Origin of the sequence: Anoxybacteroides rupiense (assembly GCF_014196195.1) — a bacterium.
GTDB lineage: Bacteria > Bacillota > Bacilli > Bacillales > Anoxybacillaceae > Anoxybacteroides > Anoxybacteroides rupiense.
Genome location: NZ_JACIDF010000011.1, coordinates 1 through 57671 on the forward strand (window position 1 = coordinate 1; position 57671 = coordinate 57671).

The 57671-nt window shown below is 42.1% G+C and carries 48 protein-coding genes, 10 tRNA genes and 3 pseudogenes (1 of these 61 running past the window's edge); 54 read left to right on the forward strand and 7 right to left on the reverse strand.

Annotated elements, in window-relative coordinates; genetic code table 11:
- Nucleotides 1-19: 19 nt before the first annotated feature.
- From GGQ95_RS15185 to GGQ95_RS15270, 18 genes are all read left to right on the forward strand, one after another.
- Nucleotides 20-94: transfer RNA gene (locus GGQ95_RS15185), tRNA-Asn, on the forward strand.
- A gap of 1 nt (nt 95) precedes the next feature.
- Nucleotides 96-168, forward strand: a tRNA-Thr gene (locus tag GGQ95_RS15190).
- Nucleotides 169-183: 15 nt separating this feature from the next.
- Nucleotides 184-255, forward strand: a tRNA-Glu gene (locus tag GGQ95_RS15195).
- Nucleotides 256-271: 16 nt separating this feature from the next.
- Nucleotides 272-344: transfer RNA gene (locus GGQ95_RS15200), tRNA-Val, on the forward strand.
- Nucleotides 345-519: 175 nt separating this feature from the next.
- A tRNA-Thr gene (locus GGQ95_RS15205) sits at nt 520-595 on the forward strand.
- A gap of 10 nt (nt 596-605) precedes the next feature.
- A tRNA-Tyr gene (locus GGQ95_RS15210) sits at nt 606-690 on the forward strand.
- Between the two features lie 120 nt (nt 691-810).
- Nucleotides 811-885: transfer RNA gene (locus tag GGQ95_RS15215), tRNA-Gln, on the forward strand.
- 13 nt (nt 886-898) lie between these two features.
- Nucleotides 899-971: transfer RNA gene (locus tag GGQ95_RS15220), tRNA-Lys, on the forward strand.
- 10 nt (nt 972-981) lie between these two features.
- Nucleotides 982-1053 (forward strand) — tRNA-Gly (locus GGQ95_RS15225).
- A gap of 24 nt (nt 1054-1077) precedes the next feature.
- A tRNA-Ala gene (locus GGQ95_RS15230) sits at nt 1078-1150 on the forward strand.
- Between the two features lie 275 nt (nt 1151-1425).
- Nucleotides 1426-2328, forward strand: a complete 903-nt coding sequence (rocF, locus tag GGQ95_RS15235; RefSeq protein ID WP_066148937.1) for an arginase — start codon at nt 1426-1428, stop codon at nt 2326-2328.
- Nucleotides 2329-2474: 146 nt separating this feature from the next.
- Entirely contained in the window at nt 2475-3038 is a 564-nt protein-coding gene (gene sigW / locus GGQ95_RS15240; RefSeq protein WP_066148939.1) for an RNA polymerase sigma factor SigW, read from the forward strand.
- A gap of 13 nt (nt 3039-3051) precedes the next feature.
- Nucleotides 3052-3654, forward strand: a complete 603-nt coding sequence (gene rsiW / locus GGQ95_RS15245; RefSeq protein ID WP_066148942.1) for an anti-sigma-W factor RsiW — start codon at nt 3052-3054, stop codon at nt 3652-3654.
- A gap of 101 nt (nt 3655-3755) precedes the next feature.
- Nucleotides 3756-4577: a diadenylate cyclase CdaA gene (gene cdaA / locus GGQ95_RS15250; protein WP_066148944.1), complete on the forward strand. Its 822-nt coding sequence runs from the start codon at nt 3756-3758 to the stop codon at nt 4575-4577.
- Nucleotides 4570-5808, forward strand: coding sequence for a CdaR family protein (locus tag GGQ95_RS15255; protein ID WP_183187091.1), 1239 nt, complete (start codon nt 4570-4572; stop codon nt 5806-5808). The genes cdaA and GGQ95_RS15255 overlap by 8 nt, the downstream gene beginning before the upstream one ends.
- A gap of 21 nt (nt 5809-5829) precedes the next feature.
- The gene (glmM, locus tag GGQ95_RS15260) at nt 5830-7176 is read left to right on the forward strand and encodes a phosphoglucosamine mutase (protein WP_080862495.1); all 1347 of its coding nucleotides are present in this window, start codon (nt 5830-5832) and stop codon (nt 7174-7176) included.
- 392 nt (nt 7177-7568) lie between these two features.
- Nucleotides 7569-9371: a glutamine--fructose-6-phosphate transaminase (isomerizing) gene (glmS, locus tag GGQ95_RS15265; RefSeq protein ID WP_066148950.1), complete on the forward strand. Its 1803-nt coding sequence runs from the start codon at nt 7569-7571 to the stop codon at nt 9369-9371.
- A 557-nt stretch (nt 9372-9928) separates the two neighbouring features.
- Nucleotides 9929-10276: a DUF4260 domain-containing protein gene (locus tag GGQ95_RS15270; protein ID WP_044744738.1), complete on the forward strand. Its 348-nt coding sequence runs from the start codon at nt 9929-9931 to the stop codon at nt 10274-10276.
- Nucleotides 10277-11348: 1072 nt separating this feature from the next.
- Here the strand turns inward: GGQ95_RS15270 and GGQ95_RS15275 are convergent.
- On the reverse strand, nt 11349-12584 hold the full coding sequence (locus GGQ95_RS15275) for an MFS transporter (RefSeq protein WP_052660959.1): 1236 nt from the start codon (nt 12582-12584) through the stop codon (nt 11349-11351).
- A 426-nt stretch (nt 12585-13010) separates the two neighbouring features.
- Between GGQ95_RS15275 and GGQ95_RS15280 the strand changes: the two genes are divergently transcribed.
- The 12 genes and pseudogenes from GGQ95_RS15280 to GGQ95_RS15330 all read left to right on the forward strand — a co-directional run bounded on the left by GGQ95_RS15280 (nt 13011) and on the right by GGQ95_RS15330 (nt 21527).
- Nucleotides 13011-14438, forward strand: a complete 1428-nt coding sequence (locus tag GGQ95_RS15280; protein WP_044743295.1) for a formylglycine-generating enzyme family protein — start codon at nt 13011-13013, stop codon at nt 14436-14438.
- A gap of 365 nt (nt 14439-14803) precedes the next feature.
- Nucleotides 14804-14983 carry a hypothetical protein gene (locus GGQ95_RS15285; protein ID WP_183187126.1) on the forward strand — a complete coding sequence of 60 codons (180 nt, stop codon included), beginning with the start codon at nt 14804-14806 and terminating at the stop codon, nt 14981-14983.
- Nucleotides 14940-15534 (forward strand): annotated as a pseudogene (istA, locus tag GGQ95_RS15290) (IS21 family transposase); the annotation flags it as partial. The gene GGQ95_RS15285 and the pseudogene istA, both read left to right, overlap by 44 nt.
- A pseudogene (locus GGQ95_RS18160) lies at nt 15532-15679 on the forward strand (ATP-binding protein); the annotation flags it as partial. The pseudogenes istA and GGQ95_RS18160, both read left to right, overlap by 3 nt.
- Before the next feature lie 182 nt (nt 15680-15861).
- The gene (locus GGQ95_RS15295; RefSeq protein WP_159719204.1) at nt 15862-16287 is read left to right on the forward strand and encodes a DUF2712 domain-containing protein; all 426 of its coding nucleotides are present in this window, start codon (nt 15862-15864) and stop codon (nt 16285-16287) included.
- Nucleotides 16288-16452: 165 nt separating this feature from the next.
- Nucleotides 16453-17145, forward strand: coding sequence for a DUF2705 family protein (locus GGQ95_RS15300; protein WP_183187122.1), 693 nt, complete (start codon nt 16453-16455; stop codon nt 17143-17145).
- Nucleotides 17135-17863 (forward strand): WxPxxD family membrane protein, encoded by a 729-nt coding sequence (locus GGQ95_RS15305; protein WP_159719205.1) that lies wholly within the window; start codon nt 17135-17137, stop codon nt 17861-17863. Before GGQ95_RS15300 ends, GGQ95_RS15305 begins: the two co-directional genes overlap by 11 nt.
- Nucleotides 17863-18585: a DUF2705 family protein gene (locus GGQ95_RS15310; RefSeq protein ID WP_183187092.1), complete on the forward strand. Its 723-nt coding sequence runs from the start codon at nt 17863-17865 to the stop codon at nt 18583-18585. Before GGQ95_RS15305 ends, GGQ95_RS15310 begins: the two co-directional genes overlap by 1 nt.
- 14 nt (nt 18586-18599) lie before the next feature.
- Nucleotides 18600-19229 (forward strand): ABC transporter ATP-binding protein, encoded by a 630-nt coding sequence (locus GGQ95_RS15315; RefSeq protein WP_183187093.1) that lies wholly within the window; start codon nt 18600-18602, stop codon nt 19227-19229.
- Nucleotides 19222-19839, forward strand: a complete 618-nt coding sequence (locus GGQ95_RS15320; RefSeq protein WP_183187094.1) for a hypothetical protein — start codon at nt 19222-19224, stop codon at nt 19837-19839. The genes GGQ95_RS15315 and GGQ95_RS15320 overlap by 8 nt, the downstream gene beginning before the upstream one ends.
- 414 nt (nt 19840-20253) lie before the next feature.
- A pseudogene (locus GGQ95_RS15325) lies at nt 20254-20700 on the forward strand (transposase); the annotation flags it as partial.
- 173 nt (nt 20701-20873) lie between these two features.
- Entirely contained in the window at nt 20874-21527 is a 654-nt protein-coding gene (locus GGQ95_RS15330) for an HAD family hydrolase (protein WP_080862526.1), read from the forward strand.
- A gap of 217 nt (nt 21528-21744) precedes the next feature.
- Here the strand turns inward: GGQ95_RS15330 and GGQ95_RS15335 are convergent, their stop codons facing one another.
- From GGQ95_RS15335 to hxlR, 4 genes are all read right to left on the reverse strand, one after another.
- The gene (locus GGQ95_RS15335) at nt 21745-22416 is read right to left on the reverse strand and encodes a GNAT family N-acetyltransferase (protein ID WP_183187095.1); all 672 of its coding nucleotides are present in this window, start codon (nt 22414-22416) and stop codon (nt 21745-21747) included.
- A gap of 4 nt (nt 22417-22420) precedes the next feature.
- Entirely contained in the window at nt 22421-23104 is a 684-nt protein-coding gene (locus GGQ95_RS15340; RefSeq protein WP_044742608.1) for a GNAT family N-acetyltransferase, read from the reverse strand.
- Between the two features lie 12 nt (nt 23105-23116).
- The gene (locus tag GGQ95_RS15345; RefSeq protein WP_080862497.1) at nt 23117-23974 is read right to left on the reverse strand and encodes a carbon-nitrogen hydrolase family protein; all 858 of its coding nucleotides are present in this window, start codon (nt 23972-23974) and stop codon (nt 23117-23119) included.
- A gap of 298 nt (nt 23975-24272) precedes the next feature.
- Complete coding sequence (gene hxlR, locus GGQ95_RS15350; RefSeq protein WP_044742606.1) at nt 24273-24638, reverse strand: transcriptional activator HxlR; 366 nt, start codon at nt 24636-24638, stop codon at nt 24273-24275.
- 349 nt (nt 24639-24987) lie between these two features.
- Between hxlR and GGQ95_RS15355 the strand changes: the two genes are divergently transcribed.
- Entirely contained in the window at nt 24988-25359 is a 372-nt protein-coding gene (locus GGQ95_RS15355) for an SH3 domain-containing protein (RefSeq protein ID WP_066148956.1), read from the forward strand.
- A 293-nt stretch (nt 25360-25652) separates the two neighbouring features.
- Entirely contained in the window at nt 25653-27080 is a 1428-nt protein-coding gene (locus tag GGQ95_RS15360) for a polysaccharide deacetylase family protein (protein WP_052660941.1), read from the forward strand.
- A 248-nt stretch (nt 27081-27328) separates the two neighbouring features.
- Here GGQ95_RS15360 and GGQ95_RS15365 read toward each other — a convergent pair whose 3' ends face one another.
- Entirely contained in the window at nt 27329-27772 is a 444-nt protein-coding gene (locus GGQ95_RS15365; RefSeq protein ID WP_044742605.1) for a VOC family protein, read from the reverse strand.
- Nucleotides 27773-27926: 154 nt separating this feature from the next.
- Here GGQ95_RS15365 and GGQ95_RS15370 point away from each other — a divergent pair, with 154 nt between their 5' ends.
- The 5 genes from GGQ95_RS15370 to GGQ95_RS15390 all read left to right on the forward strand — a co-directional run bounded on the left by GGQ95_RS15370 (nt 27927) and on the right by GGQ95_RS15390 (nt 32531).
- Complete coding sequence (locus GGQ95_RS15370; RefSeq protein WP_183187096.1) at nt 27927-28853, forward strand: helix-turn-helix transcriptional regulator; 927 nt, start codon at nt 27927-27929, stop codon at nt 28851-28853.
- 115 nt (nt 28854-28968) lie between these two features.
- Entirely contained in the window at nt 28969-29718 is a 750-nt protein-coding gene (gene nfsA / locus GGQ95_RS15375; RefSeq protein WP_183187097.1) for an oxygen-insensitive NADPH nitroreductase, read from the forward strand.
- Nucleotides 29719-29785: 67 nt separating this feature from the next.
- Entirely contained in the window at nt 29786-30616 is an 831-nt protein-coding gene (locus tag GGQ95_RS15380) for an AraC family transcriptional regulator (RefSeq protein WP_044742602.1), read from the forward strand.
- Between the two features lie 106 nt (nt 30617-30722).
- Nucleotides 30723-31946 carry a multidrug efflux MFS transporter gene (locus GGQ95_RS15385; RefSeq protein ID WP_044742613.1) on the forward strand — a complete coding sequence of 408 codons (1224 nt, stop codon included), beginning with the start codon at nt 30723-30725 and terminating at the stop codon, nt 31944-31946.
- 15 nt (nt 31947-31961) lie between these two features.
- Nucleotides 31962-32531 (forward strand): hydrolase, encoded by a 570-nt coding sequence (locus GGQ95_RS15390; RefSeq protein WP_044742601.1) that lies wholly within the window; start codon nt 31962-31964, stop codon nt 32529-32531.
- A 446-nt stretch (nt 32532-32977) separates the two neighbouring features.
- On the opposite strand, the gene GGQ95_RS15395 is transcribed toward GGQ95_RS15390, so the two are convergent.
- Nucleotides 32978-33553, reverse strand: coding sequence for a helix-turn-helix domain-containing protein (locus GGQ95_RS15395; protein WP_183187098.1), 576 nt, complete (start codon nt 33551-33553; stop codon nt 32978-32980).
- Between the two features lie 217 nt (nt 33554-33770).
- On the opposite strand from GGQ95_RS15395, the gene GGQ95_RS15400 reads away from it, so the two are divergent.
- From GGQ95_RS15400 to GGQ95_RS15480, 17 genes are all read left to right on the forward strand, one after another.
- Nucleotides 33771-34463 (forward strand): AzlC family ABC transporter permease, encoded by a 693-nt coding sequence (locus tag GGQ95_RS15400; RefSeq protein WP_183187099.1) that lies wholly within the window; start codon nt 33771-33773, stop codon nt 34461-34463.
- Nucleotides 34456-34773, forward strand: a complete 318-nt coding sequence (locus GGQ95_RS15405) for an AzlD domain-containing protein (protein WP_183187100.1) — start codon at nt 34456-34458, stop codon at nt 34771-34773. The genes GGQ95_RS15400 and GGQ95_RS15405 overlap by 8 nt, the downstream gene beginning before the upstream one ends.
- A gap of 433 nt (nt 34774-35206) precedes the next feature.
- A complete protein-coding gene (locus tag GGQ95_RS15410; protein WP_183187101.1) occupies nt 35207-36442 on the forward strand; it encodes a Zn-dependent hydrolase in 1236 nt (411 codons plus the stop codon).
- A gap of 123 nt (nt 36443-36565) precedes the next feature.
- A complete protein-coding gene (locus GGQ95_RS15415) occupies nt 36566-36706 on the forward strand; it encodes a hypothetical protein (RefSeq protein WP_183187102.1) in 141 nt (46 codons plus the stop codon).
- Between the two features lie 64 nt (nt 36707-36770).
- Entirely contained in the window at nt 36771-38261 is a 1491-nt protein-coding gene (locus tag GGQ95_RS15420; protein ID WP_183187103.1) for an NCS1 family transporter, read from the forward strand.
- A 419-nt stretch (nt 38262-38680) separates the two neighbouring features.
- The gene (gene pdxK, locus GGQ95_RS15425; protein WP_183187104.1) at nt 38681-39478 is read left to right on the forward strand and encodes a pyridoxine/pyridoxal/pyridoxamine kinase; all 798 of its coding nucleotides are present in this window, start codon (nt 38681-38683) and stop codon (nt 39476-39478) included.
- 876 nt (nt 39479-40354) lie between these two features.
- Nucleotides 40355-41140 carry a 2,3-dihydro-2,3-dihydroxybenzoate dehydrogenase gene (locus GGQ95_RS15430; protein ID WP_183187105.1) on the forward strand — a complete coding sequence of 262 codons (786 nt, stop codon included), beginning with the start codon at nt 40355-40357 and terminating at the stop codon, nt 41138-41140.
- Nucleotides 41141-41162: 22 nt separating this feature from the next.
- Complete coding sequence (gene dhbC, locus GGQ95_RS15435) at nt 41163-42401, forward strand: isochorismate synthase DhbC (RefSeq protein WP_183187106.1); 1239 nt, start codon at nt 41163-41165, stop codon at nt 42399-42401.
- Between the two features lie 17 nt (nt 42402-42418).
- Nucleotides 42419-44044 (forward strand): (2,3-dihydroxybenzoyl)adenylate synthase, encoded by a 1626-nt coding sequence (locus GGQ95_RS15440; RefSeq protein WP_044742592.1) that lies wholly within the window; start codon nt 42419-42421, stop codon nt 44042-44044.
- A gap of 23 nt (nt 44045-44067) precedes the next feature.
- Nucleotides 44068-44970: an isochorismatase family protein gene (locus GGQ95_RS15445; protein ID WP_066148967.1), complete on the forward strand. Its 903-nt coding sequence runs from the start codon at nt 44068-44070 to the stop codon at nt 44968-44970.
- A 17-nt stretch (nt 44971-44987) separates the two neighbouring features.
- A complete protein-coding gene (locus tag GGQ95_RS15450; RefSeq protein WP_183187107.1) occupies nt 44988-52151 on the forward strand; it encodes a non-ribosomal peptide synthetase in 7164 nt (2387 codons plus the stop codon).
- A gap of 19 nt (nt 52152-52170) precedes the next feature.
- The gene (locus GGQ95_RS15455; RefSeq protein WP_183187108.1) at nt 52171-52377 is read left to right on the forward strand and encodes an MbtH family protein; all 207 of its coding nucleotides are present in this window, start codon (nt 52171-52173) and stop codon (nt 52375-52377) included.
- A 246-nt stretch (nt 52378-52623) separates the two neighbouring features.
- Complete coding sequence (locus tag GGQ95_RS15460; protein ID WP_221212132.1) at nt 52624-53415, forward strand: 4'-phosphopantetheinyl transferase family protein; 792 nt, start codon at nt 52624-52626, stop codon at nt 53413-53415.
- Between the two features lie 313 nt (nt 53416-53728).
- Nucleotides 53729-55366: an AraC family transcriptional regulator gene (locus tag GGQ95_RS15465; RefSeq protein ID WP_183187109.1), complete on the forward strand. Its 1638-nt coding sequence runs from the start codon at nt 53729-53731 to the stop codon at nt 55364-55366.
- 99 nt (nt 55367-55465) lie between these two features.
- Nucleotides 55466-56452, forward strand: a complete 987-nt coding sequence (locus tag GGQ95_RS15470) for an ABC transporter substrate-binding protein (RefSeq protein WP_183187110.1) — start codon at nt 55466-55468, stop codon at nt 56450-56452.
- A 21-nt stretch (nt 56453-56473) separates the two neighbouring features.
- On the forward strand, nt 56474-57481 hold the full coding sequence (locus GGQ95_RS15475; RefSeq protein WP_044742586.1) for a FecCD family ABC transporter permease: 1008 nt from the start codon (nt 56474-56476) through the stop codon (nt 57479-57481).
- Nucleotides 57474-57671, forward strand: the 5' end (the start) of a protein-coding gene (locus GGQ95_RS15480; protein WP_044742585.1) for a FecCD family ABC transporter permease. 828 nt of this gene lie beyond the right edge of the window; 198 of the gene's 1026 nt are visible here — the first part of the coding sequence; it begins with the start codon at nt 57474-57476; its stop codon lies beyond the right edge, outside the window. Before GGQ95_RS15475 ends, GGQ95_RS15480 begins: the two co-directional genes overlap by 8 nt.

Consider the following 57671-nt stretch of genomic DNA (forward strand, 5'->3'; position numbering starts at 1 on the left):
TTTTGTGTTTATCCACTATTCCGCAATAGCTCAGCGGTAGAGCAACCGGCTGTTAACCGGTAGGTCGTAGGTTCGAATCCTACTTGCGGAGCCATGCTTCCATAGCTCAGTTGGTAGAGCACTTCCATGGTAAGGAAGAGGTCACCGGTTCAAGCCCGGTTGGAAGCTTGTGTTATTATTTTTGGCCCGTTGGTCAAGTGGTTAAGACACCGCCCTTTCACGGCGGTAACACGGGTTCGAATCCCGTACGGGTCATTTTCTTTTTTGTTTTGGAGGATTAGCTCAGCTGGGAGAGCACTTGCCTTACAAGCAAGGGGTCGGCGGTTCGATCCCGTCATCCTCCATCATTATTTCAATGAAAACTAGTATAGGTGACGCCGGCTTAGCTCAATTGGTAGAGACGAGCGAAGCATCGGTGAAATGACTACGAGTTGCCTCGACGCATTGGACATCTTGGAATGTCTTGGAGAGGAAGAGGCACAAAACCTATCCTTTTCTGGTTCGATTTCTATATATTATGCCGGCTTAGCTCAATTGGTAGAGCAACTGACTTGTAATCAGTAGGTTGCGGGTTCAAGTCCTGCAGCCGGCACCATGATGGTCGTGGAGGGGTAGCGAAGTGGCCAAACGCGGCGGACTGTAAATCCGCTCCCTGTGGGTTCGGCGGTTCGAATCCGTCCCCCTCCACCATTCATACATAATGATGGATTGTGAAGTTATTTCGATTTGATGGAATAGCTTTTTGTATTGTTGAGTGCTCGATCATTTGTTCCAAAAAGCTTTATGAAATTTGACGTTTCATCAACATATTGGGCTATAGCCAAGCGGTAAGGCAACGGACTTTGACTCCGTGATGCGCTGGTTCGAATCCAGCTAGCCCAGCCATTGTTTTCTTAATGAGCCATTAGCTCAGCAGGTAGAGCATCTGACTTTTAATCAGAGGGTCGGAGGTTCGAGTCCTCCATGGCTCATTTTTTTATTGCGGAAGTAGTTCAGTGGTAGAACACCACCTTGCCAAGGTGGGGGTCGCGGGTTCGAGTCCCGTCTTCCGCTTATCAACATGAATCCTTTTAACGTGGGGCCTTAGCTCAGCTGGGAGAGCGCCTGCTTTGCACGCAGGAGGTCATCGGTTCGATCCCGATAGGCTCCATCATAAAAACTCCTTAAATCTCGTCGATTTAAGGAGTTTTTATTTTTTTAAAAAGTAAAGGCCCAGCGACGGCAGGTTGAATCACTTTATTGAGCATCCGCGCAAGATCAAGCTTGGTTCGAGCCTTCCTCAACATGGCTTGTGCCATCTTCGCCGATCGGCGGGCGTTTTTCTTATTAATAATCGAATAAATATTCAAAAAAGTGTCAAGTTGAGTCAACGTTCAGTTATTAGATACAATAATAAATAGAATAAGGATGAAGGAGAGAGACAGCATGAAAAAAATCTCAATCATTGGTGTTCCAATGGATTTAGGACAGACTCGGCGCGGAGTAGATATGGGACCCAGCGCGATCCGATATGCTGGCGTTGTAGAAAGACTCGAACGCCTCAGCTATGACATTGAAGATTTGGGGGATATTTCAATCGGCAAACCTGAACGAATAGATGAGGAAGGAATCAAATCAAATTTGCGAAATTTGAAAGCGGTTGCTGAAGCAAATGAAAAGCTTGCTCAAGCCGTTGATGAAGTAATTAAAAAAGGACATTTTCCGCTTGTATTAGGCGGCGATCATAGCATTGCTATTGGCACCTTAGCAGGTGTCGCAAAACATTATAAAAATTTAGGGGTTATTTGGTACGATGCCCATGGTGATTTAAACACAGCTGAAACCTCTCCATCGGGTAACATTCATGGGATGCCGCTTGCGGCCAGCCTTGGATTCGGCCATCAGGCTCTAACCGCCATTGGTGGATATAGCCCGAAGGTAAAGCCAGAAAATATTGTATTGATTGGTGCAAGGGCGCTTGATGAAGGCGAAAAGCAATTTATTCGCGAAAAGGGAATTAGAGTATATACAATGCATGAAGTTGATCGTTTGGGCATGACGAAAGTAATGGAGGAAACGATTGCTTATTTAAAAGAGCGGACAGATGGCGTCCATTTATCGTTAGATTTAGATGGTTTAGATCCACATGATGCTCCGGGAGTAGGTACTCCTGTTATCGGCGGTCTGACGTATCGTGAAAGCCATTTAGCTATGGAAATGCTGGCTGAAGCACAATTGATTACTTCCGCTGAATTTGTAGAAGTAAACCCAATTTTAGATGAGAGAAATAAAACAGCATCTGTCGCCGTTGCGCTCATGGGATCGCTGTTTGGAGAAAAACTAGTGTAGGCAAGACGAGAGATGCAGACGGAAAAATCCGTCTGCTGTTTTTTTTTGTAAATATGTTAAAATAGATAGTGCGTCCAAAAGAGAAACTTTTTTCGTTTTACGAACGTATACAATTAATAGCCGCATGAGCGGGGGTATTATTGATTATGGAGATGTTTGTCAAAAAGCATATTAAAGCGATCCAAAAAGGAGACCAAAATGCCTATGCCGAGATTGTCGAGCTTTACAAAGACAAGGTCTATCGGCTATGCTATCGAATGCTTGGGAATCGTCATGAAGCGGAGGATGCTGCCCAAGAAGCTTTTATTCGGGCGTATGTCAACATCCATACGTATAACCCAGCAATGAAATTTTCTTCATGGCTTTATCGCATTGCGACGAATTTATCCATCGATAAATTGCGCAAAAAAAAGCCGGATATGTATTTGGATGAAGAAGTAAGCGGAACAGACGGTTTAACGCTATATTCTCAACTGCCTTCGAATGATGCTTCTCCGGAAGAAACAGTCGAAAGCCTAGAGCTTCAAGAGACGGTTCAAAGGGCGATTGAAAAGCTACCTGAAAAATACCGAAGCGTTATTGTCTTAAAATATATGAATGATTTATCGTTACAGGAGATTAGTGAAATTCTTGATCTGCCTATAGGAACCGTCAAAACGAGGATTCATCGGGGAAGAGAAGCATTAAGAAAGCATTTAGGCCATTTATGAGAGGTGAACAAACATGAAATGTCCGGATCAAATCATAGAGTGGATGCATGATTATTTAGATGGCGATATTGCTCCGGATGATGAGAAGAGGCTACGAGAACACTTACAACATTGCTCTGCGTGTTCTCAGCATTTCAATAGTCTGAAAAAGACGGTAGCGTTTATTCAATATGCTTCGCCTCTTGCTCCGCCGGCGGATTTTACGGCAAATGTGATGGCAAAGCTGCCGAAAGAAAAACAACGAGTCCGTGCAGGAAGATGGCTGAAAAATCATCCCGTTTTGACAGCTGCTTCTTTATTTGCTGCTTTAACTGTGGGAAGCCTTTTTACAACGTGGAACAAAGAGCAGCAATTTTCCGTTTCTACTAGGGAAAACGTGATTATTCATGATCATACGGTGATTGTTCCAAAAGGAGAAACGGTAGACGGCGATATCGTCGTGCGAAATGGAAGCATCAAGATTGAGGGAAAAGTAAATGGGGACGTGACCGTCATTCATGGTGAAAAATATTTAGCCTCCGCTGGACAAGTAACTGGAGATGTGGAAGAAATTAATGAGATGTTTGATTGGATTTGGTATAATATAAAAAACGCAGTGAAAGCTATGCTTGAGTGAAGGCCATCTCTTTTGATGGCTTTTTTCGTCATGTGATATAATAAAGGAGTTGTTTACATAAAAAAATAAATAGGAATTAGAATGATAAAGGAAGTGTGAGAATGCCTTTTGGAGAGCTCCCGGTGTTAAGTTATCTAAGCAAAATTGTTGATATTCTTCTTGTATGGTACGTTTTTTACAAATTGATCATGATTATTCGCGGAACAAAAGCGGTTCAGCTTTTGAACGGGATTATTTTGATTATACTTGTGCGAATGGCCAGCAACTTTTTAGGCTTTAGCACATTGCAATGGTTGATGGATCAAGCGTTGACATGGGGATTTTTGGCGATCATCATTATTTTCCAGCCAGAGTTAAGACGAGCGCTTGAACAATTAGGGCGTGGAAGGATATTTTCGCGAAGCAGCGTACCAGAAGAAGAAGGGAAAACGAAAGTGGTTGAAGCGATTATTAAGGCAACAGAGTACATGGCAAAACGCCGCATCGGGGCCTTAATATCCGTTGAGCGGGAAACAGGCATGGGCGACTACATTGAAACAGGAATTCCACTGAATGCGCAAATCTCCTCCGAACTGTTAATTAATATTTTTATCCCGAATACACCGCTGCATGATGGAGCTGTCATTGTCCAGAAAAATCAAGTGGCAGCGGCGGGATGCTACTTACCTTTATCAGAAAGCCCTTTTATTTCAAAAGAGTTAGGAACCCGGCACCGCGCTGCCTTGGGCATCAGTGAGGTGACCGATAGCGTGACCATTGTTGTGTCCGAAGAAACGGGGGCTGTATCGGTTACAAAAAACGGGGAACTGCATCGAGATTTGACTCCAGAGCAATTTCGTGAACTGCTCACGAAGGAGTTAGTACGGACAACGAAGACTACTTCCTCATCTCGTTGGCAATGGAGGGGGAAGAAAAGTGGATAAATTAATGAATAATCACTGGTTTATGAAAGCTTTTGCTCTGTTATTGGCGATCATGCTGTATATGTTCGTCAATATCGAGGAAAAGGAGATGAAATCAGGGGCTACGCGCAATTCGGTGGGACAGACGGATATCGAAACGGTTACAAATGTTCCTGTCGTTACGTATTATGATGAAGAAAATTTAGTGGTTTCAGGTGTTCCGAAATTTGTGAACGTGACATTGGAAGGACCGGCAAGTATTTTAAAGCCGACCGTATTGCAGCGGAATTTTGAAGTATATGTGGATTTAACGAATTTGGAGCTTGGCACTTACACCGTTCCGTTTAAATATAAAAATATCTCTGATAAGCTAACGGTCGCTATTCAGCCAGCGACGGCGAAGGTCACTATTCAAGAAAAGGTTTCTAAAGAGTTTTCGGTCGATGTCGATTTTATTCATAAAAATAAAATGGCGGATGGGTATACTACCGAGCAGCCTATCGTCAAACCGGATACAGTGACCATTACGGGGGCGAAGGATTTAGTTGATCGAATAGCGCTTGTCAAGGCAAGAGTAGATTTATCCGGAGCTGCAGATATTTTGCGTCAGGAATCTCGAGTGATCGCTTACGACCGTGACGGACGGGTGCTAGATGTCGATATTAATCCTTCGATTGTTGATGTCACTGTACCAATTAAGAGTCCAAGCAAGTCGGTTCCGCTCAGAATTAATCAAACAGGAACTTTAAAAAAGGGCCTCAGTATTGTTAAAATTGAAACCGTGCCAAATGAAGTGACGATTTTCGGTCCCAAAGAGGTCATTGATCCCATTGAATTTATTGATGGCCTCACCATTAATTTAGATGAAATTACAAAAAATACAATTTTAGAAGTGAAAGTTCCTTTACCTCAAGGAGTTAAAAATGTAGATCCTCAAAAAGTAAAAGTGAATATACAAGTCCAGCAGGAGGAAGAAAAAACCCTTTCTTCTCTGCCTATTGATATATTGGGATTGAGCGATCAATATACCGCGCAGTTTATTGATCCGGAAAATGGGATGATGGATGTCCAGCTGCAAGGTGCGGCGAGTGTGCTGGATCACATTCAGCCAGATGATATCCAGCTTTATGTCAATGCCAATGAATTAGGAGCCGGTGAACACGACGTAGAGGTAGAGGTTAATGGGCCAGAAAATATTAAATGGAATTTGCCTAAAAATAAAGCAAAGATACGAATCATCCAGCGATCATGAGATAAAGGGGAGATATGCATAATGGGTAAATATTTTGGCACTGATGGTGTACGCGGAGTGGCGAATAGTGAGCTGACACCAGAATTAGCGTTTAAAATAGGACGCTGCGGCGGCTATATCTTAACAAAAGATAAAGAGCGGCCAAAGGTGTTAATTGGCCGTGATACACGCATCTCAGGACATATGCTTGAAGGGGCGCTTGTTGCCGGATTGCTTTCAATCGGTGCAGAAGTTATGCGTCTCGGCGTCATTTCAACACCAGGAGTGGCCTATTTGACAAAAGCATTGGGCGCTCAAGCGGGAATTATGATCTCCGCGTCGCACAATCCAGTTCAAGATAATGGAATTAAGTTTTTTGGGCCCGATGGATTTAAGCTTTCAGATGAGCAGGAACAAGAAATTGAGCAACTGTTGGACAGTGCCGAGGATACACTGCCTAGACCGACAGGAAAAGAGTTAGGTCAAGTTAACGATTATTTTGAAGGTGGACAAAAATACTTGCAGTATTTAAAGCAAACGGTTGATGAGGATTTTTCCGGGCTTCGTATTGCGCTTGACTGCGCGCATGGAGCCACTTCTTCATTAGCAACCCATCTTTTTGCAGATTTGGAGGCAGATGTATTGACGATGGGAGCTTCGCCGAACGGCATTAATATTAATGACGGGGTTGGTTCTACGCATCCAGAGGCGCTGGCTGAATTTGTGAGAGAGAAAGAAGCAGATGTTGGGCTGGCGTTTGATGGAGATGGAGATCGTTTAATTGCGATTGATGAGCATGGGAATGTCGTGGATGGCGATCAAATTATGTACATTTGCGCAAAATTTTTAAAAGAACAAGGACGTTTAAAGCATCAAACAGTCGTATCGACCGTGATGAGCAATCTTGGGTTTTATAAGGCATTAGATGAACATGAAATAAAAAGCGTGCAGACGGCCGTCGGCGACCGCTACGTTGTAGAAGAAATGAAGAAACACGGATACAACCTTGGCGGTGAACAATCAGGACATATTATTTTTCTTGATTACAATACAACAGGAGACGGATTATTGACGGCATTGCAGCTTGTAAACATTATGAAGGCCACGAAAAAATCTCTTTCTGAGCTGGCGAGCGAGATGCCAAAATACCCTCAACTGCTTGTCAATGTGAAAGTAACGGACAAACATCAAGTGATGGAGAATGAAAAGGTGAAGGCTATCATTCAAGAGGTAGAAAATGAAATGCATGGCAATGGACGAATTCTTGTCCGCCCATCCGGCACAGAACCGCTTGTTCGCGTCATGGCAGAAGCGCCGACGAAAGAAGCGTGTCAAAGCTATGTAGCTCGTATTGTTCAGGTGATTCAAGCTGAAATGGGAGCTGAATAATGGCCCTTTTTGGTAGACATCCTATGCATAAATGGAACGCTTTATTCCATTTATGCATATTTTATGTTGTAAAGGATATTACAGTTGACGTCTTTAGGGCGTTTCCTGTAATATTAATTTTGTTGTCATTCACATATAGAAAGGTGGGTAGAAGAAGCTTTCATGAAGAAGCGCCTGGACTAAGCGATGATCGGATAGCCGCTTAGTTGACGAGGAGGAGGTTGATCGAATGCTCGGCGGATGCCTCCCGGCTGGTGCGATTGCAGCCGCAAACTTTTCCTTAAAACAAAGAGGCGACTCTTTGCACAAAGGGAAAAGTCCAATCGTTTAATCAAAGAAAAGGGGCAAGAAAGGCCCCTGCTTGCCCCTTGAAAATAGGGAGGAAAACAAATATGTGTGGAATTGTTGGATATATTGGACAACAGGATTCAAAAGAGATTTTATTGCGCGGACTGGAAAAACTAGAATATCGCGGTTATGATTCAGCTGGAATTGCGGTGTTAAACGAAGATGGCGTGCATGTTTTTAAAGAAAAAGGCCGCATTGCTGATTTGCGGCAAACGGTTGATCTCAATGTACAAGCACCGCTTGGCATTGGCCATACCCGCTGGGCGACACATGGGGTGCCAAGCCGTACGAATGCTCACCCGCATCAAAGCGCTTCTGGACGTTTTACGTTAGTGCATAATGGAGTCATTGAGAACTACGCATTATTACAGCGTGATCATTTGCAGAATGTACAGTTCCAAAGCGAAACGGATACAGAAGTGGTTGTTCAGTTGGTTGAAAAATTTGTGAATGATGGATTCGAAGCGGAAGAAGCATTTCGCAAAACATTAACACTTTTAAAGGGATCGTATGCGATTGCTCTCATCGATGCAGAAGATCCAGAGGTGATTTATGTAGCGAAAAATAAGAGCCCATTGCTTGTCGGCCTTGGGGACGGATTTAATGTCGTAGCCAGCGATGCTATGGCGATGCTGCAAGTGACAAACCAATACGTCGAATTAATGGATCAAGAAATGGTGATTGTCAAGCGGAATGCGGTCACGATTAAAAAATTGGACGGTCAAGAGGTGGCACGCTCTCCATATACTGCGCAATTGGATGCAAGCGATATTGAAAAAGGAACCTATCCGCATTATATGTTAAAGGAAATTGACGAGCAGCCGCTTGTGATGCGCCGTATTATTCAAAAATATCAAGATGCGTCAGGTGCTTTAACCATTGATAAAGACATTGTCAATGCGGTACTCGAAGCGGACCGCCTCTATATTATTGCGTGCGGCACAAGTTATCACGCGGGCTTAGTCGGCAAACAATTGCTTGAAAAATGGGCGAACATTCCGGTTGAAGTGCATATTGCTAGCGAATTTTCATACAATATGCCATTGTTATCGAAAAAGCCTCTATTTATTTACATTTCACAAAGCGGGGAAACAGCAGACAGCCGCGCTGTACTTGTTCAAACGAAAAAACTTGGCTATAAAGCGTTGACGATCACCAATGTACCTGGTTCTACATTATCACGCGAAGCAGACTATACACTATTGCTTCATGCTGGTCCAGAAATTGCGGTTGCCTCGACAAAAGCCTATACGGCTCAAATTGCCGTTCTTGCGATTTTAGCAACAGTCGCAGCAAAAGCTAAAGGCATTGCGCTCGATTTTAGCTTGGTGAAAGAGCTTGGCATCATCGCAAATGTCATGGAAATGCTTTGTGATGCAAAAGAAGAGATGGAGCAAATTGCTCGCGAATATTTAGAGACCACACGCAATTGCTTCTTCATTGGCCGCGCGTCCGATTTCTATGTAGGGCTTGAAGGAGCATTAAAGCTAAAAGAGATTTCCTATATTCAAGCAGAAGGATTCGCTGGCGGTGAGCTAAAGCATGGAACGATTGCTTTGATTGAGGAAGGCACGCCGGTGGTTGCTTTGGCGACACAAGAGCATGTGAATTTAAGCATTCGCGGCAATGTGAAAGAAGTGGTGGCCCGTGGCGCCAACCCATGCATTATTTCCATGAGAGGCTTGGAAACAGACGAGGACCGTTACGTCATTCCGGCTGTTCATCCAATGCTGACGCCGCTTGTGGCCGTTGTGCCGTTGCAGTTGATCGCTTACTACGCTGCTTTACACCGTGGCTGCGACGTCGACAAACCGCGCAACCTCGCCAAAAGCGTAACGGTGGAATAGAGAAGGTTTATATTGCTTTAAAGTTTGATAAAAATAACCTCTTGCGGATATCATATCCGCAAGAGGTTATTTTTTCATTTTTTTAGGAATTCAAAAAGGGGGAGGAAATGAAGGTTTCGAGACTTTTATTCTTGTAAACGATAGTGGTATTTTAGACAGGCATACTTTAAACAAAATGAACGTGTTGCCCAACGTATATGGATATATAAATGCACATAAACCAATCCACTTTGTTTGTACATTTAATGAAAAACGATCTAAGAAGTTTCGGCATTATCGTTATGTGTCAGTTCTGTATGATGATTTTGGCTATTTGCTTGCTCTAGCTTTGCAGCATCATCATTGTTTTTTATATTTTAACAGTTTTTGGTTGACGTTCAAACAATTTTATAATAAAAATAAAAATGAAAACTATTCAAATTATTCCAGATATTTAAATGAGGGGTGGATTGTCACTAAATACATCTATTTCCTATAAAATAATTTTAAAGGTTCTGGTTTACATGCTCATGATTGTTATCAAAATGGCTAAATTACAGTTATTAAGGGAGAATAGTATGAATAAAATTCTTTTACAATTAGAAGGGGCAGCTATCCTATTGTTGAGTCTTTATTTTTACTCTTATAACCAATTTAGTTGGCTTTTGTTTTTCGTTTTGTTATTCGCTCCAGATATATCAATGATTGGTTATTTATTCAATAATAAAGTTGGTGCCGTGCTTTATAATTTATTTCATACATATAGTTTACCAATTGGAGCTGTTATCTTAGGAGTGCTGTTATCAAGCGAAGTGGTTTTAGAGATAGGCTTAATATGGTCTGCTCATATCGGAATGGATAGGATGATTGGTTATGGATTAAAATATTCAACACATTTTAAGGACACGCATTTAAATCGTGTTTAAATAAACGATTGAACTAAAGGATGTTGTTGGTCTGGATCTGTGTCAAATCTTTGGACACTTTCATTCTATACTAACTAAATGCCTGTTTCTTTAATAGTGAGAGAGTGAAGCATTTGGCATCGAGCTCCTGCAGTCATGATTCTGTTGCTGAGAATCCAGATGGTTACAAAATCGGCATCGCCACACAAGGCTACCATGCCCAATGCCTAAAGACAAGGCTTCGTTTAAATTTTAATATTGATTTTTTAGACTGCAGAAAAAGACCAAAATAAATCGTCCTTTTTGTATGTCTTGATTAACTATCGCGCCTGTTAATTATGCATGATAAAAAGCTGTTTAAAAAACACACGTTATGGAGTAAAATGGAAGTAACTCCGAACGTGTGTTTTTTCTTAAGGAGTGATAGCTTGGGGTTTTGAAGAGTATCAAGCTCTAATGAAAGAAATGTTAGATCTAGCGGTTGCAATACTTGAGCATCAGCAAGTTATCGCTAATACCAAAGAGAAGTTAAACGGGAACTTAGAAAATCCTCTGGAACAAGATTATATAAGATCATGATGGTTCCTTTCCCAATGAACCTATTGAATGAGGAATAAATGGGGTCAAGGTAATCACTAGAGTTTTATATCAAACTAGTAAAGGTTTAAAAGATAGAGCAGGTACTGAATTTATTATATGGATAAGTATATTGTTCGTGCTTGTGAAGCAAAATTTATTTTTATATACCCGAGGTGCTAGATAAAATGATGATGTATAAAATTTTGTGTAAAGCATTTTGCTAGACCAAAAGAAAAAAGGTGTAACCGACGAGAAAAATTGAACAGTTTCGCTAAATAAGAGTGAACACTTTTCTGGAAATTCCAGCGTAATCCCTATCACTTGACATGGAGCCTCTGCGTACAAGATATTTCCTAAAAAGCGAGCAACAACAAGAATCAGCCGCATGAAACGAGGCTATCATTACGCCACTCTATGTAAAGTGCGCGTTTCTAACTGGTAAAAAACTGTTCAATTTAATCAATCGAATTCTGTTCAGTTTTATTTAGCGGCCACAGGTTGACCTGAAAACAGGTCAACCTTCTGTTTTTATCTTAATATTTTTAATTTCTGTATCTTTATATCTTTTTACGTTAATTGATACGGCTAAAAAAGAAGATGTGAAATATAATATTGAGGCTAATATGTATACAAGTTTAACGCCTAAAAAATCAGAAATGGTTCCCATTAGGAAAACAGATATAGAAAATACAATATAATATATGTTACTTTGAGTAGAATAAACTTTTGGTAGATAACTTTCCTCTATAGATGACTGAAAGTAGGTATTTTGCGATACATCTCTAAGTTGATAGAAAGGTCCCATAATAAATACTAAAGTAAGCGCTACAATTGGTGATTTAGTAAAGGCATAAATTAAAACAAAAACACTCACTCCAAAGGATCCCAATATTATACTATAAACTAAATTTCGTTGCATCCATTTTGAAATTAAGACAATGAAAATACCACCAATTATACTACCTAAATAGTAACTGGCATTGATATACCCCCACCAAGTCTCATTTTGTTTTAATATTTCTTTTACGAATACTAATGTGATCCCTCCAATCCAAATTCCCCCTGCAATTCCTTCAATTATCCCCATAATTGTTATTAACCTAAGATTAGCATTCTTAAATAGTATAGACCAGCCAATTTTTATGGAATCCCAGTTAGGTCTAGATTTACTAGCTCCGCGAAATTTTTCAGATATGAGAAGAGTAGATAGAGCAGACAATATATAGAGACTTAATGCGAAATACAAAATATTAATGTTCCCAAAGTGAATTGCTGCTACCCCACCCAAAGACCAACCCAACAAAGCAAGGGATTGGTCCGTCGTACTTATTAAGCTATTGGCTTTTGCTAATTTCTCTTTTTGTACGATTTTAGGTGTTAAAGAGTTTCTTGCAGGATTTGTCCATCCATCTAGGAAACCGATGAAAAAAATGATTAAATAAATAATTAAATTAATCAAAAAATGATTGATATCTTTGAAGTAAAACAAAAGAATAAGTATAAATAGTAAATACGATTGTCCAAATAAAGAAATTCTTAAGATGAACTTTAAAGGATATCGATCTGTTATTATAGGCATAAAAAAGCTACTTAGAAACTTTGCTATAACATGAATCATGGTAACTAAACCCGCTAAAGTCCCTGAGCTTGTAATATGGTAAATCATCATAGTTACTGTCATCATATATAGGGAATTAGCTAATTTTCCCAGTGAATTTCCCATCCACAAAAAATAAAAAGATTTATTCAATTAATATCCTCCTCTACAAGTTTATTTTGGTTCATATACACACCCAAAATCACTGTCACCTTCTCTATCGAATAATTAATCTTTTCTCTTCAAATGCTGAGTATAAATACTCTCTAACTTTGAAATGATCCTCCCTTTAATATAAATTTAATTTTTATTTTTTATATTTTTTAAAAAATACTTTATTTTCCTTAAATTATATTATATTATATTTTTGAGAATATTTTAAGGGGGGATTAAAATGAAAATGAAGAAAAATTGGCGCAACCGTCTTGCTATTGTAATGCCAGTATTGCAAGAAGAAAAATGGTAAAATTCTAAGGGGCAGGGAGAATATTTTTTCCCTGCCCTTATACTGAAGATTGAGGGGGAAAAAGAGTGAGTACTGAAATTAAACATTTACATATAGAAATATATGAAAACGATATGAACTTACTTTCTCAAATTGAAGAGGTTTTAGAACCAGACTATTTAGATTCACTTACTGTGCCGAAGTTAAAAGATTTATTTAACTCACGTATCATTCCAGAGTTGTTAAAAGTGTCCCATCCTGTTGCTGCTGAATATATATTTGGGATGTCAATTGGACATCCACATACATATGTACGTTATAGGTTGATAGATATCGTAAAAAATTGGTTACCGTATTTTTCTGCGGTAGAAACCATTGTTAGATTAACTCACGATCCTGATGATTTAGTTTCTTTTAAAGCTATTGAAATTTGTGGACAAGAAAAAATTGAGGAAAGCTATAAATTACTAGCACCTATTATCGGTGGTGCTAGCAAAAAAGTTTATTCACCTAATAAACCAGTAGGATTAGGAGCACAGAAAGTTCTAAAATCACTTATTGACCTGCTAGGTACTGATGATCCTGAAGAATTACAATTAATAGAAAATTACTATAAAGAACACGGACATTTGTTTAATAGGTATGACTTTGAAGAACCTATCCCTAACGAACTATTAGAAGAGTTTTGTAAAAAAGAAGAAGAAGGAATGATTTTAATTCCTGGTGGTTTTTTCACTTTTGGACTTGATCCGCATCAAGTGCCTGATAAAACGTTCGGGTGGCATGATGCAATACCTTCTAGGAAAGTTTGGCTTCCTCCATTTTTTATTGATAAGTATCCAGTAACCAATGAAGAGTATGATGAGTTTGTTGAATATACTAAGAAAAATGGTCATATATTCTGCCATCCTAATGAACCTCAAGAAAAAGATCATACAAGAAACACTTTTTGGGATGAACGTTTTAAACCCGATCATCCTGTAACGGGGATTGACTGGTATGATGCATTTGCGTTTTCAAGGTGGAAAGGCAAGGAGCTACCAACTGAATTTCAATGGGAAAAGGCTGCACGGGGAGAAGATGGTAGAATATGGCCTTGGGGTAATGCTTTTAATAGAAATGCAGCAAATTGGTGTGCTCATTGGTTAAATTATACACCTGAAAGTTTGGATGAATGGCGGGAGGGTATTACCTCGTTCTCTGAAGAATTTCCGGAAGAACCTATCAAGAGAGCATCCGAATTTGAAAAGGACGAATATGTTAGCCCTTATGGCGTTGTTGGAATGGTGGGTAATCATTGGGAATGGACACGAAGTGATCTATTAACTGGCAGAGAGTTTCACCCTGGTTTCTCGAATAAACAGAGTAAACATCATGCCTTTGCGGTGTTGAAAGGAGGTTCTTTCTTTTCATTACCGGGTCTAATGTATCCTTCTTTTAGGGGGAAGGATATTCCATTTTGCAGGCATAATGAAATGGGCTTTAGGTGTGTGAAAAACATTCCTATTTATACTTTAAGAAAAGCTATAGGTAAACCAATTACAAATACGGCTATCTATTAAAATTACTAGAACGGCTGACGTAAGTTATTATAAATGTTACGTCAGCCTTTATTATTTATATGCTTCGTATCATCATAAATATTACTTTCGGTTTTTAACTTGTTGTAAAATGACATTGCTCTTACAGGAACTCTTCTTTTTAAATGTTAATTCACACTTTCATTTGTAAGGGATAGTATTTTCATGTAAGAGCTATTTTAAATAGTTTATTGCAATTATAATTTGCAAATAATATTAACTGTAATCAACGGTGATAAAATCCCCAATAACAGCGGTTTAAAATTCCCCAAAAATAACAGATAATCGTTTCGAAACAACATCTTAGATGGAGTGGAGAAACGATGCTGAAGATAGGGGAGTTTTTTATGATTCGAGAGTTATATCAGAAAGGCTGGACTCAAACAGCGATTGTTAAAGCCGATGATAAAATCTCCAATATAGCCGGAATAAAATTCCCCACTCACAATAGAACCATCGTGTCAATGAGAGGGGCTATGGTTCGTGATGACGAGAGGGGAATTTTTTATGATCAAAGAAATGTATGAAAGAGGAATGAGTATTTCCGATATGGCGAGGAAATGGGGGATTGATCGGAAAACCGTTCGAACGTATATTCAATCCCCCAAGCCCCCTTCCCTATCCAAGCAAAAACCAAGAAAAAGCAAGTTAGATCCATTTAAGCCGTATCTTCAAAAACGAATATTAGAGGAGGGGGGGTTCAATAGCGAAAAGTTGTTTTTCGAAATTCGACAACAGGGCTATACGGGGGGAAAGACGATTTTAAAAGACTATACGAAACCTTTCCGAGAGACGGCGAAAAAGAAATACACCGTTCGCTATGAAACGCTTCCTGGCGAACAAATGCAAGTCGATTGGAAGGAAGTTGGGGAGGTCGTGATGGAAGGGAGAAAAGTCAAGTTATCGCTATTTGTGGCCACGTTAGGCTATTCGCGGATGAAATACGCAGTATTTACAACCAGCCAGGACCAGGAGCACTTAATGGAATGCCTGATTCAAAGTTTCAAGTACTTTGGAGGGATTCCAAAGAAAAGTGCTATTGGACAATACGAAGACCGTTACAGACGGCCGGGAACGCTTGTCGAAACTTCCCTACCGCAAGCCGATCGATCCGTTTGATGTTACCGCGCAGCTTTCGGTGGATGAAGCGCCGGATTCGAGAGCTGCTTACGTTGTCCTTTATTGACTGGAAAGGAAATATCCTCTTTCTCGGTCCGCCGGGAACACTTTTAAAAGTTACAAAACGGAGCCTATCTTAATAAGATCTAGTTAATTTTTTTGTATAAATTTATATTTTTTGGTTTTATAATCTTGATTTTTCTTTAATTTACCAGTAATATTTTAGTAGATATTCTTTTATCCCGGGTGAATATCTACTAAAATCTTACTAAGAAAGAGGTGTATTATGAGAAACATAGTCAAAAAGTATTCGAGATTAGGACTGGCTGCGGCTATGGGAGTTGGAATATTCACATTTTCTAATTTTACGTATGCTAGCGACGATAATATTGGTTTTAATTTTGAGCTTAAACCTAATTATGATAATAGTTATAGTGCTGCACGATATCGACAAACTACTAATCCAAACAATAAATGGAAAGTAAATCTAACATATTCATCTGAAGGCGTAGGAACAGTCGCAACTTTTTGGTTAGACAAAGCAGGCACAAGGGTTTCAGAGTGGTATAATGTGAAACAAGGAAGTGGGCCCCACTATTATCCAGCATATAGCACTGCGAACCAATCTTATGTAAGATTAGGTGCTGAAAATAATAACTATACTTCTGCAAGCTATACGATCTCTGGGTATTGGGACGAAGAGACTGACTAATCTATAGAACCAAGAATGATATTATATATCATTCTTGGTTCCCTTTTAAGATAGCTAATAAAAAAGTAAAGAATTGAGTGAGGGACATTGTTTAATAGCCATATTCAACGCATTATAAGAAATAAAATTAATTTAACTGCCTTTATTATTATTTTGCTTATACCTATGTTAGAAATTGTACAACTGTTAATTTATCAACAAAACTCTGAAGAGACTTTTCATCCAGCTTTTGCCTTCTTTTTATCAGGTTCTAGCATGGGGCACGCACCTCAAATATTGCTAATATGGTTTTTACCAATCTATTTTTTATTGTTGGGAGCCGATGATGCAATTCAAGATTATAAAACAGGTTATCGTACTATTTTGATTAGCAAGGTAGGCAGGAAAAGGTACTTGTTAGAAAAAATCATTACATCTTTTACTATATCTTCTCTATCTATGTTTATCACATTATTTATTAACTTTATACTAGTGTCGATTATTTTTGTTAATGGGACTTTTTCAAAAGGATTAATGGAAATGAGGATTGAAGGAAATAAACTCTTTAACTTTAGTGTAGAACATCCTTTTATTGCGATTATCGTCTTTTCGATAGTCAGTTGTATTCTAGCAGGTCTTGCTGGATCATTGGGAGCAAGTACAAGTTTATTTTTTCTTGATCGAAAATATGCATATGCTTCCTCGTTTTTTATTTGGTTTTTATTAGTTTTAAATAAATATTCTATTATCTATGCTTTTCAACCGTTTACTGAATATGGATTTAATGTAATATTTCCTAGTCTTTTAGTAGCAATAAGTGTTCTTATCATAATTCCATTAATAGTATTTATTTATGGAGTAAGGTTCAATGAAGATTAAACGATCTATTATTATTATTATGATCACTTTCTTTTTTACTGTTGTATGGTTTTTACAAAGCTCGAATTACCGTGATATTCCAGCGTTAAGATCCGCCAATTTATCTTTATATGATGTGATTATTATTATGAATAACAGTGCATTCGGCTATAGTTCTATGCAAGCATATACTGTATTTTATACTGCACCTTTTCTTATTTTTTTAAATCACCTCTTCTTATCTGAAAATTTGGCTACTATTATAAGAGGAACTAATAGGGAAAAGTTATATATAAGAAGAGTGGTTAAAATTATAATAGCAGCTTTCATGTTTGCTTTCTTACATTCCGGTGTGAACCTATTATTCACAGCTATATTCTTTGACTATTCTTTATTAAAAGAAATGAATTTTACATCAATTTGTCTATTTAATACCGTAGGTTTATTTTTGTTTTACACTAGTGTTGGCTTGATATATGAATTAATAAAAGAGATAAGTCATTCTATAAGCATATCCTTTTTTCTGACTATTGCATTAATAAGTGGTTTATTCTTTTTTGAAAAACTAATGATGACACAGATGTGGGGGCCAATAAAAGATTTAGCAATATATAATAAGATGCTGGAAAAGGAATGGACGATTGTCGACTTATTATATATATATGTGAGACAAATTTTTGTTGTTATTTTCTTTTATTTAATTGGTTCTTTTGTATATAAAAGAAAGGACTTTATTTAATGATGATAAATAAAAAATTTTTTCTACTTGTGTCGTTAACAATAATCATGCAGGGTATTTTGCTGGATACGCTTAATTTGATCAATACTAATTTTCCCTTTTTAGATGGAATTCCTATTACTTCTTCCCATGCATTGGAGTATAGATATCTACTGAATTGGTATCTGCCGATTATTGGTATGAGCTTTTACTTCTCTGGATATTTAAGTGATGTGACAAGAATTCATGGTATCGCTTTTTTTGTCAGAACATACAGCAAGTCTAAGTGGATCATCAAACAATATTTGCGCATACTAGCGCATCTTTTGCTATTTATTGCACTCCAAATGTTCGTTTCTGTTTTGTTCGATTTAGGCCAATCAACTTTTTCTAAACCGAATTTAATCAAAGCTTTATCTATGTATTTATTAACATTATTAGTGTTACTTAGTATCCAGCTTTTAATTGAATTATATGTAAAAGAAAGTGTTGCCCATTTGATTATTAACATATACATTGTCTTTTCCGTCCTGATAACAAATCAACTACATAGCTTTCCTAAACTATTTCATTACTTTTTCTTACCAGTATATGGGATGGGATTTAGGAACGGATTAAGCCAAATGCCAAAATTTAAGCTATACACCATAGATTATTTTACAGGTTTCTTTATTTTGCTCATCATTCAAGTTGCCTTAGTTTATTTTTCTACGATTAAAATAAAGAATATGGACTTATTATAAAGAGAGGGTTAAGAATGCTACAAACTCATAATGTAAGTAAAAAAATTAAAAATGCATACGTTTTAAAAAATATTTCCTATACTTTCAAACCTGGCTATATTTATGGGCTTTTTGGGAAAAATGGATCAGGTAAAACAATGCTGCTTCGTACTTTAGCTGGGTTGGTTGTTCCTACTGAGGGTGAAGTTATAGTCAATAATCAAGTACTGCATAAAGATATATCGTTTCCACCAAGCATTGGAATTATTATCGAAAATATGCAATTATTTCCACAATATGATGCTTACACAAATCTTTTCATTTTATCAAAGATAAAGAAAGTAGCTTCAACACATGATATAGAAGAGGCCATAAAAAGAGTGGGATTAGATCCGTTTTCTAAGTTGAAAGTAAAAAAATATTCTTTAGGAATGAAACAAAGGCTGAATATCGCACAAGCGATATTTGAAAAACCTGATATTCTCCTTTTGGATGAACCTACAAATGCGATTGATGATAGCGGAGTGGAATTAATTCATAATCTGCTTTTAGAAGAAAAGAAACGGGGAACTATTATCATCATTGCTAGCCATATCAAAGGGGATATTGAACCTTTATGTGATTTTACTTTGAAAATGAATGAGGGGAACCTAATTCATGAATAAATTCAAATTGACTATTTTCGCTTTTATAGTGGGAATGTGTTCGTTCATTATAGTTTTTCCTTATATTTCCGATCTAATAAACAATTACAGAACTCTAAAAAATCCAGAAGTAGTAACTATAAAAAGCGGAGAATATATTGTAGGTGATGATATTCAGCAAGGAATTTATGATGTAGAAGTAATAAGTGGGAAAGTTAAATTTATGCAGAGAGAATTGTCTGCAAAAGATAGGGTACTAGGTGTTAATCTTCACAATGGAGAACACGTTCAGATAAAGGGACAAGGTAAAGTGAAACTTTCTCCTGCCAACTTTGAGTCGATAGAAATGAGTAAATCAGGTCAGTATGAAATTCACCACTCAGGATTTTATGAAATAGGATTACAATTGCCTGAGGGAGAATATGTATTGAGTTATAAAGGAAAAACAGACAAAGAAAAACCTTTTGTCCAAATATTATCATCTAATAATAGAAATGTTCTTCATACATATGATTTCCATAATAAAGATATTTACAAAATTCCCCTTAAAAAAGGTAATATATTAGAAATTAATAAGTTTTTATTTTTTGAATCTGATGACATTGTGATTAATTTAAAGCCTTTATATTGACTATTTATCCGGAAATATTTAAGGAATACTATTATCAAAAAATATGAAGAGACTAATCGATTATAACCAGTAATTAATACTAAAATGTTGAAGATGTGTTTGGTTAATGGTCAAGTCCGGTGAACTTCTTTGTCATTTGCGTTCCTAACACATTGTCAATGTTAAAAATGTTGATCAATTTTGTAATGGAATCATCGAATCCATCCAACATGATACGGCCATTCAATTCGTGGGAGTTCATAGAACCGCGGCATATGCGACCGAACTAGTAAGTCGTTGCTGTCTGTTTGCCGGTAAAATCTATGGACTCAATTAAAGGTCATTTGATGTTGCATTGAGTATACAATATAAAATCGAATGATGTGAATGGATGAGGGAGAAAACAGCTGTCGAATCCCATTTAACCTAAGGCGGTGTATCGACGAATTTGTTTTTCGAAAAGGGCATGATGATAGAGTGGCGGCGATGGGAGAAGTGTATTTTATCGAAGCAGGAAAGAAGGAGGAAGCCATTCGAAGCGTATTGGCGTGTGTGTCTTCTTCGGTCCAGTGGGTCGTGAGCGATTTGAAAAAGCCATTCAAGGGGTATATCCAGAAGCGATACGTGTAGCCGATTATTTTTATGTCATTTAGTTGTTTACAGAAGCTTTAGATCGGTACCGTAAAGAGTGCCATCGCAAAAGCACTTGTTAAACGAACAGAAGAAATCATTTCGTTCATATTGTTGCCTTATTCGAATGGTAGAATGGAAGGAACGAACAACAAAATCAAGCTGATCAAACGTCGAGGGGATGGATACAGAAATATCCAACAATTGGCATTACGGGTGCGGCTAGAAACGTCTACCATACTTCAATGGTAGATGCAAGTACAGCTTTTGGTGATGAACTATGATTTTGGAGAATAAGGTACAATATTCATTACCAGGCCTTGATTTATAGATTTCTGTTAAAATAGAGAGGAAGCGCTTTTTGAAACCAATAGTGGAATGGAAGCGTGAATGCAGCAAAGTTTTTGGAAAGGGGAAGAGCCATTTTGATCAAAGCGATTATTTTTGATTTTGACGGTTTAATTGTAGATACAGAGACAGCTTGGTTTGAGGCTTATAAAGAAGCGATGAATGTCTATGATGTCGATTTGCCGCTGGAACGTTTTGTTCAAACTGTTGGAACAGATAATGCGGCGCTTTATGAATTTGTTCAACAGCAGCTGGGGGAAAACGTCAGCATTGAAGAAATTGAAGCGAAAGCCGCAAGTTTTTATCAAATCAAGATGAAAACCCCTCAGGCGCGTGAAGGGGTGAAGGACTATTTAGAAGAGGCAAAGCAATTGGGCTACAAAATAGCGATTGCTTCAAGTTCTAACAAGGAATGGGTCATTCATTATTTAAATGGGCTCGGTCTGCTGTCCTATTTTGAAGTGATTATTACAAGTGAAGATGTGGAGAGCATCAAACCAGCTCCCGACTTGTATCTAAAAGCGCTGGCTGCTTTAGCTGTCCGTCCTGATGAAGCAGTCGTTTTTGAGGACTCGTTAAATGGGTTGAAAGCCGCTTTGGCCGCGGGATTAAAATGTGTGGTTGTGCCTAATCCAGTCACAAAATTTCTAAACTTTCAACAGCACAGCTTGCAGCTAAATTCGATGGCGGAAAAGCGTTTAGCGGAGGTGATCGAGCTGATCAAAGGATAATGGAGAGGGGCATTTTACATTTATATAAATGTGAAAATCTACTTAGCCGAAAGAGAAATGCGATCATAGTGGCATGGAGTCTTGTGCGGGCATGATTTCTTTTGAAACGAAGCCAGCTGTTATTTGGCATCGTCTCAAGCAAGACGATCATGCCCGCCGCTTTATATCAGGCAAAATAGGGACACAAGTGAAAATTGAGCCCTTGGAAAAAGACGGGTTACAGATGGAAAAGCGCCACCGTATCTCGCGTTTTTAGACGTTCGATCATGTCATACCATGCTTGCGGTTTGTTCGGCAAGACCGCATAGTAGCGTGTTAAAAATGTCACGATAAGCTCAGTCGGAAGTTCATTTACATTTTCGTCCATCGGAAGGAAGCAAAGGTCAAGTCCTTCTACCGCTTCTCCGTCATTGTTCCAGGATGGATGAACATAAGGGAAGTCAAGGCGCTTATAGCCGAGGTGGGACAAGACTTCCCGACGGACATATGGGTCCATCGGCTTCACGCCGCCAAATTCATAATGTTCGACACGATACGGGTCATAAATTTCCGCAAACATGCCAAATAATTGGTTTCCACAAGCGGCTGCCCAAGCGTTTAAGTCTTCTAATCTCTTTTTGGCTAAAAATCGGCCGATTCCAAGTCCCGCTTGCCCGATGATGGTGAAATCCGTCATGGCAATATTGACATCTTCATAATAACGGTACTCTGTTGCGCCCACGACCTTTCCTTCATGAACGGCCACGCATACACGGATTCCCGGATCTTCTAGAGGTTCTTTCCAAAAATCGAATGCTAATACTTCTTCAGGTGGAAATACTTCTTGCATCAATTGGTGCATTTTTTTAAATAAAGGGTCTTCAATACTCGTGATTCTCCGATATTCCATTTCCTCATTCTCCTTGCCGTAATTTTTTCAAAAACGGATTTTTCCATTCCATCAGGACCGCATAGTTACGAGATTCCTCATCCTCCAAATAGTTTTCTACCACTTTCACAGGAGTGCGGCCACAGCGAAGCAGGAATGTAATGACGGGGTCTTTTAATTCGCCTTTGATCACCGCTTCGAGGTATTGCTCCGCTGTCATTTGATCTGCCTTTTGATGATAGCCGGGCATTCTCCCTCCGCCTAACAAACGTTCTAATCCGAGCTGAATGACGACTTCATACATGGAAAGCATCAGCCACTTTCCCAGCCCTAATTTGCGATAGGCGGGGCGTACGCCAATATCGACAACATAAAGCGTATTCCCGTTTGGCTGATGATTGCGAATATAGCCGTGATCGGTAATTTCTTCCCATGTATGTTCCGGATGATTCGGATCAAAATGAACAATGAGCCCGGTCATCGATCCGGCCATTTCGCCATCGACCTCCACACATAAGGCTCCTTCTGGAAAGAGCGTCACGTGGTTTTTTAATTGTTCCGTGTTCCACCATAGTTCAGAAGGAAAGGGAGGTGGGAAGCTTTCCTGTTGAATGCGGATTAAGCCCGGAAAATCTTTTTCTTCATAATTTCGAATCACGGCTCGAACAGGCCGATCGTTCTCAAACACGTAAAGCTCTTTCCAGTACATGATGCTTCCTCCTTATTTCCAATCCGGATATAAATCTGTGCGGCGGTCGCGCCATGTTGTCACCGATCCGCGCTCGCGAACTTGATATAGCAGATCTAAATCAAGATCAGCGGTCACGACCATATCATGATTGATTTCCCCTTCCACTAAAATGCCGCGCGGAGGGAACGGGATGTCATTTGGGGTAATGACAGCCGCTTGGCCGAAGTTCGCGCGCATAAAGTCGACGGTTGGAAGCGAACCGACTGTGCCGGTTGTCACGACATATACTTGATTTTCAATGGCTCTTGCGTGGCTCGTATAGCGAACCCGATGAAATCCATGACGATCATCGGTGCAAGAAGGACAGAAAATCACATCCGCTCCTTTTGCTTTGGCCATGCGAACGATTTCTGGGAACTCAATGTCATAACATGTCAACATCGCAATCGTTCCTTTTTCCGTCTCAAACACTTGCAATCCTTCGCCAGGAGACATGTTCCATTCTTTCACTTCCGTAGGTGTAATGTGCAGCTTTGCTTGTTCGGCGACTCTGCCATCTGGATAAAATAAATGAGCCACGTTGTACAATTTGTCACCTTTGCGAATAACATGGGTTCCCGCAATGATATGCATCTTTGTTTTCTTCGCCCAATCTATAAATAAAGAACGATAGGATTCTGTAAAATCAGGCAATTCTTGGATGGTCAAAGGCCGGCCTTTGCCACTTTCGATGGACATCAGTTGGGTGGTAAAAAATTCTGGGAATAACACGAAATCCGCTTCAAATTCTTGGGCGGTTTTTATATAATGCGCCACTTGCTGGGCAAATTCTTTGAATGAGTGGATCGTATGCAAATGATACTGAACAGCAGAAACTCTGATTTTCATCATCCCATGCTCCTTTCTTGACATTCACGGCCGAAATTTTTCATGATTCACCCATGAAATGGTGATACTGATATTATTAGATACATGAGCCATTTTCACAAGTACACACTTTTATAGCACTTAGTGTAAAAAAGTATACTATAGGAAGCGGATGATAGCGTGAAAAGAGGACGGGCAAACGATGAATAAACATTTCGCAAGGACAACCGGCATCTCTCCATGTCCTTGCGACTGAAAAAGCAATCCATCATCTTGATTGATCACATGAATTCCCTAAACCATGCGGGAAAGGGAATGTTTATTTCATAGGCTCGTTGCTGGATACGTGGTCCTTTGCGACCGTCTCCATATAGTTTTTCCCCCATTCATACATGGCATCGAGAATCGGCATGAGGCTTTTTCCGAGCTCTGTTAAAGAATACTCCACTTTTGGAGGTACGACAGGATAGACTTTTCGGTGAATAATGAGGTCTTCTTCCAGTTCCCGCAGTTGATTGACAAGCATTCTCTGAGTAATTCCTGGCATAAGAGCCTTAAGTTCGCTAAATCGCTTTGTTCCTTCTTTTCCAAGATGCCACAAAACTAACATTTTCCATTTGCCGCCGATAACGGCGAGTGTCAATTCTTTTTCGCAATTATACGTTTTTCCACAAACACGTCCCAAATTGGCTCACCTCCGTGTCTATTATAACGAAGATTTCAAACGAAACACCATTTCCGCGCGAGTGGATAAAAGTGTAAAAACCGAGCGGGGAACATGTCCTGATTTTGCCTGCTCATGTGAAAAACGGATCAGAAGGTCTTTTTCTACCTTACGACAAGTTGAACGACCGTTTTTACAGGTTTGTTTGATTATAGTATGATAGGAATATGCTTATGAGAGCGGCTGATTTGTGAAAATCCCTACTTTTCTGTTCGAAGAATGGATTATTTTTAGCGTAGATTCAAAAATAATTTTAAATGATGAATGATATAGTTATAAAGGTGTGTCTTTTTTATTCGGGGGTGTTTTTTTGAAAAGGGATGATAGCAAAACTTATAAAGCAATCAAACAACATAAGAGCCATTATCCGAATCCAATCAAGCTGCGCAAAGGGGAAACGGTTATCATTGGTGAAAAATATAATGGAAATGAAGACTGGAAAAATGGGATATACTGTTTCACTGTTGATAATCGCTTAGAAGGCTGGGTGCCAGAACAAATCATCAAAAAACAAGGGAAACATGGGGTAATTGTAGAGGATTATACGGCGAAAGAATTAGATGTTGAAATCGGTGAACAATTAATAAAATGCAAAGAACTCAATGGGTGGTATTGGATGAAAAAAATAGAAACACTAGAAGAAGGCTGGGTGCCGATTGAGAATGTAGTAGAATTAAAATGAACGTATTCAATCTGAATATCTAGGAGCCTCTGTCCTTTATACTTATGCATGAATATAGTGAAGGATGAATGTAAAACGCTTCAAAGGATCTGTTTTTGACGATGCAGGTGTCTGAGCGGCATCGTTTTTAGATTCGTCTTTTGGGCGTTTGGTTTACCGTTCGTCCTTTGTTGTGTGCTGAAGGCAAGTCCAAAGACTTGTCTTGCGATTGTGGGTTTTTATGGACGTTATGCATTCCGTTTTAAGTGCATGTATATAAATGAAAACGCTAGTGAATTAGAAGGTGTGACATTTTGAAAACAACGAGACTTCATGACAAGATATTGATTTTTATGATGATCGCAGGAATCGCTCTTAGCCTGTTTTTTTTCATAAAGGGAGATGGGGCTAAGGATCAAGATCATCATATCAAAGGAAAAAACGAGAAGATGGAGCATACAAAATACTCTGGTGTGGATATTATCACCAATACAGACGATGAAGAAACGTACCGCAGTGCGATTCATTACCCGAAATTTCAAGGGGAGCGATTAAATCGTGAAATCGGTCAATATGTCAAAAGCACGGAACAAAAATTCCATGAAGAGTTGGGCAAAGGTGATCAAACCTTTTTAAAGAAACGTCCGGCTGTTTTTTACTTGACCTTTGACATTTATCCTGTGATGGATCATATTTATTCTATTGTTTTTCATGAAGAAAGCTATTATGGAGGAGCAAACGGTAATCAACGCGTAAAAGTTTTCATTGTAGATGTGGAAAATGATCAATTCATTAACCAAACAGAGATGATTCAGAATACCGAACAAGCGAAAGAAAAGCTATACCATCTTTTACTGAATGCCTTTAAGCAGTCCAAGCAATACGGTCCATTTTTGTTTGAAGAAGAATTAGAAAATAAAATGAAACAAGATGGTGCATATGCCAATATGTATTTGACTAACCAGTCATTCGTATTTATTTTTGATAAATATGAAGTAACGGCGGGGGCTGCGGGAACGCCTGAAATCTCACTGTCCTATGATCAAGTCAAAAATATTTTAACAGAGAAATGGGCGGATCGGTTAAGCATTATCCCTGATAAGCCGGAAGATTTAACCGTTCCGAATGGAGATCGTGGAAATGAGTCCCCTTCTAATCCGCCGGCAGAGAAGCCATCATCCCCTCCATCCAAGAGGGTGGCGCTCACCTTTGATGACGGGCCGCACCCGCAGAATACGTTGAAGATATTAAATTTATTAAAAAAGTATGAGGCTAAGGCTACTTTTTTTATGTTGGGAAGCAGGGTTGATTTTTATCCAGACATTGCTAAAAAAATAGCAGAGGAAGGGCACGAGTTAGGAAACCATACTTGGGATCACAAAGATCTGACGACTCTTAATAGCGCAGAAATAAGAAAAGAAATTCGCGATACAAATGAGATGATCAAAAAGACAACCGGTCGAGAGCCTACTGTGTTTCGCCCTCCGTACGGTGCCATAAACGATCAAGTCAAGAGAATGGTGGGCATGCCTGTCGTATTATGGACAGTCGATACGTTGGATTGGCAATCTCACGATCCTCATGCTATGCTGCAAATAGTCAAAAAAAATGTGAAAGATGGATCCATCATTTTGATGCACGATATTCATGAATCAACGGCTGAAGCCGTGGAGCCGGTGTTGAAATATTTAAAAGATGAAGGCTATACCTTTGTGACGGTTTCAGAGTTAGAACAACATTAATTGAAAAAAGAGTGAGAGACTTCTCCGGAAGTATGTTAAACAAGATTCATGGCTGAGCATTAAAAAGGAACTTTGTATGGATTTTATCAACACAACGATAGAAAGCCCCGCGGAGAAAATTCCGAGGGGCTTCGTGTCATTGCAAAGTATGCCAATAAAGCGAAGGATCGCCAACAGTTCTTTTGTTTGCTTCTGCTGTCTCCCTGCGGATGAAAAGGAGTCTCGCTAAAGCCGAATAATCCCCATAATTAAAAATCGTGTCTTGTGACAACGAACTGAATGACAACACCAAATGGATCTCGAATCATGGCATAGCCGGAGCTGAAGGAGTTTGCCTGAAGCGGCATTAATACGGTCACATCTTGCTGCTCCGTAACAGCCTCATAAAGCTTTTGAATGGTTGCTTGATCTTTCGATTGTATGCACAAAGAAAAGCTATTTCCAAGTTGCCACGGTCTCGATGGATCTGTCGCTTCTTCGGCAATCATCATCTTATTTTGTCCGATTTCTAGTACCGAATGTGTAATATACTCATCTTGCCCCTCGCTATATTCAAAAGCGGGATCGATTTCTTTCATTTGCTTATAAGTCACTTTTAAAAGCACCTTGGCCTGTAAATATTTTTCGTAAAATGCGATAGCATTCGCCGCTTGGCCGTTTAAAGATAGAAACGGAATCACTTCAAAATTCATATAGCTCCCTCCTGTTTTTCATTCATGAATGTGTGGATCCATGCATAAATCATGCAAAAAAAATCATCCTACACACCCCACCTCTTAATCACCATTGCTTTTTTAGTGTATAATAAAAAGGTGACAGAATACGGCACCAATAGAGGGGATGTTTATGAAAAAAGCCGAACGATTAAATCTGATGCTCAAATTTATCAATCAAAAAAAGCGGTTTACTTTAAGTGACTTAATGGCTGAATTTCACATTTCCAAAAGAACGGCCCTCCGCGACATCGCTTCGTTGGAAGAAATGGGAGCGCCCATATATGTAGAGTATGGACGGAACGGAGGATATTACTTGCTCGATCAAATGAAATTACCGCCCATCTCCTTTAATAGCCAAGAAGTGTATGCCCTCTATCTTTCGCTTCAAGTATTAGAAGGATTTACCGATCTCCCGTTTAAAGTCACCTATGAATCGATTCATAGAAAGTTCCATGATGCTTTAAGCGATCAGCAAAAGGAGAAGATCGCCAGAATCAAAAACAGGGTAGTGTTTTATCAAACGAAACAGGTAACCAAATGTCCATGTCTGGAGATGATGATGACCGCGATTATTGAGCATAACGTGCTAAAAATCCGTTACCGTGATGCGGAGCGATTGATTCAGCCATTGGTTATTTACGCTTTAAAAGGACATTGGTATTGCCAAAGCTTTGATATGGAAAAGAGGGAATATCGCGTTTTTCGCTGTGACCGCATCTTGCATGCAGAGTTGACGGAAACAGAGCCTTTGAACGAATTGGAGCATGTTACGATGTTAAATAGCCACTCTTTATGGAAGCCTTCCGAGAAGGCGATATCGTTTAAGTGTTTACTGGATGACGGCGGGATCGCTATTTTTCAAACCGAGCATTACCCTTCGATGCGGCTTGTTCACGAGGAGAATCACACCTATTTAATAGGCACCTTTGAGCCAAATGAATGGAATTTTATCGTGAGATACTTAAGCAGGTATGGAAAATCGTTAAAAATCATTGAGCCGGAGGAATTGAAAATACATATGAAAGAATATTATATGGATTTCATTCGTCAGTTATAAAAAATAAAAAGACAACTATCCCCAAGCTAAAAACCATGAGGAAAAAGGCTGAATTTGTTATGATCATGATGAACCATTCAGAAATTTTGCATGGCTTGTATAGGAGGGAAATCCAATGAATCCAGTCATTGAAACGATTTTACAGCACCGTTCTATTCGGAATTTTGCGGATCAGCCTTTGTCCGATGAGCAAATTCGCACCATTGTCGAGTGCGCCCAAGCGGCCTCTACGTCCAGCTTTGTTCAAGCTTACTCAATCATTGGAGTCAAAAATAAAGAAGTGAAACGAAAGCTTGCCGAGCTGGCTGGGAATCAGTCTTATGTAGAGAATAATGGCCACTTTTTTGTCTTTTGCGCGGATTTATATCGCCATCAAATCATTGGTGAAATGGAACATATGGATGTATCGGCATCATTAGAAAGCACCGAAAAGTTTATGGTCTCCCTGATCGACACGGCGTTGGCTGCGCAAAATGCTGTAATAGCGGCGGAGTCGATGGGATTGGGAGTCTGTTATATCGGGGGTTTACGGAACCATTTACCTGAAGTATGTGAGCTCTTAAACATCCCGCAACGGGTCATTCCGTTATTCGGAATTGCCGTAGGATATCCGGCGCAAGCCCCAGACAAAAAGCCGCGGTTGCCTTTTCAGCATATTTACCATGAGGAGACATACCAGCAGGATCGCACCGAGTTCGAAAAACAATTGGGGCAATATAATGAAGTGATTTCTTCATATTATCAAAAACGCACCAATGGAAAACGGGATGACACATGGACGGGACAAATGGCCAATATGTTAAGTAAGCCAGTCAGAATGTATATGAAGGAATTTGTCGAAAGCCAAGGCTTCAACTTAAAATAGCTTTTATTGCGATATCGGATATGGATGGAAAGCGGGCACAGGAACTATTTTTTACTTTGGAGGCCATATGAAAATTAGTAAGCTTTATTTTCATATTCATTATTGCAATTGGAAGGACCCCCATTCATCGGGAAATCGTGTGCGGAAAGTCGCCAGAACTTTGCAGCATCATGCTTTCCTATTTTTTGATAAAGGGAAGGGCAATTTTACGATCGGAAAAAAGCGATATGCCATTCAAGAAGGCAGGCTGTTTTATGTTGCTCCTCATGTATTCCATTCGCTTGAACTGGATCCAAAGACGCCTTTCTGTTGTCTTACCGTCCATTTTAGCTATGCGAGCGTGCATTTTAATGATCTGCAATGGGAGATCAAACAAGAGACGGATATCCTTCCTTTGCCGTCTGTTCAAGAAGTGAAAGACAATTATCAGGTGGGAGATCTGTTTAAAAAATTAGTGGATAGCTGGAATGCGAAGCTGCCCGGATATGAATTTCTTGCGAAAACGCTGCTGCAGCAATTGCTCATTGCCCTTTATCAAAACAATAAAAGGAAAGATCGCAATGATTCTGTCGCTTTAAAAGTGGAAAAAATGATTCAGTATATGCATCAAAACGTGACGCGAAAGATAACGTTGGCTGAATTGTCGGAAATGACACAGCTATCCCCTTCCTATTTGTCGAGAATGTTTAAAGACATTACCGGATATTCTGTGATTGGTTTTTTTAATAAGATCAAAATGGATAAAGCAAAAGAATTGATGATGGAAGGCAATAAAAAAGTGAAAGAAGTGGCGCAGGCGCTTGGGTTTGTTGATGAGTTTTATTTTAGCCGGCTATTCAAGCGAATGGAAGGGATCAGTCCTTCTGAATTTTATAGCAAAAATGTCCATGGATTATAATATCGTGCATGGTATAAAGCCCATCCGGAAGCTAAAATGAGAATGTGATTGTTCATTGTTCTTGCTGGACAATGGAATGATAAGCAGAAGGAGGGCTTATTTTTTTTTGCAAATTTGGAAGAGGAATTTATTGGTCTGCTGGTTTGGAATGTTTGTCACAAGTGTCGGAATGAGCCAGCTTGCGCCCGTATTGCCGCTCTATATTAAGCAGCTTGGCGTTCACAACTCCGCTTCCATTGATCAATTTTCCGGAATGGCTTTTGGGATTACTTATATCATTTCTGCCATTTTTTCGCCGATTTGGGGACGGGCGGCAGACAAATTTGGACGAAAGCCGATGCTTTTGCGGGCGAGTCTTGGCATGGCCATCGTGATAGGTTGGATGGGATTTGCCCGCAATGTGTATGAGCTGATCGGCTTAAGGGCATTGCAAGGAGTGATTACAGGCTATGGTACAGCCTGTACGACCTTGATTGCCACGCAGACGGATCATGAACACGCCGGCTGGGCTCTAGGAACACTTTCAACCGCCAATATCGCTGGTTCTTTGCTCGGACCGTTGATTGGCGGCTTTATCGAAGATCATTTTGGTTTGCAAAATGTCTTTTTGATGACAGGAGCCCTTTTGCTGATCGCCTTTGTGGCCACCGCTTTATTTGTGCAAGAAGTTTTTTCTCGACAAAACCGAGAGGCGCTTAGCAGCAAAGAGGTGTGGAATATTGTTCCTGAAAAAAGCCTGACGATCACGTTGCTTGTCACCTTTTTTATATTGACGCTGGCGATGTATTCGGTTGAACCCGTTATCACTGTATATGTGGCGGAGTTATCTAAAAATGCTGATCATATTGCATTATTAGCTGGAATGATATTTTCGGCTTCGGGGCTGGCAAACATTATTGCTGCTCCAAGGTTGGGACGGCTTTCGGATCAAATTGGTGCGCAGAAGGTCATATTAGGGGCGTTAATCGTCGCTGGACTCATTTTTATCCCGCAAGCTTTTGTGCATCATCCGTGGCAGTTGATGATTCTTCGCTTTTTATTAGGATTGGCAGCAGCAGGCTTGACTCCTTCTGTTAATACGCTAGTAAAAAGAATCACACCGGATTCTTTGACAGGGAGAGTTTTTGGTTTCAGCATGGCCGCAGGGTATTTAGGCGTATTTGGCGGCTCTGTTTTTGGCGGACAAGTGGCCGCTCATTTAGGCGTTCGATATGTCTTTTTGATGACAGGAGCGCTGTTGCTGATCAATGCTTTATGGGTTTATGTGAAGGTGTATAAAAAGCTTAATTTACAACAAGAGACAATCTATATGAAAAGCAAAATATTATAATGAGGAGAGAGCGCGATGAATGAAAACATTAAAGCCGAGAAAACAGCACTTGTCGTCATTGATCTGCAAACAGGAATTGTCAATAGATCACATTCTCCTTACACAGGAGCACAAGTGGTTGAAAATGCCAGTAAATTAGTGCATGCATTCACGCAGAAGGGGGCTTTTGTTGTTCTCGTTAAAGTTTCCTCTCTAGATGGGAAGGATATGTTACAGCCGCCTGCAGACTTGAAAACCCAGTCGATCTCGTTTCCGGAAGGATGGGATCGTTTAGTGCCTGAATTCGATCAGATCCCAAATGTCCATGTAATCACCAAAAGACAATGGGGCGCATTTTATGGTACGGAGCTTGATTTGCAGCTGCGCCGCCGCGGAATTGATACGATTGTGTTATGTGGAATTTCTACTTCCATTGGTGTAGATACGACCGCACGGGAAGCATATCAGCATGGTTATCAGCAAATTTTTGTGGAAGACGCCATGACGGCTGCAACAAAAGAAGAGCATGAGTATGTTTGTCGATATATTTTTCCGAGAATCGGCCGAATTCGAACAAGTCAGGAAGTGCTTGAGCTTCTTGTTTAACATGCCCCGCCGAAAAATCTCCCACCTCTAAACGAAGTGAAGGTTATATGGAAGCAGCCAATCACTTATAAGCCCGATGTGGCGAAAAAGGATAAGTGATTTCAAACGGGCAGACATATGAAACGGGGTGCATCAAAACGAGGTCTATCATTTGTGACTCTTTCAACACACGCAGTGGATTTTGTCATGATCCTAAGCGTGTGTTTTTTGATATACGCTCATCCGCTTATCATCAAAGATGGAACTTATAACCGCCGCAAAAGCACCCTGTTTTTGCGGCGGCGGGAGGCAAGTCACTCGCTTGCCTCGGTTGTGCTCAAGTGTGATTCGACCGCTGAACAACCAGCCGCTTCTAGGCCCATTCATCGGTCCGTACGGGGTGTGGTTTAACTTGTTAAATATTGACGCATTATATTGTATCGATATGGTGTGAACTCCTCATAGCATCACGAGGAAGGAACGTATGAAATAACAAAATGCAAAATCGCCAGCGCTGAAGAGGGATTGATATATTTATGAGGGCGATCTCCTTTAAAGCGGATCGAGTCGAATTCTTCTAAATGATACGTTTGTCCGTCTACCTCCACTGCTAGTTGTCCAGACATAACCGTTATAAATTCAACCACCCCTGGCCGATGGGCTTCTGAAGTATATTCTCCATATGGCTGCAAATATCCGCGATACAGTTCCATAGAACCGTGGGAGTGAAATAACGGTTCAGCAATGAATACCTCATTGGAGCTGCTCAATTTAAGAGCATCCTGCTTCCTTGCGATGGAGACCTCTGCTTCGATCGATAATAGTGCCGTAATGGGAATATGGAGGCCATTGGCGATTCTCCAGATGACGGATAAGGTTGGATTGGCTTCTCCATGTTCAATTTTAAGTAGTGTTAATTTACTGACACTGGTTTGTTTAGCTAGTGCTTCGATACTCATTCCTTTACTGATTCGAAATTGCCGGAGATTGGCGCCGATGCGCTTTCCTACATTTTGTTCTTCAAAGGCTGCTTCCTTGTTCATGTTGACCTCCTTTATCAATAACATTGTATATTTCATTAAATGAAAAAGTATATTTTAATATACAAAATGTAATTTTTTATATTATAATATATTATAAGTATATTTTATTATATCAGCTTTTCCTCTCCTTATATATCTATACCATAAAGTTTTTCTTTGAAGGACAGGCGGGAATGAGCAAGTAGGGTTCATTTCAACATAAGGAGTGGTAAGTAAAATGAGCGATAAAAAGAAATCTTGGAGCGATGGGATAGCTGAAGCACTGCCACTGGCCATTGCGATCGGGGCATACGGATTGTCTTACGGTGTGCTGGCTGTACAAGCGCACTTTAGCTGGATCAGTGCGGTGGCGATGTCTATGTTTGTCTTTTCTGGCTCTGTTCAACTGATAACCGTGGCAATGCTTACTTCGGGAGCTAGTGTCGGCAGTGTTTTCGTTACCGCCACACTACTTAATTTGCGTAACTTATTATACGGAGCTGCTCTTGCTGAAGGCATTGCGCCCGCGAAGAAATGGCGCTGGCTGCTCTCCTTTGGTGTATCTGATGAACCTTTTGTATTAGGAAGCTCGCGGTTTAAGAAGTATGGACCGGATCCGCTTTATTTTGCGGTTGTGGCCGGAACCTTTTATTTTGTTTGGGTGGTCTCCTCATTGGTTGGTTCGCTCATGAGCAATCAAGCCGACCCGCAAAAATGGGGGCTGGATTTGGCCTTTCCGGTGACGTTTGCTGCTCTGCTCATTCCGGGCATTAGAGAAAAACCAGCGGTAGCGACAGCACTGGCTGCTGTCTTCATTGCGCTTGGGCTTGAAGCTTGGCAGCCAGGGAATGAGTGGACCATTATTGTGACTGGAATGGTCGCGCCGTTTGCGGGTCTTTATTGGAGCAGGGGGGATCGACAACATGCTTAACCATTGGCTTCTGATCGGTTTACTATCTGTTTCTACTTATCTGTCGCGGCTGCTCGGTGTGGAAGTAATGGCGGGGCGCCGGATGAGTCCAGTTTTACGCTTGTATTTTAGCTATGTGCCGATTGGCATTATGTCCGCACTTATTATCAAACAAGTTTTTCTTCCCGCAGGCGGGGAGCTAACCTTCTCGCCGCCTGTTTTGCTCGGCTGCTTAGCTGCGGCTATCGTGATGAAAATCAGCAACCTGTTTCTTCCTTCTGTTGTAGTTGGCGTTGTCATAGGTTGGTTTGTTCGCTATTTTGGAGGATAGGAGGACCGTGTTATATATTTGCAACCTATTCAAATTAAATCATTAACATACCTGAAATAGCCGACAAGGGAAATCGTATGCGAACATCCTGCATACGGTTTTTTTATCATATCGTACAATGGATATCTTGTCCTTTTTCAAGAATCAAGCGCCGTCGTCTCGGATTGCGCTTTTCTTATGAACAAAAGAAGTGAATGGGCGTGCCCGTGCTATTCTCCCAATCGCTGGAATATCATGTTATCATGGGCTGAATGAGCTCCATTGATAAGTCCAGTGATTTTTACATTTTGTATGACAAACGAAGAATAAGAGTTACATAATGTGTAATGAAATATAACATCAGACATCATTATAATAAAACATAATGAATATTTATTGTTTTCGGAATAATAAAAATATAAAAATGCCTGTTTGAAAGGAGCGAACGTTTTATATGGAAACACAAAAACGATTATTAGTCAATGGCGACAGATTGAAGGAAACATTGGAAACATTCGCTGATTTTGGCCGTACAGCTCATAACGGCGTTACACGATTAGCGTTGTCGAAAGAAGATCAGCAGGCGCGAAATTATTTTTGTGAATGCTGCAAACAGCTAGGAATGTCCATAAAAGTAGATGATATGGGAACCATTTATGCGACATTGCCAGGAGTAGAAAACAAGCCGCCCATTGTCATCGGTTCTCATCTCGATACGGTAAAAAAAGGCGGTCGCTTTGATGGGGTACTAGGGGTGGCCGCCGGTTTGGAAGTAGCCCGTACATTAGTAGAAAATCAAATTCAACCAAAAATTCCGCTGACGATTGTCAATTTTACCAATGAAGAAGGAGCTAGATTCGAGCCGTCCATGATGGCGTCAGGAGTTTTATCAGGAAAATTTGCGAAGGAAGTGATGCTGCAAAAGGCAGATGCGGACGGAGTGACGTTTGCGGAAGCCTTGAAAGCAAGCGGATATGCCGGGCAGCCGGAAAATCGTTTAACCGAGGCAACCGCTTTTATTGAACTGCATATTGAACAAGGGCCTATATTGGAACAAGAATCATTAACCATTGGCGTAGTGGAATGCGTCGTAGGCATGGTGTGTTATGAAATCGAGGTAACTGGAGAATCCAATCATGCGGGAACGACACCAATGACGATGAGAAAGGATGCCTTGTTTAAGGCTAACGAACTTATCATGGAAGCGCGCCGTCGGCTTGGATCACTTGATCAGGCGCTTGTCTTTACAATCGGTAGAATGGATGTCTCTCCTAATATTCATACGGTGATTCCAAACAAAGTCGTGTTTTCTCTGGAAGCGAGACATCAAAATCCGGATATCATCAAGCAGGTTGAAGGCATCATTCAAGGATTGACGCAGACATCGGAAGCGGATGGCTGCACGGTAACTGTAAAGAAATTGTGGGGACGGGATACGGTTTGGTTTGACAGCGGGCTTTGCCAACAGCTGGAGCAATCGGCTCGGTCGCTAGGATACTCATATAAAAGAATGGTAAGCGGAGCAGGGCATGATGCGCAATTTATCGCCAGTTATATACCGACGGCGATGATTTTTGTGCCGAGTGTTAAAGGAAAGAGTCATTGTGAAGAAGAGTTGACGGCGTGGGAGGATTGCGAAAAAGGCGTGAATGTTTTGCTTGATGCTGTTTGTGCACTGCAATCGATCTAAAACAGCGCTCTTGAAGGAGGAAGGGTTACAGCTGCTCTCGTTATATAGCAAAAAGATGTAAACAAATAGGATCAACGGAGACCGATTTCTTCTTCACAGATTCATGAAGCAAAAGGAGGGGTTTTGCTAGTTTCAAAGCTATTGAATGGGGCCGTGAAACGGTTCGTTCTTCGGCCCTCTAACCGTCGAACAGCTGCAGCACAAGATCCAGCGTTTATACCGGTGTACCGCGCGAATGGCCATACGAAACATTCTGGAGAATAGATGGCGAGTTCTGTGGTGAAGCTAGAGTCCGTTGAGAATGTATAAGGAAAAGGGAGGTATACCCATGGCGAAGAAGAGCAATTATTTGAAGTCTCCAGATTTGCTTCCGATTGGGCAGTCGGAAAGAAATATAGGAACGTTTGGCTTTGCTGTGATTTGGGTGGGAATGGCGATTGTGCTGGCTGCATTTGCCATTGGCGGATCGGCGATCCAAAGCTTGCCGCTATGGCTTGTCATCGTGGCTACGCTGCTAGGGTCTATCGGTATCGGGGTCTTTATGGTTATTATTGGGGATATTGGCGTCGAGCACGGGCTTTCCTTTCCTGTTTATATGAGGGCTCCGTTCGGAACCATTGGGACTCATATTCCTTCGATCGTGCGCGGAGTAACAGCCGCCTGCTGGTTTGGGATTAACACCTATTTTGGAGCTTCCGCTATGAACGGAATTTTACATTTATTAGTCGGATTTGATAATTGGTTTCTTTGTTTTCTTTTATTTGCGGCGGTCCAGCTCCTGAATACGGCACTCGGAATCAAATCAATTGAACGGTTTGCGGACTTAGCTGCGCCCATTATTATTTTAATTTCCTGTTGGATGTATATCGCCTTATCGGACCAAGCGGCAGAAGCGGGCAAAGACATTTGGTCATGGGTGGAAAGTCCGGCGACAGGAGGAGCCGCTTTTACAGCATTTATGATTATTGTGATGGCTAATATGGGCTTTTGGGGAACATTGGCGGCGGATATGCCGTCATTATCGCGGTTTTTTAAAGCGCCTGCGTATGAGCGCAACTGGTTTAAGCGCAATAAAACCCAGCTTGTGGGCAGTTTGATTGTTATGCCGATTTTTAATACATTTATGGTGACGATTGGAGCTGTATCTTATATGGCCGTTTCCAGCGCAGATCCTGTTGCGGCGTTGCAACAAACAGCCAGCGGCTTTATTCTTGGAATTTTACTGCTGATGATTGTGCTGGCGCAATGGTCTACGAATACGTCTGCGAATGTCATCCCGGCGGCGACGATTTTTTCCAATGTCGGCGGTCCCAAGGTGCCGTTTTGGGTGGGAGTGATAGTGGCCGGAATCATTGGAATTCTCGCTCAGCCATGGAGTTTGTTTGATGTGCTCAACACCGCATTATTGATTATTGGCGCCATTTTATCTTCCATTGTTGGCATTTTGTTCGCTGATTATTATTTGCTTCGCAAGCGGCGAGTCAATGTAGCAGAGCTTTACGAAATGAATGGGCAATACCGGTATCACAAGGGCTTTAACTGGGCCGGCATGATCGCTTGGATCGGGGGAGGGCTTATTGCGAATCTGTTTCCGGCCTATTCGTCGCTTGTCGGCTTTGTAGCCGGTGCGCTCTTTTATTATGTGCTGGCCAAATATTGGTGGTTTAAAAAATATCCTCAAGCGGAAATGGAAGAGCCGAGGGATGAGAAATATTTGGGGATCACTGTTGGACGCGACTGGCACATCGCGACAGATGAAGAAGCTTATATGGCGCCAGAAATCGCTCATTCACCAGCGATGGAGGCGAAGGAAAATTAAGAGATAAGTTCAGCGGAATCTTGACGTTTCTTCCTTCATATTTCTATTGTTGGTGTTACATTTGTATGACACGGTGCCATTCGTCGTTGAAAGGGGCAAGCGAAGAGCTTGGCTCTTTTTTTATGGCAGTGGGTCAATCCTGAAGACTGCTGCGTTTTTATATAATATAACAACCATATGCGTGACACATTCATTCGTTCACCGCAAATCATCCATGCATCCATGCCGAATCATTATGGAAAAGCGAAAAAGGTAACGTTTTTTGATAGGCTGTTGTCGCTCGTTTCGTTTATAATATAGTGATAGAAACTTCCTGTTCCCTGCTTTTGGCTGAGTACTGCCGGGGGCTCATGGGAAAGGGATGATAAAAAGATCATTCATATCTATTTTCATTCTGTAGGGTAAAGGGGAATCGGGATATGTTGCAAAAAGCCTTAACGATTGCTGGCTCCGATACAAGCGGCGGTGCCGGCATTCAAGCAGATTTAAAAACGTTTCAAGAGCTTAATGTATATGGAATGACGGCTCTTACGACCATTGTCACAATGGATCCAGAAACCTGGCAGCACCGAGTATTTCCATTAGGAACGGATGTGCTAGAATCTCAATTGCAGACTGCCTTTTCTGCTGGGATCGATGCCTTGAAAACAGGAATGCTCGGTTCGGTGGAGGTCATTGAGTTAGCGGCAGCCTATATTGACAAATACGAAATGGAGCGAGTGGTGATTGATCCAGTTATGGTATGCAAAGGGGAAAATGAAGTGCTCCATCCTGAAACAACCGACGCTTTGCGGGATGTCCTTGTCAAGCGTGCGCTCATTGTAACTCCGAACCTATTCGAAGCGAGCCAGCTGGCAAAAAGCGAACCCATTCGAACATTGGATGATATGAAACAAGCGGCCACGACTATTTATGAACTGGGCGCAAAGTATGTATTAATTAAAGGCGGCAAGCAATTGCAGCACGAAAAAGCCATTGATTTATTGTATGACGGAAAAGAATATCGCCTATTTGAAGCAGAAAAAGTAGAAACAACGTTTAATCACGGCGCTGGCTGTACGTATGCTGCGGCCATTACAGCTGAGCTTGCGAAGGGCCGGACTGTCGAAGATGCCGTTGGATTGGCCAAGCAATTTATCTCAAAAGCGGTCCGCCATGGCTTCCGTCTCAATGATTTTGTCGGTCCGGTGATGCATGCGGCCCACCGCCGTTTTTAACACATCCACCGAGAGTCTCTCACCTCTAAACGAAGTGAAGGTGGTGGAGGTTCATAAGCACGACTATAATAGGACTCATGGCCCCTTATAGCCTTAGCTGTTTTTCCGGCTAAGGCTATATCCGCTTTTCATGGTATCTCTATTTCCTTCTTTATCGTTCGTATTCAACAAAACCTTCTTTGACATGTAAATCCTTCTCTCTATTTGTCAAACATGATTTATTTTTTGTAGGCGTTTGTACAGTACAGATATTAAAACAGAAATTTAGTCTATATTTTAAAAGTTTTATCGTTCTCTTTCTTGAACTAAGGAGAAAATTAACTAAAAAAGCTAGATTGACTAGGCGGAAACTTGTTTTACTGTTTATTACTTAGTAAATCGCTGTCCTTTTTCTTGTATTCGGAAAATTGTCTATTTATAAATCAGGAATCTATCCATGTGCAGCAAACAGGAAATCACATATAATTCCATTGATAATAATTATCATTTTTATCATTTGTATTTTACGAGGATAGTAGATGAAAAACTAGAAATATAATCTATTGGAACTGGTTGATATGACCAAATTGCCAATTAATACTAAAGTTATTTTCTACAGAATGGGGCCAATGTAGCATTTTTTTGCTAATATCGAAAATGCATTGACGTGGAGATGCTGTTTATGTAGCATAGTTAGTGAAGAATTTTCGATAATGATAATCATTATCAATAATGGTATGTATTTGCAACCATTTGATAATGATGATGACCATTTCTGTTTGTTTGGTTTTATGTAAAAATGCTCGACGCAGTTAGCTGAAATCAGCAAAGATGCTGGGAAGGCATGCTTCGCTAGTTGTCATTCATTGACCCATGGGCGGGAAAGGAGTGAAAAGGATGGATCAATGCGGAATAGCAGGAAAAGTGGCTCTTGTTACCGGCGCTGCCCAAGGAATTGGCGAGGCGGTAATAAGGGCTTTTGTTAAGCAAGGGGTGCTGGTTGCGGCTGTTGACCGAAATGGTGAACGATTAGATGCCCTTGTTTCTGAATTGCAGGGACAAGGTTATCGGGTGCAATCGTTTTTGGCCGACGTAGCGAATCGCACTCAAGTGGATGAAGTAGTGGAGAAAGTGGAGCAGAGTTTAGGTCCGATCGAGATTTTAGTCAATGTTGCCGGCATTTTGCGGACAGGGCCTGTAAACAGCTTGACGGATCAAGATTGGGAAGAGGTATTCAAGGTCAATGCAACAGGTGTTTTTTATGTGTCTCGTGCTGTGAGCCGGCGTATGATTCCTCGCCGCTCGGGCGCGATTGTAACAGTAAGCTCAAACGCAGCGACGACGCCACGGATGTCAATGGCTGCTTATGCAGCGTCAAAAGCGGCTGCAACGATGTTTACGAAATGCCTTGGTTTAGAGTTGGCTCCTTATCACATTCGCTGCAACGTAGTTTCTCCTGGTTCGACTGAAACCGATATGCAGCGAGCGATGTGGACAGATGACAATGGGGCCAATAAAGTGATCGCTGGCTCATTGGAGGAATACCGCCTTGGCATTCCTTTAAAAAAGCTGGCGCAGCCTTCAGATATTGCTGATGCGGTTCTATTCCTTGCTTCTGAGCAATCACGCCATATTACACTGCATGATCTCAGAGTAGATGGAGGCGCTACGTTAGATTCATAACATTCCATGGAGGGAACGACGGATGCAAACAAAAACAATGAATCATGCTACAGCTGAACAGCTGCTTGCTGAATATAAAGCGGGGGCCTCTTTTTTTCTAGCTTCGCCGCGGCAAACTCTGTTAGCTCAAGGAATGGTTGCGGTTGTGCCAACGAATGGCTATGAAAATGAAAAAGCACAAATAATGAATCATATCAAACAAGTGTTAAAAAGGGTAAAACAGCAGGGAATCAGTCATCATCCTATGGTGGTGGGCGCCATTCCTTTTGACCATCTGTATCCCGCTCAATTGATGGTGCCTTCAGAGGTGGAATGGGCCGGTCCGCTGTCCTTTGGCCAATGGAAGGAGCCGATTGAACAGCAGACAGATCGAGAATATAAGGTAACCCCCATTCCATCACCGGAAGGCTATAAGGATGCAGTGGGACAAGGATTGCAGCGCATCAAAGCAGGGGATCTTCGCAAAATCGTTTTATCAAGATCCCTTCAGCTTACTTCAACCCAAAAGGTTGATATTCCGCGACTTTTGCGGCAGCTGGCTGTACATAATCCAACAGGCTATACATTTGCTGCGGCCTTGCCAGATCGTGTTGTACGTGCTGATGCAGCGCCCCACGAAATCACCGGGAATCGCACGCTTGTTGGAGCGAGTCCGGAACTGCTCGTTGCCAAATCTGGCATGCAGGTGATCGCGAATCCATTAGCAGGTTCAGCGCCGCGCAGCAGCGATCCAGAAGAAGATCGGCGACGCGCTCAGGAGCTTCTGTCTTCAGCGAAAAATCGCCATGAGCATGCAGTTGTCATCGAAGCGGTAGCAAATGCGCTCAGACCGTTTTGCAAGACATTGGATGTGCCGGAAGAGCCTTCGCTGATTCATACAGAAACGATGTGGCATTTATCCACGGTTATTCGCGGCGAACTATCTTCATCGTCGATTACTTCGCTTGATTTGGCGTTTGCGCTTCATCCGACCCCAGCGGTTTGCGGCACGCCGACCCCAGTAGCGAAGCAGGCCATTCAAGAGATTGAACCGTTTGAACGCGGCTTTTTTACCGGAATGGTAGGATGGTGCAACGAAGAGGGAGATGGAGAATGGATCGTAACGATTCGTTGTGCCGAAATTGAAGATCATACGCTTCGCTTGTTTGCCGGTGCTGGTGTTGTAGAAGGGTCAAAGCCGGAGGAAGAATTGGCGGAAACATCGGCTAAGTTTCGCACCATGTTGTTAGCGATGGGATTAAATGACGACATTCTTAAGTAAGTACGGAGGGGAAAGCCATGTTAAGCGGATGCGTTGCCTGGCCAAAAGAATTGGCTGATTTTTATCGTAAGGAAGGATGCTGGGCGGGTGAAACGTTCGGCGATATGTTGCGGCAAAGAGCAATGAAGTATGGTGAACGGATTGCCGTTACCTCTCGAAAAAGACAGCTTACATATCAAGAGCTTGATCGGCGAGCGGACCAGCTTGCGGCGGGACTTTATCAAATGGGGATTCGCCCGAAGGATCGCGTGGTTCTTCAATTGCCTAATCAAGTGGAATTTTTTGAAGTATGCTTTGCCTTATTTCGCTTGGGGGCGCTTCCTGTCTTTGCCTTGCCTTCCCATCGATTCAGTGAAATTCGCTATTTTTGCGAGTTTAGCGAAGCGGCCGCCTATATTATTGCTGATCAGCATGCGGGATTTGATTTTCGATCACTTGCCCGGCAGGTAAAGGCAGCTGTTCCAACATTGAAGCATGTCATCGTCACAGGAGAAGCAGAAGAGTTTCTATCATTAGAAGACTTGTTTATCGAGCCGATTGAGCTCCCTATTGTCCGTTCCAGCGACATTGCGTTCTTTCAATTATCGGGCGGCAGCACAGGGTTATCAAAAATGATTCCGCGCACTCATGATGAGTATATTTACAGCCTGCGCATCAGTGCGGAAATTTGCCAGTTAAATCAAGATAGCATCTACCTTGCTGCTCTGCCGATGGCTCATAACTACCCGCTTAGCTCACCAGGAGTGCTAGGAACGTTGTATGCTGGCGGAAGAGTGGTTTTGTCGGAAAGTCCTAGCCCAGATGAGGCGTTTCCGCTGATCCAGCAGGAAAAGGTGACCATTACGGCGCTTGTGCCGCCGCTCGTTTGGATTTGGCTTGATGCCGCCTCTTCCCGGCAATATGATTTATCGAGCTTGCAAGTTTTGCAGGTCGGCGGTGCTAAATTTAGTGCGGAAGTGGCGAAAAGAGTTCAGCCTGTGTTGGGTTGCAAGCTGCAGCAAGTATACGGTATGGCTGAAGGGCTCGTTAATTATACGAGATTAGACGATCCGGAGGAAATTGTGATTCATACGCAAGGAAGGCCGATGTCACCATACGATGAAATCCGCATTGTTGATGAGGAGGATCGCGAAGTGGAACCGGGAGAAGTGGGTGAGCTGTTAACAAGGGGACCTTATACGATCCGCGGCTATTATAAAGCGGAGGCGCATAATGCAAAAGCGTTTACTTCTGATGGATTTTACCGAACGGGTGATTTAGTGCGAATGACTCCGTCCGGCTACTTGGTGGTGGAGGGGCGCGTAAAGGATCAGATTAACCGGGGCGGTGAAAAAATCGCCGCTGAGGAAATGGAAAATCACCTTCTTGCTCATCCTGCGGTACGCGATGCGGCAATTGTCTCCATGCCTGATGAATTTCTTGGCGAACGGTCATGCGCTTTTATTATTCCGCGTGATGCGTCCTTGAAAGCGACGGAATTGAGAGCATTTTTGCGAGAGCGTGGGGTAGCCGCCTTTAAAATACCGGATCGAATTGAGTTTGTTGATTCATTTCCAAAGACGCCTGTTGGAAAAATCAACAAAAGAGAATTGCGCAAAAGGATTACTGAAAAGCTGCAAGCATCTCAAAAGACAACGGTATAACCATAGAGAAAGGAAGTGGTCAGATGGGTATTCCAGCTATTCCAGCTTATCCGATGCCTTTGTTGTCAGAATTGCCGAAAAATAAAGTGTTATGGACACTTGACCCTAAGCGGGCTGTTTTATTGATCCACGATATGCAAAATTATTTTCTTGACGCTTTTACTCCAAACGCTTCTCCTTTAGTGGAGCTTGTAAGCCATATTCAACAGATTAAACAGGAATGCAAAAAGCTAGGAGTGCCTGTCGTTTACTCGGCACAGCCAGGAGGGCAAGCCCCGGAGGAGCGCGGATTGCTTCAAGATTTTTGGGGAAAAGGCATTGCCGACGATCCTTATCAAAAAGGAATTATTGATGATCTAGCGCCGGATGCCGATGATATCGTTCTGACCAAATGGCGGTATAGCGCATTCAAAAAGACGAATCTTTCTGAAATATTAAAAGAACAAGGGAGAGATCAGTTAATCATTTGCGGAGTTTACGCTCATATTGGCTGCTTATTAACAGCTAGCGATGCTTTTATGCAAGATATCCAAGTCTTTTTTGTCGCCGATGCAGTGGCTGATTTTTCGCGTGAACAGCACCAAATGGCGATCCAATATGCGGCCAGCCGTTGCGCATTTACCATGTCTACGCAGCAGCTTCTTGGGGTGTTAAAAAGAGCGCAAAATCCGCTGCCGCTCAGCTTAGAAGATGTGCGGCGTCAGGTAGCCGAGCTTCTGCAAGAGGAAGCGGCTGATCTTTCCGATCAAGAGAATTTAATCGACAGAGGATTGGACTCCATTCGCATTATGAGTTTAGTAGAAAAATGGAGAAGAGCGGGAGCAGAAGTTACCTTTGCGGATCTTGCTGCGCGGCCGACTCTTTCCGATTGGTGGAATTTATTATATTTTCCACGAGAAAAGGTGCTATCTCACCAAGATTCGTAGTAAAGGAGGCCGAATCCATGTCCATGAATCAGCGTCTGCGTTTGCCTTTATCGGGGGCGCAAGCGGGTATTTGGTTTGCTCAACAGCTCGATCCAGCAAATCCTATCTATAATACAGGAGAATACGTTGAAATTCACGGGCCGGTTGATCCGGCTCGCTTTGAACAAGCATTGCGTCATGTGTTGGTCCAAGCAGAATCATTGCACGCTCAATTTGGCGAAGATGAAAATGGGCCATGGCAGATCATTGATCCTTCGCCGGATTTCCCATTTTATTTCATCGACGTGAGCACAGCCGCAAATCCGGAGTCTGAAGCGCTTTGTTGGATGAAAAAAGATCTATCTAAACCGGTAGATTTAAAATGCGATCCGCTTTTTACGGAAGCGTTATTTAAGCTTTCTGATCAGCGCTTTTTCTGGTATCAGCGCATTCATCATATTGCCATCGATGGCTTTGGATTTTCACTGATTGCCCAAAAAGTAGCGGAGACTTATACGGCGCTTATGAACGATCGAATGATCGCTGCTGATGAAGCCTTTGCTTCATTTCGTGAGGTGATAGAAGAAGAGAAAGTTTATCATGCCTCTGAGCAATATGAGCGTGACCGCCAATTTTGGTTAGAGCGTTTTCGCGATCAGCCTGAAGCCGTAAGCCTTTCTGATCGAGCGGCGCGCGCTTCGCATACGTTTATTCGGAAAACCGTCCATTTATCCGTCGCTCAAACCGAACGGTTGAAACAATCGACTCAATATTGGAAAGCGGGATGGCATGAGCTTTTCCTTGCGGCAACCGCTCTTTATCTTCATCGGTTGACAAGCGCCACCGATGTTATTCTTGGCTTGCCGATGATGAATCGCTTAGGTTCCGTGGCGTTGAATGTGCCGGCTATGGTGATGAATCTAGTTCCGCTTCGTCTGCATCTGCATGCAGATATGAAAATGTCACAGCTATTAAGCACTGTTCGCCAGGAAATCAAAGAAATCAAGCAGCATCATAAATATCGCCATGAGCAGCTGCGCCGCGATTTGAAGCTATTAGGGGAAAATCAACGCCTATTTGGCGTGCAAGTCAATATTATGCCGTTTGACTATGGATTGCGTTTTGACGGATATCAAGGAATTACGCATAACCTTTCAGCTGGGCCTGTGGATGATTTGGCGATTAATGTATACGACCGAACAGATGGAAATGGTCTAAGAATTGATTTTGATGCAAATCCGGAGATTTATCAAGCTGATGACCTTGCCATTCATCAATCTAGGTTTTTACAGCTTTTGGAGACGCTCACAGTGTTGCAAGAGGATGTGACAATTGGAAGTGTAGAGCTGCTGCTTGAGCAAGAACGCCGCCAAGTCATCGAAATATGGAACGAGACGGCACGGCATCATTCAGAAGCAAGTTTTTTACAGTTGTTTGAAAAACAAGCACAGCAACATCCAGAAGCGATGGCGGTCATTTGCGAAAATCAAATGCTTCGTTATCAAGAGCTGAATGAACAAGCCAATCGTTTGGCCCATTTACTTGTAGAAAAGGGAGCAGGCCCCGAACAGTATGTAGCATTGGCTCTGCCGCGTTCCGCTGATATGGTTATCGCGATGCTAGCGGTGCTAAAAGCAGGTGCAGCCTACCTGCCGATTGATCCTGAATATCCAAAAGAGCGCTTAGCCTTTATGCTTGATGATGCGGAACCGCTTTGCATCATTACAAACTCAGCGACACAACCGAAATTATCGGCGATTTCTCCGCTTTCAATGATTGTGCTTGATCATCCAGAAACCGAAGAGGCAATCAAACGCTATCCTAGCACAAATGTTGAAAATGGGCGCTCTGCTCTTCATCCGGCCTATGTTATTTATACGTCTGGCTCAACAGGAAAGCCAAAAGGAGTGGTTGTGCCATTCCAAAACCTAAATAACTTTTTATTTGCCATGCAAGACAAATTTATGCTCAATGAGCGTGACCGTTGGCTGGCAGTGACAACGATTGCCTTTGATATTGCTGCTTTAGAAATCTTTCTCCCATTAATGAGCGGAGCAAGATTAATCGTAGCGAAAAAAGAAGCCATTCATGATCCGCAAACGCTCGCTGCGCTGATTTCTAATGAAGAGATTACGATCATGCAGGCGACGCCGACACTTTGGCATATGCTTGTGACGTATCATCCAGACAGCATCGCCGGGTTGCGGGTGCTTGTTGGAGGAGAAGCGTTGCCAAGCAGCCTTGCATCGGCTTTGGATCAGCTCGGGTGCGAGATCACGAATTTATACGGACCGACGGAGACAACGATATGGTCCACGATGGCGACTTTGCAGCAGGATGATATTCTCGCTCCTGCGATTGGTAAACCTATTTGGAATACACAAGTGTATGTTTTGGATCGTCATCTGCAGCCCGTTCCTCCTGGGGTAGCTGGTGAACTATATATTGCTGGCGAGGGGGTAGCGAGAGGCTACTTGAAACGGCCGGATTTGACCGCCGAGCGTTTTGTCGCTAATCCATATGGCCCACCAGGAAGCCGCATGTACCGGACAGGGGATCTTGTACGTTGGCGCAAGGATGGCTCTTTAGATTATATCGGGCGTGTCGATTATCAAGTGAAGCTGCGCGGCTTCCGCATTGAGATCGGTGAAATTGAAGCCATATTAACCAAATATGATGAGGTAGAGCGGGCGGTAGTCGTGGCTCGTGAAGATCAACCAGGCGATCCGCGATTGGTGGCTTATCTCATTCCTCGCGGTTCAAAAGGCGCGCTTGATCTTGCCGAACTGCGGCTTTATGTCAGCGAAAAGCTGCCAGATTATATGGTCCCATCGGCCTTTATGATTTTAGAGGAATTTCCGCTGACTCCAAACGGAAAAATTGATCGCAAGGCGCTGCCGGTTCCAGATTGGACGGTGACAATGAAGGGACGCAAGCCGCGAACACCGCAAGAAGAAATTTTATGTGAGCTTTTTGCTGAGGTGCTTGATTTGTCGGCAGTGGGCATTGACGATAACTTCTTTGAACTGGGAGGTCATTCGTTGCTGGCCGCGCGCTTAATCAGCCGCATCCGCGATGTGTTGGGCGTGGAGCTGGCGATCGGCAAGCTGTTTGAATCACCGACGGTGGCGAGCCTTGTTCATCATCTAAAGGAAGCGGCGCACGGGAAGCCGCCAGTGAAAGCGTATGCTCATAAAGACGAGATTCCTCTATCATTTGCTCAGCGGCGTTTATGGTTTTTACATCATTTAGAAGGTCCAAGCCCTACGTATAATATACCGGTCGTTGTGCATTTAACAGGCGCGCTTCAAATTGCTGCTTTGCGCCAAGCTTTATATGATGTGGTGGAACGGCATGAAACGTTGCGGACTATTTTCCCGGATCGTTCTGGCACTTCAAGGCAAATCGTTTTGGAACCGCATCAAGCACGTCCGGAGCTGATCGTTCAAGAAATTAGCGAAAATGAGTTATCTCGCGTGCTAAATGAGGCGGTGCGTTATAGCTTTGATTTAACAAAAGAGCCGCCCATTCGAGCGCAACTGTTTGTGCTTGGAGCGAATCGATATGTGCTGCTGCTTTTAATGCACCATATTGCAGCAGACGGCTGGTCGCTCACTCCGCTGACTCGTGACTTGGCTAGCGCTTACCGCGCGCATTGCCAGCAGCAAAAAGTGGATTGGCCACCTTTGCCAGTCACATATGCTGATTATGCTCTTTGGCAGCAGGGATTTTTAGGAAACGAAAACCATCCGGATCATCTCGTTGCTAAACAGCTGGATTACTGGAAGCAGACGCTTGCTGACTTACCTGAAGAGCTGGAGTGGTCGACTGACTATCCGCGCCCTGCAGAGTCCAGCTATGAAGGGGGAGTTGTCGAATTCAAGCTCGATGCGGAGCTCCATCAACGGCTATTAGCTTTGGCGCGTGAGAATAAAACAAGCTTATTTATGGTGCTTCAAGCGGGCTTTGCCGCTCTTCTCACTCGGTTGGGAGCGGGAACAGATATTCCGATCGGCAGTCCAATCGCAGGAAGAAACGACGATGCACTGGAAGACCTTGTGGGAATGTTTATTAATACGCTTGTGCTGCGTATGGATACATCAGGGAATCCAAGCTTCCGCGAGCTGCTTGCTAGAGTGAAGCAAGTGAATCTATCAGCTTATGAAAATCAAGATCTTCCATTTGAACGATTAGTGGAGGTTTTAAATCCGGTTCGTTCGCGGGCCAAGCACCCACTATTCCAAGTCATGTTTGTATTTCAAAATACACCGGAGCCAAAGTTGGAGTTGCAAGGTCTGGAAAGTCGATTAGAGGTTCGCAGCGTCGGTTCTGCCAAATTTGATTTGACGCTGGAGCTTCGCGAAAACCGGATGGGAGATGGCTCGCCAGCTGGATTAATAGGTTTATTTGAGTATAGCCGAGATTTATTCCAGCAGGAGACCGTTGAACGATTTGCCAAGCGGTTATGTCAGCTTCTTAAAGAAGTGGTGACGAATCCAGAATTGCCGATTGGACAAATTCATATGCTGCTGCCAGAAGAACGCAAGCTCCTTCTAAATCAAGCAGAGCATCGACAGCGGCATCTGTCTGCGGAAACCCTGCCAGCTTTATTTGAAAAACAAGTCCAAAGAGTTCCAGATGCGACAGCCGTTGTTTTTGAAGATCAAAAGCTTAGTTATGCCGAGCTAAATAAAAAAGCGAATCAGCTGGCTCATTTTCTCATCAGTAAAGGAGTGGGCCCAGAAAGAGTAGTCGCTCTTGCGTTGCCGCGTTCATTGGAAATGGTGATCGGCATTTTAGCGGTATTGAAGGCGGGAGGCGCTTACTTGCCTTTAGATCCGAATTATCCTGAAGATCGCATTGCCTATATGATGGAAGATGCGCAGCCGATGTATGTGATTGCCAATCAGCAAATGGCCGTTAAGCTTCCGCGTACGCCGAATGTGGAGCATATCGTAGTCGATGCGGAGCATGTTGTGGGGCAAATTGGCCACTATCCGGAAACGAATCCGAATGATGCGGATCGAATCGAAGCTTTATCACCGTATCATATGGCTTATATCATCTATACTTCTGGCTCAACAGGAAAACCAAAAGGCGTGATGATTCCGCATCAAAATGTAGTTCGGCTTTTCCGGTCGACGGAGCATTGGTTCCAATTTTCCGAAAATGATAGTTGGACATTATTCCATTCTTATGCGTTTGACTTTTCCGTTTGGGAGATTTGGGGACCGTTCTTATATGGCGGACGTCTTGTTGTCGTTCCGCACCATGTAAGCCGTTCACCGAAGGAGTTTCTTCAATTGCTCGTGGAGCAAAACGTCACGGTTCTTAATCAAACGCCATCCGCTTTTTATCAGCTGATGCAGGCGGATCGGGAAAACAGCGAATGGTCGAAGCAGCTTTCCTTGCGCTTTGTGATTTTTGGTGGAGAAGCATTGGAGTTGAGCCGTTTAGAAGATTGGTATGAGCGGCACCCTGAGAATCAGCCGAAGCTGATTAATATGTACGGTATTACGGAAACGACGGTGCATGTCAGCTATATTGAATTGGATCGAACGATTCTTTCTCTGAAAGGGAACAGCTTAATTGGTTGCAGCATTCCTGATTTAGAGGTGTATGTATTAGATGATCAGTTGCAGCCGGTTCCGCCGGGAGTGATTGGCGAGATGTATGTGGCTGGAGCTGGATTAGCAAGAGGATACTTAGGGCGCCCTGATTTAACCGCTGAACGCTTTATTGCTAATCCATTTGGACCGTCGGGCTCAAGAATGTATCGCACGGGCGATTTAGCAAAATGGCGCGTAGATGGGACTTTGGATTATATTGGTCGAGCCGATCATCAAGTTAAAATTAGAGGCTATCGAATTGAGTTGGGAGAGATTGAGGCGGTTTTAGCAAAACATCCTCAAATTGCCCAAGTAGCTGTTATTGTTCGGGAAGATCAGCCGGGGGATAAACGGCTTGTAGCCTACATTGTGCCTGCAAAGGATGCCGTGTTTGAATCATCCGAGCTGCGGAAATATGTTGCGGCTAGCCTGCCTGATTATATGATTCCATCCGCTTTTGTCATGATCGAAGCTTTGCCGTTAACTCCGAATGGTAAATTGGATCGCAAAGCGTTACCAATGCCTGATTTAGCGATCGAAGTGAATGGGCGCGGGCCGCGAACACCTCAAGAGGAGATGTTATGTGACCTCTTTATGGAGATTCTCCGCTTACCGCGTGTCGGCATTGACGATGGATTCTTTGAACTTGGAGGCCATTCACTCTTGGCCGTTCAGTTAATGAGCCGTATTCGTGAGACGTTTGGAGTCGAGCTGAGCATAGGTGATTTATTTGAAGCTCCTACCGTTGCGGGTCTTGCTGAGAAATTAGAAATGGGAAGCAGTCATAATGCGTTGGATATATTGTTGCCATTGCGAGCTTCTGGTACAGAGCCTCCGCTATTTTGCGTACACCCAGCGGGAGGTCTTAGCTGGTGCTATGCAGGATTGATGACATCGATCGGAACGGAATATCCAATATACGGATTGCAGGCTCGAGGTATTGCGAAAGCTGAGAGATTGCCAGAGACATTAGATGAGATGGCTGCTGATTATATTGAGCAAATGAAGGCTGTTCAGCCTAAAGGACCATATTACTTATTAGGATGGTCGCTAGGCGGAAATGTCGTGCATGCGATGGCGACACAGCTGCAGCAGCAAGGAGACGAGATTGCACTTCTAGTGATGTTAGACGCATACCCTAGCCACTTTTTACCGATTGCTAAGGCACCGGATGAGCAAGAGGCCTTGATTGCATTGCTTGCTTTAGGAGGATATGATCCGGATAACATGGATGGGAAGCCGTTGAATTTGGAGAATACGATTGAGATGCTTCGGGGTGACGGTAGTGCGCTAGCTAGCTTAGAAGAGTCCACCATCTTCAATCTTAAAAACACGTATGTAAATTCTGTCCGTATTTTAAGTGAATATATGCCACGGTGCTATAAGGGAGATCTCCTATTCTTCCGCTCAACCATTATTCCGGAATGGTTTGATCCAATCGAGCCGGAGGCATGGCTACCATACATCGATGGCCGAATCATTCAATATGATATCGAATGCCGCCATAAGGATATGTGCCAGCCTGGGCCATTGGCTGAAATTGGCCGCGTTCTTGCTGATCAATTAAGAAATAAAGTGATTTCATTCCAATGAATGGAGGGAGAGGTATAAAATGACCAACCCTTTTGAAAATCAAGATGGGACCTATGTTGTCTTAATCAATGGGGAAGGCCAGTACTCGCTCTGGCCGTCCTCCATTGCGGTTCCTTCCGGTTGGAAAATTGTGTTTTCAGAAAATACACGTGCCGCTTGCCACGATTATATTCATACACACTGGACGGACATGAGGCCTAACAGTTTGCGAGAAATCAAAAAATAAAATAGATCATCCGCCTAGACCGTGGATCAAGTTCAGTAGCTTCAACACTTGTCGTAGAGCAGTGGCTTCTGTGGACTCTTCCACCTACACCTGATGAATAGGTTAAATAAAAACTTAACGACTTTAACTTGGCAATGAACGGTGCCAAATCGGAGTTGAGCAGGAAAGGATCAAGCCCTTAGAACACCTGCTTAACTCTTCTTTTATTTTCCACACGATCAAGCAAAACGGAAATGAGAGAGGAGAATGGTTGCCGTGGTGGAATGGGAAATAGCGAATTCAGTTCCTCATTTAACGAAGCATGCGTGCCAGGTTTGGCTCGCTAACATCCGCGATCTACAATCGTGGCATATTCGATTGCTGAATGCGGAGGAAAAGGAAAGAGTACAATCATTTCGGAAAGAGCAAGATCGAGCTCGTTTTATGATCGGTTGTGTATTAAGTCGCTTTGTATTAGCGGCGCAGCTCAATATGGCTCCGCATGAAGTGCCGATTGATCGTACTTGCTCGGCTTGTCGTAAGGCTCATGGCCGTCCGCAGCTGCCTGACCGTTCATTGCAATGGTCGATTTCTCATTCCGGTGAGAGAGTTCTCGTTGCTTTTACAGCTGGCATCCCCGTTGGTGTCGACATTGAGTGGATGGATGACTCTCACGCTTTAGATGTAAGGCAAATGGCCAATGAAGTGCTAGCAGAGGAAGAAAAATATCATGTGCTTCAAGCATCACCTCAGGAGCAAAAGAGGGCTTTTTATACATATTGGACAAGGAAAGAAGCGATATTGAAAGCAACGGGCAAGGGATTGCAAATTTCTCCATTGCATGTGATCGTATCTGCGCCTTATCAAACCCCACGGTTACTTTATTTGAAAGATGACCCTGATTGCCTAAACCGTGCAACGATGTATCCATTAGAGATTGATAACGGTTATGTGGCCTCATTAGCTTTGCTGGATGAAGCGAGCCAAAAAATAGAACGATATGATTCTGGAAGGTTGCTGAGGGAAGGGTTTGGTTGGAAAGATGAGTATAATAAATAAAGATGTGAATGATTGAGAAGGGATGGATAAGGCTGTTCTCAACAGGAGAACAACCTTGTTTTTTTGCCGTGTGTCTGCGTGTTCCTGATCTTCGTGTGTTGAAAACACCCTATTCTCTTTCTTTTCAGATGCTATCTATATCAAATAGTTGAACTTGAATGGGAGTATATTGTGAAAAAGGGAATGATTTGATATAATTATTATAATAATGATAATCATTATCAAACGCTAAATAACAATGAATGGTCAAAGCTCGAATAAAATCGCTCTTTTTCATGTATAGATGCAGAAGCAAGAAGGAGGGAGAAAGATCATGGTCCAATTTGAAATGATCAAGCAAGAGGCCGATGAGTTTGCTTGGGATCGCTCGTTTTTTAGAATGCGGGAGATGCAGTTTATCAAAGAAGAAGGCGATTGGCGGATCGAACAGCAGCTTACAACTTCTCATGTACTGATGATCGTTAAAGGTGGACAAGGACATTTTATGTTAAATAGTCACAGGTATCGACTGCGGCAGAATACCGCTTATATGTGCTCCCCTGGTGATACATATGGAATTGAAATAGAAGCAAGAAGTAAAATGTTCTTGTTTAAGTTTGACGTGTTTCAACGGAAAGGTTCAGGATATGAGTGCCTATCCGATCACGGGGAATGCTTCTTTCCGTTACAGGGGGAAATCCCTGTGTTTCCTGCGGATCGGCTGATCTCGTTATGTGATGAAATTTATGATCATTGGCGAAGCGAGGATGAACTGGAACGGTTTCGCTGCCAGCTTGCTTTCCAAGAGCTGTTTTATTATATCATGAAGCATCGTTCGCCTTTTCCTAAAGAATCACGAACATCGCTAGAGGCCGCTAAGAACTATATGGAGCGTTATTTTTATGAGAATTTGACGATTGAACGATTGGCAAGGATATCCAATATTAGTCCTAAATATTTTGTCGATTTGTTCAAAAAAACGTATGGAATGAGCGCAATGGATTATTTAACAGAGCTTCGGCTGAATAAGGCGAAGCGTCTGATGGCGCAATCTGACGCTAAACTGCGTGATATCGCCCATCAGGTTGGTTATCATGATGAATTTTACTTTAGCCGTAAATTTAAAAAGAAGGTAGGGGTTACGCCGACCGCTTATATGAAAAGCCGCCGGCGAAAAATTGCTGCTTATACGTCTCCGATTACCGGCCAATTGCTTGCATTAAAGATTATTCCTTATGCGGCGCCGCTTCATCCGAAATGGACGGCTTATTATTATAAAATGTACCGTGACGATATTTCTGTCCCTCTCAGTGCTTATCGCAAAAACCAAGATTGGGAATCGAAAGTTGAGGCTCTGTCCCATGAGCGGCCGGATGTGATTATTAGCACAGACGATCTCGAAAAGATGGAGAAGGCGAGGCTTGAACAGATTGCTCCTATTTTTTATGTTCCGTGGACTGAGAAAAACTGGCGGGAGCAGCTGATGCTGACGGCTGAATTTTTAGGAGAAGAGAAGGAAGCAGAGAACTGGCTTCAAATGTATGATCGAAAGGTGAAGTTTGCTAGACAACAGCTAAAGCGAGAAGTAGGAGAGGACACATTTTTGGTCGTGCGAATCTCGAAGCAGCATTTATATGCTCATTGCAATCGTGGCATGTCAGAGGTGTTTTATCAGGATTTGCAAATGAATGCCGCGTATCCTAAGAGCGGTGCTTACAACGAGCCGATTGCGCTCGATCAGCTTGCTCAAATAGATGCGGATCGTTTGTTGCTATTAATTAGGCAGGAAGAAGAAACGTTAGCTTTTTGGAATCAATTGCAATATTCACTTCCATGGCAAGAGCTGAAAGCGGTTCGCCATCATCAAGTATATGTGCTTCCTTCCGATCCGTGGGTGGAGTACTCGGCATATGCCCATGATCGAATTATTGATGAATCGTTAAAGTTTTTTTCTGGAATTTGTCCAAAATGAATTTCGGATACTGTCCATGTTCAGGGTGGAAGATCTAAATTATAATCATAAATGATAATCATTATCACCTAGAGGATGAGGGGAGGACTTAAGAGAGACATGAAGAGAAACTATCTTTATCTAGGTCTGATAGCTCTACTTATTTTAGTATTAAGCGCTTGCGGCGCGAAAGAATCATCAGCGCCTGAAAAATCGGGGGATCGCTCGAATAAAAAACAAGAAACACAAGCAGATCCAAATGAAAAGCATACGATTCATTATCTTGGAAAAGATTACACAGTTCCGGTCAAAACGGATAAAATCGTTATCACTGGAAGCATGGAAACCATGGAAGATGCGCTTGTGTTAGGAGTAAAGCCGCTTGGGGGCATTACGGTTGGCGGCAAGTTCCCAGAAATGTTTAAGGACATTACAGGCTCTACTGTCTCTATCGGTGAGAAAGCGCAGCCTAATATTGAGGAAATTTTAAAATTAAAACCAGACGTTATTTTCTCGACGACAAAATTCCCGCCAGATGTTGCACAAAAACTGGAAAAAATAACAACAACGATCCCGGTTTCTCACATCTCAACAGATTGGGAAGCGAATTTGCGTGTGTTGGCAGAAGTTACTGGAACACAAGACAAAGCTGATGAAGTATTAAACCAATATAAAAAAGACTTAGAAGAAGCGAAAGCGAAGCTAGGAGACAAGCTAAAAGATAAAAAGGTCGTGGCGGTTCGCATTCGCAGCGGAAATATTATGATCTATCCGCCAGATGTATTTTTCAATCCTTCGCTATATACGGATTTAGGACTGACCGTACCTCAAGAAATTCAAAATGCGAAAGCCCAGGAAATGATTTCTTTAGAGAAATTTAGCGAAATGAATCCGGACTATATTTTTGTGCAATTCTCAGAAGATGAAAATAAAAACAATCCTAAAGCACTTGAAGAGCTGCAAAACAATCCAATTTGGAAAAGCATCAATGCTGTGAAAAATGATAAAGTGTTCGTCAACGTTGTCGACCCGCTTGCACAAGGCGGCACAGCGTGGAGCAAAATCAATTTCTTGAAAGCAGCTGTGGAGAAGCTCGGCAACGAATAATACAAGGCAGGTAGCGTCAATATGCAATTAAGAATTTCTCCGTCAGCCCTGATTTTATGGCTTTCACCGGTTGCGATGGTGTTTATCATCATCGCATCTATTTTGTATGGGGCCAAAAATATAGATGCGTGGACTGTTTGGAAAGCGATAGTTGATTTTGACCCGAATAATGTGAATCATCAAATTGTCAGGCATTCCAGACTGCCAAGAGTGATCGGTGCTCTTTTGATTGGTGCATTCCTTGCGATTTCAGGAGCGATTATGCAAGGGATGACAAGGAACTATTTAGCGTCTCCCTCCATTATGGGGGTTTCAGATGGTTCGGTTTTTGCGATTACACTTTGCATGATTATTCAGCCGGGCGCTTCTTCGCTTGAGATGATCATGTACTCGTTGGTTGGTTCAGCTGTTGCCGTAGGCTTCGTGTTCTGGATGGCCTCCGTCCTGCCCAATGGAATGTCGCCTGTTCGAATGGCGATTATTGGAACGATTATCGGAACATTTTTGAGCAGCATATCAGCCGCTCTCTCTTCTTATTTTCAAGTTTCACAGGATGTGAGCTTTTGGTACAATGCCCGGCTGCATCAAATGGACCCTCATTTAATTAAATTGGCAGTGCCCTTTGCCATTGTTGGCCTTGCTATTGCCATCATAATCTCTAAATCGATTACTATTTTGTCGTTGGGAGAGGAAATATCGGTCAGCTTAGGTCAGAAAACGATGGTGATCAAGGCCTTGGCGATCGCCAGCGTGGTTATCTTGACAGGCATTTCGGTTGCTTTGGCTGGCAATATCGGTTTCGTTGGTTTAATTATTCCTCATATGACAAGGTTTTTAGTAGGAGTTGATTATCGCCGAATTATTCCTTGTGCCGGTGCTCTTGGGGCGATCTTTTTGGCGCTTTCCGATATTTTAAGCCGATTTTTGAATTATCCGTTTGAAACACCGATCGGGGTCGTTACAGCTTTGATTGGTGTGCCTTTCTTCCTCTATTTAATTTATACGAGAGGGGGAGGAAAGGATGCTTAATCATTCAGCCAAGCGCTATTGGTTGGTTTTATTTAGTAATATTGTAATTATATTGTTGGCCATTTATATTAGTCTAACAAATGGAATATTTGATATAACCGTTCAAGATGTCTTAAAAACACTACTGCGAATTGATCCGGTTCCGGAGCATGATTTGGTGATTTTGGATTTCCGTCTGCCGCGTATTGTC

Coding starts and splice junctions, on each gene's coding strand:
- GGQ95_RS15365 (WP_044742605.1), bottom strand. CDS start 27,772: ATGAATTTTGAAGTGATTCCGTTTCTATCTTTAAACGGCCAAGCGGCG.
- GGQ95_RS15340 (WP_044742608.1), bottom strand. CDS start 23,104: ATGTACTGGAAAGAGCTTTACGTGTTTGAGAACGATCGGCCTGTTCGA.
- sigW (WP_066148939.1), top strand. CDS start 2,475: ATGGAGATGTTTGTCAAAAAGCATATTAAAGCGATCCAAAAAGGAGAC.
- GGQ95_RS15335 (WP_183187095.1), bottom strand. CDS start 22,416: ATGGAATATCGGAGAATCACGAGTATTGAAGACCCTTTATTTAAAAAA.
- GGQ95_RS15465 (WP_183187109.1), top strand. CDS start 53,729: ATGGTCCAATTTGAAATGATCAAGCAAGAGGCCGATGAGTTTGCTTGG.
- GGQ95_RS15305 (WP_159719205.1), top strand. CDS start 17,135: ATGAAGATTAAACGATCTATTATTATTATTATGATCACTTTCTTTTTT.
- glmM (WP_080862495.1), top strand. CDS start 5,830: ATGGGTAAATATTTTGGCACTGATGGTGTACGCGGAGTGGCGAATAGT.
- glmS (WP_066148950.1), top strand. CDS start 7,569: ATGTGTGGAATTGTTGGATATATTGGACAACAGGATTCAAAAGAGATT.
- GGQ95_RS15320 (WP_183187094.1), top strand. CDS start 19,222: ATGAATAAATTCAAATTGACTATTTTCGCTTTTATAGTGGGAATGTGT.
- GGQ95_RS15400 (WP_183187099.1), top strand. CDS start 33,771: ATGAGCGATAAAAAGAAATCTTGGAGCGATGGGATAGCTGAAGCACTG.
- GGQ95_RS15420 (WP_183187103.1), top strand. CDS start 36,771: ATGGCGAAGAAGAGCAATTATTTGAAGTCTCCAGATTTGCTTCCGATT.
- GGQ95_RS15270 (WP_044744738.1), top strand. CDS start 9,929: ATGAATAAAATTCTTTTACAATTAGAAGGGGCAGCTATCCTATTGTTG.
- GGQ95_RS15395 (WP_183187098.1), bottom strand. CDS start 33,553: ATGAACAAGGAAGCAGCCTTTGAAGAACAAAATGTAGGAAAGCGCATC.
- GGQ95_RS15445 (WP_066148967.1), top strand. CDS start 44,068: ATGGGTATTCCAGCTATTCCAGCTTATCCGATGCCTTTGTTGTCAGAA.
- GGQ95_RS15300 (WP_183187122.1), top strand. CDS start 16,453: ATGTTAGAAATTGTACAACTGTTAATTTATCAACAAAACTCTGAAGAG.
- GGQ95_RS15380 (WP_044742602.1), top strand. CDS start 29,786: ATGAAAATTAGTAAGCTTTATTTTCATATTCATTATTGCAATTGGAAG.
- cdaA (WP_066148944.1), top strand. CDS start 3,756: ATGCCTTTTGGAGAGCTCCCGGTGTTAAGTTATCTAAGCAAAATTGTT.
- pdxK (WP_183187104.1), top strand. CDS start 38,681: ATGTTGCAAAAAGCCTTAACGATTGCTGGCTCCGATACAAGCGGCGGT.
- GGQ95_RS15280 (WP_044743295.1), top strand. CDS start 13,011: ATGAACTTACTTTCTCAAATTGAAGAGGTTTTAGAACCAGACTATTTA.
- GGQ95_RS15460 (WP_221212132.1), top strand. CDS start 52,624: ATGGTTGCCGTGGTGGAATGGGAAATAGCGAATTCAGTTCCTCATTTA.
- GGQ95_RS15440 (WP_044742592.1), top strand. CDS start 42,419: ATGTTAAGCGGATGCGTTGCCTGGCCAAAAGAATTGGCTGATTTTTAT.
- GGQ95_RS15310 (WP_183187092.1), top strand. CDS start 17,863: ATGATGATAAATAAAAAATTTTTTCTACTTGTGTCGTTAACAATAATC.
- rsiW (WP_066148942.1), top strand. CDS start 3,052: ATGAAATGTCCGGATCAAATCATAGAGTGGATGCATGATTATTTAGAT.
- GGQ95_RS15410 (WP_183187101.1), top strand. CDS start 35,207: ATGGAAACACAAAAACGATTATTAGTCAATGGCGACAGATTGAAGGAA.
- GGQ95_RS15405 (WP_183187100.1), top strand. CDS start 34,456: ATGCTTAACCATTGGCTTCTGATCGGTTTACTATCTGTTTCTACTTAT.
- GGQ95_RS15430 (WP_183187105.1), top strand. CDS start 40,355: ATGGATCAATGCGGAATAGCAGGAAAAGTGGCTCTTGTTACCGGCGCT.
- GGQ95_RS15470 (WP_183187110.1), top strand. CDS start 55,466: ATGAAGAGAAACTATCTTTATCTAGGTCTGATAGCTCTACTTATTTTA.
- dhbC (WP_183187106.1), top strand. CDS start 41,163: ATGCAAACAAAAACAATGAATCATGCTACAGCTGAACAGCTGCTTGCT.
- GGQ95_RS15475 (WP_044742586.1), top strand. CDS start 56,474: ATGCAATTAAGAATTTCTCCGTCAGCCCTGATTTTATGGCTTTCACCG.
- rocF (WP_066148937.1), top strand. CDS start 1,426: ATGAAAAAAATCTCAATCATTGGTGTTCCAATGGATTTAGGACAGACT.
- GGQ95_RS15390 (WP_044742601.1), top strand. CDS start 31,962: ATGAATGAAAACATTAAAGCCGAGAAAACAGCACTTGTCGTCATTGAT.
- GGQ95_RS15450 (WP_183187107.1), top strand. CDS start 44,988: ATGTCCATGAATCAGCGTCTGCGTTTGCCTTTATCGGGGGCGCAAGCG.
- nfsA (WP_183187097.1), top strand. CDS start 28,969: ATGAATCCAGTCATTGAAACGATTTTACAGCACCGTTCTATTCGGAAT.
- GGQ95_RS15285 (WP_183187126.1), top strand. CDS start 14,804: ATGATTCGAGAGTTATATCAGAAAGGCTGGACTCAAACAGCGATTGTT.
- GGQ95_RS15370 (WP_183187096.1), top strand. CDS start 27,927: ATGAAAAAAGCCGAACGATTAAATCTGATGCTCAAATTTATCAATCAA.
- GGQ95_RS15455 (WP_183187108.1), top strand. CDS start 52,171: ATGACCAACCCTTTTGAAAATCAAGATGGGACCTATGTTGTCTTAATC.
- GGQ95_RS15315 (WP_183187093.1), top strand. CDS start 18,600: ATGCTACAAACTCATAATGTAAGTAAAAAAATTAAAAATGCATACGTT.
- GGQ95_RS15345 (WP_080862497.1), bottom strand. CDS start 23,974: ATGAAAATCAGAGTTTCTGCTGTTCAGTATCATTTGCATACGATCCAC.
- GGQ95_RS15295 (WP_159719204.1), top strand. CDS start 15,862: ATGAGAAACATAGTCAAAAAGTATTCGAGATTAGGACTGGCTGCGGCT.